Genomic DNA, 56,667 nt, shown 5'->3' with positions numbered 1-56,667 from the left:
AATCGGCCGGTGACCGCCATCTTGTCGATCTCGGCGGGTGTCTTCAGCTCAATCACAGGTGTTCTCCTTCAGTATTCACGGGCTCAATCGCAACTTTAGTCGGTCTGGCCCCTTCCGTCTCGGTCACCCTGGGCTTCCGTGAGCAAACAGACAGTCGCGAGCGGGAATCATTGCAAGGAATCTTGCTGGCAGGTAGGTTCGTCGCCATGAGAGATATCGTCTTCGCTGTCATCCTCGGCAATGCCTTCGGGATGTCCTTGATGTCCGGAGCGCAGGCCTTCGATGAGGGCTCTGACTCGTGGATACTTCAGCTGATCGTCTTCCCACTCGTCGCTGCAATTGGAATCATGTTGCTGCTGCTCCAGCACAGAAAGAAGCGGGTGTCGGCCGAAAGCCGACACCCGAATTCTCATGACACTGGTCAAGAGCCAGAACAGCCTCGCTGACTACTGCGCCAGCTCCTCGGACCGCTCGCGCTGCGCCACATATCTGCGGCGATAGTCGAGCCAGACCAGCGACCCGAGGATCGGTATGGCGATGATGAACACCGCCCACGCCAACTTGGTGGGACCATCGACCGTCGACCGAGCCAGCGACACCAATGACCAGACAGTCAAACAGACTATGGCGAGGAAGAGCGCGGTCCAGGCAACATCGTACCAAGCGGGCAGCAGAGGGTTCTCAGACATGTCAGCAGACTATCGCATCTGACAAGTGACCTTCACAGGAACTCCACTCCCTGGGCCAGCGGCAGCTCACCGGAGTAGTTGACCGTGTTCGTGGCCTGCCGCATATAGGCCTTCCACGAATCGGTGCCGGACTCGCGGCCGCCCCCGGTCTCCTTCTCACCGCCGAAGGCCCCGCCGATCTCCGCACCGGAGGTGCCGATGTTGACGTTGGCGATCCCGCAGTCGGAGCGGGTCAGGAACTTCTCCGACTCGGCCAGCTCGGAGGTGAAGATCGCCGAGGACAGTCCCTGCGGCACCCCGTTGTGGATCTCGAGTGCCTCGTCGAGGTCGGAATAGGTGACGACGTAGAGGATGGGTGCGAAGGTCTCCGACTCCATCACCGAGGTCTGAGCGGGCATCCGCACGACAGCCGGCTCCACGTAGTGAGCGTCCGGTCGGTCATCATCGAGGACGCGTCCACCGCCGCAGAGCACGGTGCCGCCTTCCGACTCGGCCTGCTTCAGGGCCGCCTGCATCGCGTCGTAGGACCCCTCGTTGATGAGTGGTCCCACCAGCACACCGTCATCGGTGGGGGATCCGATGCTCAAGGTCTTGTAGGCGGCGACGATCTTGTCCACGAAGTCATCGGCAATCGACTCGTGGACGATGAGGCGGCGCAGGGTAGTGCACCGCTGACCGGCCGTGCCGGCGGCCGCGAACACGACACCGCGCAGGGCCAGATCGATGTCCGCGCTCGGAGCCACGATCGCACCATTGTTGCCGCCGAGTTCCAACAGCACTCGACCGAAGCGCTCGGCCACGACCGGACCGACCTCACGCCCCATGCGCACCGAGCCGGTGGCCGAGACCAGGGCCACACGCTCGTCGCGGACCATGGCATCACCGATGTCCCTACCACCGACCAGGACAGGGACAAGTCCCTCCGGAGCCCCCACCTCGGCGGCGGCACGGGCCAGCAGGGATTGGGCGCCGAGGGCGGCGAGCACAGCATTCTCCGAAGGCTTCCACACCACTGCGTCACCGGCGACCAGAGCCAGTGCAGTGTTCCAGGAATACACGGCGACGGGGAAGTTGAAGGCGGAGATGACTCCGACGACACCGAGCGGATGCCAGGTCTCCATAAGCCTGTGACCGGGACGTTCGCTGGGCATCGTCTTGCCCCACAGCTGCCGGGACTGGCCCAGGGCGAACTCGCAGATGTCGATCATCTCCTGCACCTCACCGGCGGCCTCGGACGGGGTCTTGCCCGCCTCGACGGTGATGATCTTCGCAAGATCCTCCTTATGCTCGCCCAGCAGCTGTCCCCAGCGCTGCACCAGCTGACCGCGCACGGGCGCGGGAACGTCACGCCAGGTGGAGAATGCCTCGGCGGCCGCGGCGATCTTCTCCGACGCGGACTCCTTGGTGTCCGCTGCCAGGGTGCCCAGGCTCTGTCCGGTGATGGGGGAGCGGGCAGGCAGGCTCGCCGCGGCATTGGTGCCGCCGCTGAGCGTGGAGGCGTCGACCCCGCAGGCCTTGAGGCCGGATGTGAGCAGGTCGGTGATGGTTTGGTCGGTGGGCAATGCGGTCATTGCTGTCCTTTCGCTGGTGCTCGTGATGAGCGGGAATCTGATGTTGGGAATGAGTCAGGGGCGATGGGAGTGGGGGGGAAGGGGCGTCAGACGATATTGAGCTCCTTGCGCAGACCCGAGGTGGCAAAGCGCCGTTTGTCCAGCCCGGAGACGTCGACGAAGGGCTGGTGCCCCGTCATGAGATCGGCGACGACGTCTCCGACCGCCGGGCCCATGAGGAACCCGTGTCCGGAGAACCCGCAGGCGTAGAAGAAGCCGGAGAGCTCCTCGGCCTCCCCGATGAGGGCATTGTGATCGGGGGTCATCTCATAGAGTCCAGCCCAGCCGCGTTTGGCCTCGACATCGCCGAGGCCCGGTGCCCGAGTCTCGATGAGCTCGGCCAGCGTGGGCAGCCAGTCCGGGCTGCGCTTGTCGTCGAACTCCCACACATCCGCCTCGTCCGGGCATCCGAAGAGCAGGCCAGGGCCTTCCGGATGGACGTAGAAGCTCGTGGAGAAGTCGATTGTGAAGGGCATCCGCGCCAGGTCGATGCCCAGGGCAGCCTCATCCACGGGTTCGCTGACCATGATCTCCCGGCGCAGGGGCCGCACCGGCAGATCCACACCCGCGGCCTCTCCGATGAGCCCGGACCAGGCGCCGGCGGCACAGACTGCCTGTGCGCATTCGATTCTGCCCTTGCTCGTGATCACCGCGGTGACCCTGCGCTCGCCACTCGTAGCATCACCGGTGGACTCAAACCCGGTCACCTCGCAGTTCTTCAGCACCTGCACGCCCAGATCCCGTGCGGCGTTGATGTATCCGGACACCACGGCCTCCGGCGTGCAGTGACCATCATCGGGATTGAAGGCACCGGCGACCAGCCCGTCGGTATCGATGTACGGGGCCAGTTCGGTCACCTCGGCGACGCTGAGCATCTGGGAATCCAATCCCATGCGCTGCTGCAGGCCGACGTTGGCGGCGAAGGCCTCGGCGTCCGCGGCTGAATCGAGGAGGAACAGGTACCCGTTGCTGACCAGGTCGATGTCGATGCCGAACTCGGCTTCGAAGTTGCGCAGCGCTTCGAGGCTGCGCGTGGCCAAAGCGATGTTGACCTCATCGGAGAACTGGCAGCGGACCCCGCCGGCGGCCTTCGATGTCGAACCCGAACCGGGAGTGTCCCGCTCGACGAGAACGATGTCGTCGACGCCATTCTTGGCTCGGTGATAGGCGATGGATGCTCCCATGACTCCGGCGCCGATGATGACCACCTCGGCGCTGCCCGGGGCTGCTGATGTGCTCTCCAACTTCCACCTCTTTCTTCTCCTGCCGCGATGACCGTCCTTGGCCCTCGCAGCAGTGGGGAATGCCGACATCGATGTCGGCAGATTGCGGCTCACTGCCAATTGTGGTTCCCGCCACGTTTAAGGACAAGAGTGAGTTCATGAAAACTGTTTTTAGATAATCTTAAAAGAGCTAGGATGTGGCCATGGCATGGACTTTGGGACAGCTGCGCACCTTCGTCACCGTGGTCGAACTCGGGTCGATGACCAGGGCAGCAGAGCAGTTGGGCTACAGCATCGGTGCGGTCTCCCAGCACATGAGTGCTCTGCGCCGAGCCGTCGGTTCCGAACTCTTCCTCCGCCGAGGCAGGGGAATGGTCCTGGCCGAGGCCGGTCGAACGCTGCTCCCGCGCGCCCGAAGCATCCTCGCTGCCCAGAAGCAGGCCGAGATGGCGATGCTGGGCAGGGACTTCCGCAGCGAAGCCATCGTGACTCTCGGAGTCTTCGGATCGGCATCGACGAGAGCACTGCCGTCGATCGTCAGAGCACTCGGCGAGCTCCACCCGCACATCGAAGTTCGAGCCCGCGAGATCAACGTCGAGACCATGTCCTCAGCGGTCATCGACGGGGCCATCGACCTAGGGATCGGCATCAACTATCCGGCCGTGCCCCTGCCGCCCATGCGCGGCCTGAGCTGGACGACCGTGGCCAGTGAGGACTTCGGCATCGTCGTACCAGCCGGCTCAACTCCACCCGCCGGCGAAGAGTTGGCCGAGGCCGATTGGATCCTGCCCCCGGCCGAAGCGCTCTTCGGCCGAGCGATGCGACTGGCCACCGCGGCGATGGGCATTGCCGCGAAGGAGACCCACATCGTCACCGACACCGCGGTCGCGCTCGCGCTGGCCGGCACGGGTCTCGGGCTGACGCTGGCAACACCGATCATGATGTCCTTGGGCGGGTCCGATGTGGATCTTCATCCCATCGCCGAGGCGGGCGGCAGGGAGATCATCGTCCTGACCTCCCCGGCCCCGGCAGGCCCGGTTGCCGCAGTCGCCGAGGTGGTGGCCGAGGTCTTTCGTCCTAGGATGGGGCCATGAGCTTCGATCATCAGTGGAACCGTATCCGTGAGACCAATCCCGATCACTCCGCGAACTATGCGCAGCGGTGGCGCACTCTCGCCGCTGCCGGTCACGACATCGGGGGAGAGTCGAGGTTCGTCAATGCGATGGCACCGCGTGGTGCGCGCATCCTCGACGCCGGCTGCGGAACCGGTCGTGCAGGGGGCCTGCTCTTAGGCGAAGGGCACAGCGTCTACGGAGTCGACCTCGACGAGTTCCTCATCGCAGTCGCCGAAGAGGACTTCCCGAGCGGTGAATGGCACACCGGCGACTTAGCCGAATTCGACTTCGCAGATGCCGGCATCAACGATATCGACGTGGCGTTCTGCGCCGGCAACGTCCTGTCCTTCCTCGATCCCGCCTCACGTCGCCAGACCCTGTCGAACATCAGATCGACGCTGAAGCCCGGTGGACGCTTCGTCGCAGGATTCGGGGCCGGCCGCGGCTACGACTTCGCAGACTTCATCGACGATGTGAAGTCGACCGGGATGCTCGTCAGCCTCAAGCTGTCCACCTGGGAACTCCACCCCTATGAACCCGACAGCGATTTCCTCGTCCTCATCGCCGAACGCGTGTGAACTCGGGCTCTCAAATGAGCAATCGCGCCTATGAAGAAGAGCTGCTCGCCGCCATCTACGACGACGACAATCCGGATGGACCCGACCACGACTACTTCCGCGAACTCGCACTGGAGCTGTCGGCGACTCGCATCACAGATCTGGGGTGCGGCACAGGAATCCTGACCGCGACAGTGACCGAGCCGGGGCGCACCGTCGTCGGAATTGACCCTGCCGCGGCAATGCTTGAACGTGCCGCGGCGCGCCCCGGAGGCGACACGGTGGAATGGCGTCTTGGAACGTCTGCACTGATTGAGCCCGATTCCAGCGACCTCATCGTGATGAGCGGAAATGTCGCGATGCACATCCTCGGCGATGCCTGGACTGCCACCCTGCGCGATATTAGTCGAGGACTGCGCAGAGGTGGTGTCCTGGCCTTCGAAGCTCGCAACCCGCTGGCTCAGGCGTGGAGAAATTGGAACAGGCCAGCTCAGATTCGGGAGACCGCAGCCGGGTCGCTGCGAGAGAAAACGACCACCTCGGAGCCGGACGACGAGGGCATCATCACCATGGACAGTGTCAACGAATTCCGCGATGCCGACCAGGTGATCAGCGTCAGCCAGCGACTGCAGTTTCGAACCTTCGAGACTCTTCGTGACGACCTGAGCGCGGCTGGTATGAGAGTGCGCGACAGCTGGCAGAACTGGGATCGCACACCGTTCACCGGGTCCGCCGATGAGCCGCTGATGATCATTGAAGCTGTGAACGCCGACGATCTGCACACCTGAGAACTTCCCGTGCGGCTCTGGGGGTGCTCCACGGTGACTCTTGGAGCGTGGGCCGAAACATGATTGGCTGGTGGCGTCGGTTCGACACGGTCCGACGGAGTTCGCACAAATACAGGAGCGGTCAGCATGATTTTCATCGTTGTGAAGTACGACGTGAAGCCCGAAAGCGTCGAGAAGTTCCCCGAGGCCGTGCGTGCCTTCACCGAGGCAGTGCGACAGGAGCCCGGCAACCTGTGGTTCGAATGGTCGAAGAGCCTGGAGAAGGACAACGAGTTCGTGCTCATCGAAGCATTCACCGACGAAGGGGCAGAGCCTCACGTCAAGAGCGATCATTTCGCCGCCGGCCTCGAGGCCATGCGCCCGCATCTGGCGTCGACGCCGAAGATCATCTCCCGCAAGATCGACGGCGAAGGCTGGGACGAGATGGGTGAACTGCAGATCGACTGACCTGGCCCACCCGCAGCCAGCCAGCCTGCAAACGCGTCGACCCTGTTGCTTCATGGCGCGGTTGCTTAGACTTCACTCATGGCGACCAAAGCGATGAATGTGGCGGCAATCGAGCAGGCCCTCGGTGAGCCCTGGGCGGAGACCAGAGCCCGGCTCGAAGCGGCCGGAGGGGCGTCGGCGAGTCACAAGGAACTCGCCGACGCCCTCTACCCGCAGTTCGATGGAGTCGTAGAGAAACACGGCTGGTGGGTTCAGGGCGCGGTCGTCGCCTTTGAACAGGAGATCGGCAGGCGAGTGCCCGGCCAGCGGGCCGACGGCACCTTCGACGTCGCGGTCTCTCGCACCGTGACCGGTCAGCGTGATGACGTCATCACCCGATTCGCCTTCCTCATCGATGAGGGAACATTGGCAGGCCTGGCCCTCGACGGTGAGGCCCGGACTTCGAAGACGCCGAAGCGCTCCTTCTGGCGGGCGGACCTCGAGGACGGGACCAAGTTCGAGGCAGCGGCCGAACGGAAAGACGAGAACAGAACACTCCTCGTCCTCACCGTCTCCAAACTCCCCAGCGCCGAGAGGCTCGAGGAATGGCGGTCAGACCTGAAGGGTCTTCTCTCCCAGATCTAGTTCCCGCCGACGATCGGGTTCCAGGTTCCGAGCATGTGGGCAGCCACGATGGCAAGAGCACAGACTGCCAGAGACACCACCACCGCCAGACGGTCATCGGAGCCGAAGGTCGACGCTCGACGCCAGGTCCGCCCAGGACGGCCGAACGCACGGCCCTCCATCGCCATCGCCAAGGTGGTGCCGCGACGAATCGACTGCACCAGCAGCACGAAGATGCCGGCGAACAGACTGCGCGTGCGCCGGACGATCGAACCGCCGGCAATGCCCCTGGCCCGTCTGGCCATCGCCAGGGTCTGCCATTCGCTGACGAGCAGACCGAGCAGTCTGCTGGCTGCCAGCACCGAGACGACAACCACCTCGGGCAGACGCAGCCGCTGGACTAGCGCATCCGCTAAGTCACGGGGATCGATGGTCGAGGCGAGCACGATCAGTGGAATCGCCAGAGCCAGGGCGCGCAGGAAGATCGCTGTGGCAGCCTCCAACGAGCCAGTTGTCATCAGGATCGGACCGACGTCGATGACCACCTCACCAGTCTTCTCCGCCAAGATCGCCGTACCCCACGCGGCCAACAGCGCACCGAGAGGCAGGAACCACAGTCGTTTGAGAGCAGCCCGCAGATCGAGCCCCGTCGCCGGCAGCGCAAACAGGCAGAATCCGAGGACGACTCCCGCCGAGACCACATCGATGCTCAGCAGAGTCCCGACCATGAGGATGAGCGCCACAGCGATCTTCGTCAGCGGATTGCACCTGACCAGCGCCGTCCTGCGCACAAGCGGAATGAGCTGATCCGGATCATGAACTGCGACTGGTGACGGTGTTGGTGCACTCAATTCTCTCGCCCCTCCTGGGTGTCTCCAGCTCCGGATGTCTGCTTCTTGCGCTGAGCACCGCCGAGGACGACGCGTCTGGCCCCGATCGCTTCGAGGAAGGCATGATCGTGACTGATGGCGACCACCGTTGATCCGCGTGCGAGGACATCGAGGAACTGCCCGACCAGCCCTGCCCAGGTCAGGGCGTCCTGACCGAAGGTCGGCTCGTCGACGATGAGCAGCTGCGGGCGGGGAGCCATCATCGCCGCCACCGACAGTCGCCGCTTCTCACCACCGGAGAGCCCCTGCGGATGTGCATCAGCGAGACTTTCAAGGCCCAGCGCCTGCAGCAGTTCGGCGACACGCTCCTCAACCTGGACCGCTGACCATCCGGCCAGACGCGGACCCAGCGCCAGCTCCTCGGCGACGCTGGAGCGCAGGAACTGATGCTCAGGCTCCTGGAACACCATCCCAATGCGAGGAGCCAGGAATGCTGAGGGCCAGCGGAAGGGCCTGGCATGCTTGGCCCCGGAGCGTAGGGAACCCAACGCATTGACCTCGCCACCGAACTCGGGAATGAGGCCGGCCAGGGTCAGTGCCAGCGTTGATTTTCCGGCACCATTGGCGCCGATGATGCCCACTGCTTCACCTGTACGGATGGACAGATCGAGGCCAGCCGCGGCCGCAGCCTTCGCCCGCGGACGAGCAACGTCGAGTCGTTCGGTCCTGAGGACGAGGTCGCCGTCCGGCCTGGATTCGGTGCGCAACGGTCCCGCACGCCCAGGCACCCAGATTCCACACTCAATCAGCGCCTCTGCGAGTTCCGGATCACCGAAGACCAGCCTCGGCGGGCCTTGTGTGAGCAGACCATCTGGGCCCAGGACGATCACGGTGTCCACATGATCGAGCCACAGATCGACCCGGTGTTCGACGATGATCATCGTCGCCGAGGTGGCCGCCTGGGTGCCGAGGACAGCATCACGAACGGAGACGGCCGAGTCCGGATCGATGTTCGCAGTCGGCTCGTCGAGGATGATCACCTGCGGTGCCATGGCATGGATTCCGGCCAGCGCCAGCCGCTGCTTCTGACCTCCGGACAGGGCCGCGGTGGGATGGTCGTGGGGCAGATCGAGGCCCATGGCCGCCAGCGAAGTGGAGATCCGGTCTTCGATGACATCAGCGGGCAGCCCCAGATTCTCCATGCCGAAGGCGACATCGTCACCGACGCGGGAGAAGATCACCTGCGAATCGGGATCCTGCAGAACCAGCCCGGCATCACCTCGGCGAGGGTCGGGTGGCCGGTCACCGATGCGCAGCTGGCCGGTGGCCTCACCGGACTCGGCAGGCAGAACCCCGGCGATCGCATGTAAGAGAGTGGTCTTGCCGGCCCCGGAGGGACCGAGCAGAAGCACCTTCTCACCCGCATCGATGCTCAGATCGAGCGGGCCCACCGCAGGTTCGTCACGATCTGCATGGCGCCACGAAAACCCCTGGGCGCGAATCGGCAGAGCCATCAGCGCAGGCGGCCGGAGGCGAAGGAGGACAGTGCCCCGGTCTTCGCGATCGCACGGTAGGCGAACCACGCGCCGATGCCGGAGATGACGACGCCGGAGATGATTGCGCACACTGTGTAGGCCGCCTGGAAGCCGAACTGCCATTCGGCGTTGTACATGATGTTCTCGCTCACCGACATGAACGCGGCCGCCAGCAATCCGGCCAGGCTCGTGACCCACAGATTGAACTTCCGATAGCCGAAGGCGGCGAAGATGAGCTCGGCGCCGAGGCCCTGGACGAGCCCGGAGAGCAGGACGGTAGCTCCGAAGTGGGAACCGAGGACCGCTTCGACGATGGCGGCGATCAGCTCGCACAGAAGGGCGGCACCTGGTTTGCGGATGATGGCCCCGGCCAGCGGACCGGCGAGAACCCACAGGCCGGCGATGAGGCCGATCGAGGGTGGAAAGGCCTGGAACCCGAGTTCGAGGACCTTCCAACTCAGGGCCAAGACCCAGAAGATGAGTCCGACGCCGATTCCGAGCACAGCGGTGACGACGTAGTCGACGACCCTCCACTGCTTCGACGCCGGTGCTTGGGAATAGGCTCGTGCGGTCTTCGCAGTGGATTGCGGCGCGGTAGTTTCTGGCATTGTGCCTCCTCATATCAAGGAGGGGTAGAAGAGTCTCGACTTCCTTCGGCGGTGCTAGCCGCATCAGGTTCGAGGGTCTGCAGCTTCATCTGCACTCTCAGCACCCATTTCGGCGCTCCCCTGTCGTGGCAACCACTGTACAGCAGGTAGGACGGGACTCAGCTCGGGACGACCATGACCGGACCCTCGGCATGGTGGAGGACTCTGCGTGAGGTGGAACCCAGAATGGCGCTTCGGATTGCTCCGCGGCCGCGAGTGCCCAGGACGGTCAGCTGCGCGGTCCGCGAGGCTTCGCCGAGCACCTCTGCAGGATCTCCGGTCGGCACCGTTGCACTCACTCGCAGATCGGTGAACTGCTGTGTCACCGTCGCGACCTCGGTCTCAAGCGCGGTCTCGAGCTCCAATCTTCTTCGGCCGGTGACCTCGGAGCTCAGCTCGAGCTCGGGATACCAGTAGAGCCATTCATCTCCAGAGGGCAGGACGGAGACGATCTCGAGGGCTGCTCCTCGTGAAGCAGCCACCTCGGCTGCGCTGAACATGGCCATCCGGCCGAACTCGGAGCCATCGACGGCGACGACGACCGCACCTGAATTCGAATCTGAGTGGTGGCCGGGAATGACTATCGTCGGGCAGTGCGAGTGCGCGGGCAGAGCCGTGGACACCGAACCGAGGATCCGTCCCATGAACCCGCCGCGACCGCGTGACCCCACGACAACCGTCCGGGCGTGAGCGCTCAGGTCTCGCAGGACGCCGGCGGCATCGCCTTCTTGGGCGCGGTAGGAGACAGGGCCCGGGTGGGCGCTCAGCTGCTCGGCCGCCTCGGTGAGGGTCTTCTCGACTCCTCGGTGCGCAGCTTCGAGCTCATTGTGCTCTGGCATGGACGCAATGTTCGGATAGATCATCGTGGGCACGGTGTAGGCGGAGACCACGGTGAGCGCGATGCGGCGGCGGGCGGCTTCGGCTGCTCCGTATTCGAGTGCGCGTACGGCGAGTTCTGAGCCGTCGTATCCGACGAGGATTCCGAGTTTCGTCGATGTCTGTTCAGGTGAGAGCTTCTCGGCAGTCATAGCAGACCTCCCAAAGGGGGCCGACGCTACCCTGACGAGGACGATGGCCCCGATCATCAGAACCGTTCTGGTCAGGACTATTCTACCAAGATTCTTCTACGGAATGTAGAGGAAAGCCTCAGATCGCGAAGCCCATATGGGCAAGCGCGTAGCGGAGGATGTGCTCCTGTCCGTGGCACATCTCGCCGACGATATCGGAGCGCAGAGTCTCTTCCGGGGTCAGCCAGTCGAGGCTCAGTGCATCGGCGCGGGGAGTGCACTCACCGCGGACTTCGAGGATGAAGCACATCGAGATCGCATGTTGGCGAGGGTCGTGGAGGAGCGAGGATCCCTCGGTGGGGAAGTACTCGGCGATGTGGAAGGGTGCGATCGCGGGCGGAATCACCGGCAGCGCCATCGGGCCGAGGTCGTTCTCCGCGTGGCGCATCAGCGCCGCACGGATGCTCTCATGAAAGCGAATGCGTCCGCCGACGACCTCTCGGCCCAGGGTTCCGTCGTCCAGGCTGCGCAGCAGCAGCCCGATCCGTTCGACGTCTCCGGACTCGCCCACCCGGACAGGGATCGCGTTGACATAGGGGATGGGCAGTCGCCGTCGCAGCTGAGCGAACTCGGCATCATCGAACCAGTTCTCGTCGAAGTCCAGAGCAGTGCGCGTCATGGCTCAATTGTGTCACAGTTCACCGGCGCGCTCGAGAGTTCCGATGGGTGGGACCGGGTGGTGGTTCTTCGTTGGAGTCGGGTAAAGTATCTTGATGTCGAGATAAAATTCTGGCCAGACCGTGACAGTGAAGTGACGTAGCCTACAGTTGTGTCAGCCACTGACAGACCTGAACGGTCAAGGATGTTTGAAGGGGTTAACCATGATCAATCATGAAGTCCGTACGCACAAGAGCTCAGAGAACCTGGCTCGCGAAGACCAACTCGCCTGGAAGATCGCCGAGGTCGCATCAGACCCGACTCCAGTGGATTCAGAGGTCACCGAAATGGTGATCAACCGCGTCATCGACAACGCCTCGGTGGCCGCAGCCTCGGTGCGCCGCTCGGCTCCGCTGCACGCACGCGAACAGGCGCAGACCCACCCGTACTCACCTGGTGCCACCGTCTTCGGTCTGCCCCTGGGTGAGCACTTCTCCCCGGAATGGGCAGCCTGGGCCAATGGAGTCGCCGTTCGTGAACTCGACTTCCATGACACCTTCCTCGCCGCCGAGTACTCACACCCCGGCGACAACATTCCACCGGTTCTCGCAGTCGCCCAGCACAAGGGCATCAGCGGCAAGGACCTCATCAACGGCATCGCGACCGGATACGAGATCCAGGTCGACCTGGTCAAGGGAATGTGCCTGCACGAGCACAAGATCGACCACGTCGCCCACCTCGGCCCATCTGCGGCTGCCGGTATCGGCGCCATGCTCGGCCTCGACACCGAGGTCACCTTCCAGGCGATCCAGCAGGCGCTGCACGTGACCACCGCGACCCGTCAGTCCCGCAAGGGCGAGATCTCGTCGTGGAAGGCACACGCCCCCGCATTCGCCGGCAAGATGGCTGTCGAATCAGTCGACCGTGCCATGCGCGGTGAGGGCGCACCCAACCCGATCTACGAAGGTGAAGACGGCTTCATCGCCTGGATCCTCTCCGGACCCGAGGCTCGATACACCATCCCTCTGCCAGGTGCAGGCGAAGCCAAGCGCGCGATCCTCGACACCTACACCAAGGAGCACTCGGCCGAGTACCAGGCGCAGGCGCTCATCGACCTCGCCCGCAAGCTCGGTGGCGAGATCGAGGATCTGAGCAAGATCAAGCGCATCGTCATCCACACCTCGCACCACACGCACAACGTCATCGGCACCGGCGCGAACGATCCGCAGAAGATGGATCCCAAGGCCAGCCGCGAGACCCTTGACCACTCGATCATGTACATCTTCGCTGTGGCTATGGAAGACCAGGGCTGGCACCACGAGCACTCCTACGCTCCCGAGCGTGCCGGACGTCCCGAAACGGTCCAGCTGTGGCACAAGATCGAGACCACCGAAGACAAGGAATGGACTCGCCGCTACCACTCGATCGATCCCAATGAGAAGGCCTTCGGCGGCCGCGTGGAGATCGAATTCGAAGACGGTTCGACTCTCGTCGACGAGATCGCAGTGGCCGACGCGCACCCCTTCGGTGCTCGTCCCTTCGCCCGCGCGAACTACGTCGAGAAGTTCAAGACCCTGTCCGAAGGCGTCCTCACCGGTGCCGAACAGACTCGCTTCCTCGACCTGGCCGAGAACCTCGAGAACCTCGACGCCAAGGGCGTGGCTGAGCTCAGCTTCACCGTTGACGGACTCGAGCACACCGGTTCGAAGGGCATCTTCTGATGTTGGGGGCAACCGCAACCCCGGCCGAGCGTCGGAAGAAGTTCCGTGAGCTCCTCGCCGGTGACCAGATCGTCCAGTTCCCCGGAGCCATCAACCCGATCAACGCTCAGATCATCGAGCAGACCGGGTTCGAGGGTGTCTACATCTCCGGCGGTGCCTTCTCCGCAGCCATGGGCCTGCCCGATATCGGACTCACCACGCTCACCGAGGTGGCCGATCACGGACGCAACATCGCCCGGGTGACGAACCTGCCGACCTTCATCGACGCCGACACCGGCTGGGGCGAGGCCATGAACGTGGCGCGCACCATCCAGGAATTCGAAGACGCCGGAATCTCGGGGATGCACCTCGAGGATCAGGTGAACCCGAAGCGCTGCGGCCACCTCGACGGCAAAGAGGTTGTCACCGCTGCCGAGATGTCCAAACGCATCGCCGCTGCGGTCAAGGGGCGCCGGGACGAGAACTTCGTCATCAGCGCCCGCACCGACTCCCGCGCAGGCGAAGGTCTCGACGCGGCGATCGATCGCGCGAAGGCCTATGTCGACGCGGGTGCGGACCTGATCTTCCCCGAAGCCATGCGCGATCTCGGCGAATTCGAGAAATTCGCAAGCAGCGTGGATGTTCCGATTTTGGCGAACATGACAGAATTCGGAAAGAGCGAACTGTTCACGACCGAGCAGTTGGCGAACGTCGGAGTGAAAATCGTGATCTACCCGGTCACAACTCTGCGTCTCGCCATGGGTGCGATCAAATCGGGCCTGCAGACCATTCGCGACCAGGGCACCCAGGTGGACCTGCTCGAGGGAATGCAGACTCGTGCGGACCTGTACGACACGATCGACTACGCTGCGTACAACGATTTTGATGCAGCCGTATTCAACTTTTCACAGGAGGGTCACAAGTGACCGAAGAAATCAAGAAGGGCCTCGCCGGCGTCGTCGTCGACACCACGGCCGTTTCGAAGGTAGTCCAGGAAACGAACTCGCTCACCTACCGCGGGTACCCCGTGCAGGAACTCGCTGCACAGCGCAACTTCGAAGACGTCGCCTACCTGATCTGGAACGGTGAACTTCCGAACCAGGCTCAGCTCGACGAGTTCAAGGCCCGCGAGCGTTCACAGCGCAAGATCGACGACAAGCTGATCCAGCTCATCCTCGATCTGCCCAAGGACTGCCACCCGATGCACGTGGTGCAGACGGCAGTGTCCTACCTCGGTGCCGTCGACCCTGAAGCAGACGTCGAAGGTGAAGAGGCCAACTTGGCCAAGGCCGAGCGTCTCTACGCGCAGCTGCCCACGATTGTGGCCGTCGACCACCGTCGCCGTCACGGCCTGGACCCGGTCGCTCCGACCGAGGACCTCGACTACGCCGCGAACTTCTTCAAGATGGTCTTCGACGAGGTTCCCGACGAAGCGGTCTTGCGCTGCTTCGACATCTCGATGATCCTCTACGCAGAGCACTCGTTCAACGCCTCGACGTTCACCACCCGCGTCATCACCTCGACTACGGCCGACCTGTATTCGGCAGTCGCCGGTGGCGTCGGCGCCCTCAAGGGCCCCCTGCACGGTGGCGCCAATGAGGCAGTCATGGCGATGCTCGAAGAGGTCGGCACCGCCGATAAAGCTGCGGAATGGATCGACAATGCTCTGGCCAACAAGGCCAAGATCATGGGCTTCGGTCACCGTGTCTACAAGAACGGCGACTCGCGCGTGCCGACCATGCGCAAGGCCTTCGAGAACATGGTCGCGGCCAAGGGCGCAACCGATCTCCTCGACCTCTACAACGCATTCGAAGAGGACTTCGTCGGACGCAAGGGCATCTACCCGAACCTCGACTACCCCTCAGGTCCGGCGTACCACCTGATGGGCTTCGACACCGATCAGTTCACACCCATGTTCGTCATGGCCCGCATCACCGGCTGGACCGCTCACATCATGGAGCAGCAGGCCAACAACGCTCTGATCCGTCCGCTGAGCGCCTACGACGGTCACGATCAGCGCGAGGTTCCCGAAAACCGGGGCTGAATCGCTACAGCTGAAAGGCTACGCACATGACCGTTGACGGCACATACCGTCCGGTCGATCTCGAGGGTTTCGACTTCACCGTCGCAGGTGGAGTCGGAACCCTCGTCATTGATCGGCCCGAAAAACGCAACGCTATCTCCCGTCCGATGTGGCGGGCGCTGCCTGACATCATCGCCGGCATCGATGCCGACGACTCCATCGGGGCGCTGGTGATCACAGGTGCGGCCGGGCATTTCTCCGCCGGGTCCGACATCGCAGACCTGAACGTCGCCCTCGCCGACTTCTGGGAACTCAATTCGACCGCCGAGGCGGCCGTTGCCAATTCCCGGACGACGACGATCGCTGCCATCACCGGCAACTGCGTGGGAGGCGGCACCGAGATCGCGGCAGCCTGCGACATCCGCATCGCCGCCCCCGGTTCGATCTTCGGTGTCACAGCCGCGAAGCTCGGCCTCGTCTACCCACCGGGACCGACACGTCGCCTGGCCACCGTGCTCGGAGACTCCTGGGCCAGGTACCTGCTGGTCACCGCCTCGATCATCACGTTCGAGACGATGCGCGAGCTCGGATTCTTCCATGAGGTCACCGAGACTCCGCTGGCCGCAGCACAGACGATGGGCGAGAAGATCGTCGGACTCTCCCGACTGTCCCAGATCGGGTCGAAGGCGGTCCTGGCCGGCGAACTCGGAGAGACCGTCAACCCACCGCAGTGGCTCGACGAGGCGTACCGGGAGGAGATCGCCGCGGGACAGAAGGCGTTCTTCGCCAAACGCGCGCCCGAGTTCGGCTTCGCTGCAACGGATTGGTCAGCCGAGTGATATCTGGCGCTAAACTGATCGAATGCGCCTAGCAGTCCTCGATATCGGGTCCAACAGCGTCCACCTCCTCGTGGTCGACGCTCATGTCGGTGCCCCGCCCTTGCCGGCCACCTCCCACAAAGAGGTCCTGCGCCTCGCCGAGTACCTCGGTGATGACGGGATGATCGATGCCGTCGGTCAGCAGCGACTGCACAACTTCATCGCCGAGGCGGTGGAGATCGCCGAAGACCAAGGATCGGAGCAGATCCTGGCCTTCGCCACCTCGGCGATCAGGGACGCACCGAACGGTGCCGAAGTCATCGACGCGATCAATTCGCAGCTCGGCGTCACCCTCAACGTGATGTCGGGCAAGGACGAAGCCCGCGTGACGTTCCTCGCGATCAGACGCTGGTTCGGCTGGTCGGCAGGGAAGATCCTGCTGCTCGACATCGGCGGCGGCTCGCTCGAGATCGCCGCCGGCCAGGACGAATACCCCGAAGCAGCCGTGTCCGTGCCCCTGGGCGCAGGACGCACCTACTCCGACTTCCTCTCCGATCCTCTGCCCAGTGCCGAGGACATCCACAGTCTGCAGAAGTATGCCCGGTCGCAGATCGGGCGCATCGCAGGCAAGATCAACCGAGTGGGCACCTCCGACCAGGTGGTGGGCTCATCGAAGACATTCCGTTCGCTGGCACGGATCGCCGGTGCGGCGCCCAGCGGCGACGGCATCTACGCCCCACGCAAACTCTTCCGCCGCGACCTCGCCGGAATCATCGAGACGCTGTCGTCCCGGACGCCTGAAGAACGCGCCACGCTGCCCGGGGTCTCCCAGGCTCGGGCTGGTCAGATCCTCGCCGGCGCCATCGTCGCCGATGCAGCCTTCGCCATCTTCGACGTCAACGTCATGAGCATCTCCCCATGGGCACTGCGCGAAGGCATCATCATGCGCAAACTCGACCTGCTCGACTCCGCAGAGACCTCCTCGGCGATGCGAGTGGAACTGGTCTGAGCACTTTCGCTTCTGTCCGTTGTGTTTCCCTTCTGCGCATTGCCTGTTAGATTTTTCCTAACTGCCGTGCACAGGCCACATGCCGAATCCCGGGCATGATAATGGTGGGAACGCACACGCTCTGAGAAGGAAACGAACTGTCAATGCGAACTGGCGAGCTGTCCCCATCGTTCCGCGATGAAGCCCTGCACACACTTGAGAACACCACTGCCGACAATCCGCTCGACGTCTTCGTCGTGGGTGGAGGCGTCACCGGAGCGGGCTCCGCATTCGATGCGGCTACCCGCGGACTGAAGGTCGGCGTCGTCGATGCGAAGGACTGGGCCTCGGGCACATCCTCACGGTCCTCGAAACTTATGCACGGTGGTCTGCGCTACCTCGAGATGCTCGACTTCAAACTCGTGGCCGAAGCATTGAAGGAACGAGACCTCCTCCTCCAGCACACGGCCCCGCACCTGGTCGAACCCGTCGCTTTCGTCTTCCCCTTCGAACACCGTCTCATCGACCGGGCCTTCATCGGCTCCGGCGTCCTGCTCTACGACACGATGGCGACCAGGCCAGGCCGCAAACGCGCGCTGCCGATGCACCGACATCTGGGCAAGAAGGCCCTGAGCGCTCACTTCCCCGGCCTGGCCGATGAGGCTGCGGTCGGTGCCCTCGAATATTACGATGCGAAGGTCGATGACGCCCGATTCGTCATGACCCTCGTCCGCTCCGCTGTGGGCTACGGCGCTGCCGCAGCCAACCACGTGTCCGTCATCGGCTACCTTCACGACGGGGACCGAGTCTCCGGCGTCCGCGCACGCGATGAGATGACCGGTCGCGAGTTCGACATCCATTCCCGCCGCACGATCCTCGCCGGGGGTGTCTGGACCGAGGAGCAGCAGGACCTGGCCAAGGCCGATGCCGGCCTCAAAGTGCTGGCTTCCAAGGGCGTGCACATCACGGTCGATCAGGACAAGATCAAGGCCGATCCCGGCACCGGCATCATCTCGAAGACGGAGAAGTCCGTGCTCTTCGTGATCCCATGGGAAGGGTACTGGGTCATCGGCACCACCGACACCCCCTGGGACCAAGACGTCGACTCGCCGGTGGCCAACTCCGACGACATCGACTACTTGCTCAAGCACGCGAACGCGATCCTCACGGAGAAGCTGACTCGCAACGACGTCATCGGCGTCTACTCCGGACTCCGGCCGCTGCTCCAACCCGTGGTCAAGGAGGGCCAGGCCTCGACGAAGGTCTCCCGGGAGCACACGGTGATGGAGGTCGAGCCCGCGCTGGCCGCGATCGCCGGCGGCAAATTCACGACCTACCGTGTGATGGCCGAGGACGCCGTCGACTTCGTCCTCGGAGACGATGCGAAAGACCGGCGTTCACTGACCGAATCGGTTCCGCTGCTCGGCGCTCAGGGCGTCGGTGCTGTGCGACGCGGTCAGGCCGGCATCGCTGAGAAGTACGGCTGGGACGAGGAGCGGGTCAAGAGGCTCATCCGCCGCTACGGCACTCTGCTCGAGGCGATCCTCGACCTCGTCGATGAGGATCCCGACTTGGGTCGTCCGCTGCCTGGAGCCGACCGCTACCTGCGCGTCGAAGCACACTACGCGGCGTCCTCGGAAGGTGCCGTTCACCTCGGCGACATTCTCGAGCGCCGGATGCGGCTCAACTACGAGATCAAGGATCGGGGCAAGGCAGCCGCCGAGGCGGTCGCCGCTATCGTCGCCCCGATCCTCGGATGGGACGCGGAGCGAGAAGCGAACGAAATCGCGGACTTCAACAGACACGTCGAAGCACAGATCGCTGCGGAGTCCACCCACGACGATGCTGCGGCTGCGGCACTCGTCGAAGAATCCCTGAAACCTTAATACCCGCAAGCAAGACAAACAATAGGAGTTTGTGAGATATGGGTACTATTTTCCTCTATGAGATCGGCGGCACCGCCATGCTCATGCTGCTCGGCGTCGGAGTTGTCGCCAACGTGGTGTTGGGCAAGACGAAGGGCAACGGGGGAGGCTGGCTCCTCATCTCGTTCGGCTGGGGCCTCGCGGTCTTCGCCGGTGTCTTCGTCGCCTACAAGACCGGTGCGCATCTCAACCCGGCAGTGACCCTCGGCATCTGGTCCAGCGGAGCTGGAGAATACGCCGACGGCATCCCAGTGACCTTCGGAAACACCGTCGCCTACTTGGCCGCTGAGATGATCGGTGCCATGATCGGTGCCTTCCTCGCCTGGGCCGTGTACAAGAAGCACTACGACGAGGAGAAGGAAGCCGGCAACATCCTCGGCACCTTCTCCACCGGTCCGGAGATCCGCAGCTACGGCTGGAACTTCGTCACCGAGGTCATCGCCACCTTCGTCCTCGTCTTCGTGATCCTGCTCTTCGGTGGCACCCCGGACAAACTGGGACCATTGGCTGTTGCCCTCATCGTCGTCGCCATCGGCGCTTCACTGGGCGGACCCACCGGCTATGCGATCAACCCGGCCCGTGACCTCGGACCTCGTATCGTCCACGCCCTGCTGCCGATCCCGAACAAGGGCGGTTCCGACTGGGCGTACTCGTGGGTACCGATCGCCGGACCGCTGACGGGAGCGATCCTTGCCGGCCTGCTGTCCCGCGCCTTCACCTAAGGTCAGCGGCCGTATAAGGCCAGTAGAACTTCGCCAGAACAGAATCACCTGTCAACCAGCACAACCTCGACATAGGAGTCAGAATGAGTCAGGAAAAGTTCATCCTCGCCGTCGATCAGGGCACTACCTCCTCGCGGGCCATCATCTTCAACCATGACGGGCAGATCGTGTCCTCGGGCCAGCTCGAGCACGAACAGATCTTCCCCCGTGCCGGCTGGGTCGAACACGACCCGATGGAGATCATCCGCAACACGAACGAAGCCATCGGCCAGGCCCTGACCCGTGCCGACATCAACCGCCACCAGCTCGAAGGCGTCGGCATCACGAACCAGCGTGAGACCACGGTCATCTGGAACAAGAACACCGGTAAGCCCGTCTACAACGCGATCGTCTGGCAGGACACCAGAACTCAGAAGATCTGCGACGAACTCGCCGGCGACGAAGGCCCCGACAAGTACAAGGACCGCGTCGGCCTGCCCCTGGCCACCTACTTCGCTGGACCGAAGGCCAAATGGATCTTCGACAACGTCGACGGAGTCAAAGAGTCCGCCGAAGCCGGTGAACTGCTCTTCGGCACCATGGACACCTGGGTTCTCTGGAACCTCACCGGCGGCGTCAACGGCGGAGTCCACGTCACCGACGTCACGAACGCCTCGCGCACGATGCTTATGAACGTCAAGAGCCTTGACTGGAACGAGGAGATCGCCGGCGAGATGGGCATTCCCGTCTCGATGCTGCCGGAGATCAAATCCTGCTCGGAGGTGTACGGCTACGGAGCCAAGAACGGCCTCATCATCGACACTCCGGTCTGCGGCATTCTCGGTGACCAGCAGGCGGCGACCTTCGGCCAGGCTTGCTTCGAGACGGGCCAGGCCAAGAACACCTACGGCACCGGCAACTTCATGCTGATCAACACGGGCACCGAGCCTGTGGCCAGCAAGAACGGTCTGCTGACGACGGTGGCCTACAAGATCGGCGACGACGATGCGGTCTACGCACTCGAAGGCTCCATCGCCGTTACAGGTTCCCTCGTGCAGTGGCTGCGCGACAACCTCGGAATCATCTCCGATGCCCCCGAAGTGGAAACTCTGGCGAAGCAGGTCGAAGACAACGGCGGCTGCTACATCGTGCCGGCCTTCTCCGGGCTCTTCGCCCCGCACTGGGAGTCCGACGCCCGTGGCGTGATGGTGGGTCTGACCCGTTACGTCAACAAGAACCACATAGCTCGCGCGGCTCTCGAATCGGTGGCGTTCCAGTCCCGCGAGGTCCTCGACGCGATGGACCTCGACTCGGGTGTCGCACTCACCGAGCTCAAGGTCGACGGCGGCATGGTCGCCAACGAAACGCTCATGCAGTTCCAGGCGGACATCCTCGGCGTGCCCGTCATCCGTCCCGAGGTCGTCGAGACCACGGCTCTCGGTGCGGCCTATGCAGCGGGCATCGCGGTGAAGTTCTGGAACGGCGAGGAAGATGTGAAGGCCAACTGGCGTGAGGGCAAACGCTGGCAGCCGTCGATGGACGGTGACAAAGTCGATCGCGTCTACCGGCTGTGGAACAAGGCCGTCGAGAAGTCGAAGACTTGGGTAGACGAGGACGTCGAAGAACTCTACGGCTGACCTTCAGTCGAGTTCGAACCTCGCCGAGGTCGGCCTCAGCCGAGGTCGATCGTGTACATGCGCTCTGGCACCGCCGGGGACACTCCGTCGAAGACGTGGGTGATCTCCGTGCGGTGCCAGCCGTGTTTGGCATAGAACCGCATCGCCCGGTCGTTGCCTTCGGCGACCATGAGATAGGCGCGGGTGAAGCCCAGATTCCGCAGCTCGTCCTCCAAAGCGTGGAGGAGAACGGCGCCGGCACCGGTGCCGAACGCGTCTGGATGGAGGTTGATCGCAGCCAGCTGCCCCAGCCCAGAGCTGTCGGGGAGCCCGCCGAGCACCTCGGCGGTGTCCCGGGGCGGGCAGACCCCACCGAAACCTAGAATTCGGTCCTCGAGGGATGGGTCGTGGACCTCAGGTAACACGACCAATGACGACATCTGATTCGCTTCGGCGCTGAGGTTCTTCGACCACCTGTCGGTCTGTCGGTCAAGGTCGAGGGAGTCAAGAACCTCATCGGACATGATGCCGCGGTAGGTCGCCTGCCAGGCTGCGATGTGGACTGCGGCAATCTGGGCGGCATCATCGACGCGGGCCCGGCGAGCTTCGAAATCGGCCATTGATCCAGCTTAGCGCCCTCGGGGCTTATGCTTTCTGAGGGAATATGGAATCTTCGAGGACTAAACTGGGTGAGATGAGCAGGGCGAAACGGTCGAAGTCAGCACGCAAGGTGTACACCGCGAAGAATTCCGCGCGGTCCAATTCCCGACGCCACCGGGAGTACTTCGACAGCCACGAAGTCTATGATCACGAGACCCAGCACAGTTCGGAACACCGGATCCGGGTCGGACTCTCCAGCTCCTCGGTGTCGCCGATGACCGTGGCCGAGACTTTCGCTCAGGCAGCCAAGCACGGCTACGACGGTGTCGAGATCATGGTCACCCACAATGCCGAAACACGCGATATCGACCTCATCAACGGCCTCGCCGCGGAGACGGGACTCGAGGTCATGTCGCTGCACGCACCGACCCTGCTGTTCCTGCCCCGTGTCCTGCACAAAGACCACTGGGAGAAGCTGCGCATCACCGCCAACCTCGCCAAGGCCGTCGGTGCGAAGACCGTGGTCCTGCACCCGCCGTTCAGGTGGCAGGGAGAGTACGCGCTGGGCTTCGTCGACGGGGTGCGGCAGGTATCGGAGGAGACTGGGGTCGTCCTCGCGGTGGAGAACATGTACCCCTGGCGGGCAGGCGTGCGCGAGATCCTCGTCTACTATCCCGACTGGAACCCCCTCGATGAGGACTACGACGCCCTCACCTTCGATTTCTCCCACGCCTCGACAGCGGGAATGAACGCCCTTGAGACCGTTTCGGAGATCTTCGACAGACTCCGCCACGTCCACCTCACCGACGGTTCCGGATCGCTCAAGGACGAACACCTCATCCCCGGTGCGGGCACCATGCCTGTGGCCGAGACCCTGCAACATCTGGCCAAGCATGATTGGGCCGGCGACGTCGTCGTCGAAGTCAACACACGCTTCGTGACGAAGAAATCCACCCGCGAACAGATGCTCGCCGACTCCCTCGCCTTCGCCCGCACCCACCTGGGGCTGGAAGCCGAAGATGGCCATCGCAACTCCTTGAGCCACGTGCACACGAGTGAGATACGCGTCAGCGATGCACCTGCGAGCGATGACAACTCGAATTCCTGAACGCACAACGAACACCTGCACGAGCACCAACCGAACATAGAAAGGCAGGTCTGATTTGGCCTCCATCGCCTCCATCGGCACAGGAAACATGGGCACGGCACTGATCAAGGGGATCTTGAGCGCCGACGAGAAGCTCGAGGTTCGCGCGACGACCAATTCGGCCGCCTCGGCGAAGCGACTCGCTGAGGACCTCCCGAACGCCACCGTCACCTCGCTGGAAGACGATGCCGAGGCCAACAGCAAGGCCGCCGATGGTGCGGACTTCGTCTTCCTCGGCGTCAAACCGTGGATGATGGCCGAGACACTGCGGGACCTGGCCCCGAGCCTGAACTCGACCACCGTGCTCGTCTCGATGGCGGCCGGCGTCGCGATGACCGACTTGGCCACGCTGGCTCCGCAGAACCCGATCGTGCGGATCATGCCCAACACCCCCAGCTCCATCGGGCACGGCGTCATCGCACTGGCACCCTCTGCCGAGGTGGACGAGACCACAGTGGACACACTGCGGACCCTGCTCTCGGGTGCCGGTCTCGTCGTGGCCCTGGACGAATCCGAGATCCCCGCCATGACCGGAATCTCCGGCTCGGGAGTGGCCTACTTCTTCCTCCTCGCCGAGACGATGATCGCCGCCGGCGTGAAGATGGGGCTGAACGAGGAGACCGCTAAGCAGATGGTCGTGGCCACCGCGGACGGAGCCGGTCGGCTCCTGACTGAGAACCCGGACCCGAGCGCACAGCGTCAGGCAGTGAGCAGCAAGGGCGGGACCACACTGGCCGGACTGCAGGCCTTCCTCGACGCAGGACTCTTCGACACCGCCGAGGCGGCTGTGCAGGCTGCAGGCAACCGCTCGCTTGAAATGGAGAAGGAGAACTCCGAAGTCATCAACGGCTGAGGAGCATCACGGCAGGGCCCCTGCCGACCTCGCGACGGACACCGCCTCGTGCCGGGTTCCGGCCGAGAGTTTGACCATGGCCGTGTTCAGGTAGGACTTTACGGTCGACTCCCGCAGACCCAGCGCTTCGGCGATCCGGGCATTCGACCATCCCAGCGCCACATGCGAAAGGATGTCGGTCTCCCTGGGGGAGAGGCTGACGGAGGGCGCCGGGTTCGGGAACAGATCCGAATTGTGGCCGGAGAGGATATCGGCCAGTCGATTCTCCACAACGGTCAGTCGCTGCCGCATCTCATCCTCATCGACCCCTGAGCGGATCGAGCGCAGTTCCGCATAGGTGCGGCGCAGAGCCTCCCTGCTCGAGGACTCGAGGTCGGAATACAGACGTTCCGGCTCCACGGGTTCCTCGGGCGGACGGGGCTGACCGAGCCGACCCAGATCCACCGACAACTGCCTGACGCGTTTGACCAGGTCACTCGTCTGCGGGGCCGCCGCATCGTAGTTCTTGCGGTGACCGCAGTAGATCATCCCCGTGACGTCACCGCCGCGCAGGGTCGGCACAGCGATGAGAACCTGGATCCCCTCGCCGAGGACCTGTTCGTCATAGTGGTGGGTGATAAAGGGATCGAGTCCGTAGTCTTTGGTCAGCTGCGGGGTGCCTTCGGTCAGCGCCCGTCCACCGAGTCCACGTCCGGTGCTGACGATGAGCGAGGACAGACGATCTTTGGCGCCTCCGGCCACCGCTTGCACGCAGACCTCACCCTCTTCGACCATGCCGCCGAAGACGACGTCACCGGTCCCGCTCCGATGTAGGGAGTCGATGGCCTCGACATAGAGTCGACGAGATTCGGCCTTGAGAGCCCGAGATTCCTTGGCTTTGACATCCATGTGAACAAGCTACCAACTTTCGGTGGTATTCCCCAGCGCCAGCTGAGAGTTAGTTTGAGGGTGTGTGATTCAGACCACTGATGCTCGACGCACGTTTCGAATGGAGAAGCAATGACCGATCCCGTGAGTACTCGGGTCGATTTCCTCGCCGAAGAGGAGAATCCCGATTTCAAAGCACTTAAGCGTAAAAGGTTCTCAGTGGTGATACCGCTGTCGATCGGATTCATGGCGTGGTACTTCTTCTACGTCATCCTCAGCACCTACGCGCACGATTTCATGTCCACAAAGGTCATAGGTGAGATCAACCTCGGGCTGATCCTCGGACTCCTGCAGTTCGTGACGACCTTTGCGATCACGATGTTCTACGTCTCGTTCGCAAACAAGAAGCTCGATCCGCCAGCATCGGCGATCCGTGAACGACTCCAGCAGCAGTCGGAAGGAACCACCCCATGAGCGCCATCGCCATCGGAGACCTGTTCGCCTCCGGCCTCGATAAAGTGTCCCAAGGCGTAACCGAGGTCGAGAACAACCCGATCCTCAACATCACGATCTTCGCAGCCTTCGTCGCGGTGACGATGTTCATCGTTCTGCGGGCCAGCAAGAACAACAAATCCGCCTCCGACTACTATGCGGGCGGTCGATCCTTCACCGGGCCACAGAACGGATTCGCGATCTCGGGCGACTATCTGTCCGCTGCTTCGTTCCTCGGCATCTGCGGAGCCATCGCGGTCAACGGCTACGACGGCTTCCTGTACTCCATCGGCTTCCTCGTCGCCTGGCTCGTCGCCCTGCTCATCGTGGCAGAGCTGATGCGCAACACCGGTAAGTTCACGATGGCTGACGTCCTCTCGTTCCGCCTCAAACAGCGCCCCGTGCGCATGGCCGCTGCGCTCTCAACCCTGGCAGTGTGCTTCTTCTACCTCCTGGCACAGATGGCCGGAGCAGGTGGCCTCGTGTCGTTGCTGATGGGCATCGACGGCAAGGTCGGCCAATCTCTCGTCATCGCCGTCGTCGGTGCTCTCATGATCATCTACGTGCTGGTCGGAGGCATGAAGGGAACCACCTGGGTCCAGATCGTCAAGGCGATCCTGTTGATCCTCGGAGCCTTCGCCATGACCATCTGGGTGCTCGCGCTCAACGGGTTCAACCTCTCGACGCTGCTTGCTTCAGCTGTTGAGAGCTCAAGCGTGGGAGAGGAGATCCTCAGTCCCGGTCAGCAGTACGGTGAGAACCCGCTGGACTTCATTTCCCTGGCCCTGGCCCTGGTGCTCGGCACCGCTGGCCTGCCACACGTCCTGATGCGCTTCTACACGGTGCCCTCGGCGAAGGAAGCTCGTCGTTCGGTAGTCTGGGCGATCTGGCTCATCGGCGCCTTCTACCTGTTCACCCTCATCCTCGGATACGGTGCGGCAGCACTCGTCGGTTCCGACGCGATTGAGAATGCACCGGGCGGAGTGAATTCCGCGGCACCGCTGCTGGCGCTCCACCTCGGCGGGCCCATCCTCATGGGCTTCATCTCGGCAGTGGCCTTCGCCACGATCCTCGCGGTGGTCGCCGGTCTCGCAATCACTGCGGCCGCGTCCTTCGCTCACGACATCTATGCGAGCGTCATCAAGAAGGGCAAGGTCGAAGACACCGAAGCCGAGGTCAAAATCGCGCGTCGCACGGTCGTCGTCATCGGTGCCGTCGCCATCATCGGCGGCATCGGAGTGCAAGGGCAGAACATCGCCTTCCTCGTGGCGCTCGCCTTCGCCGTCGCTGCCAGTGCGAACCTCCCGACGATCATCTACTCGCTGTTCTGGAAGCGCTTCACCACTCGCGGAGCGGTGTGGTCGATCTACGGCGGTCTGGGATCGGCGCTGGTGCTGATCGCGTTCTCGCCAGTCGTATCCGGTTCCGAGACCGCAATGATCCCGGGAGCCGACTTCGTGCTCTTTCCACTGTCCAACCCTGGAATCATCTCGATTCCACTCGGTTTCATCCTCGGCTGGATCGCGTCGATCACCGACAAGACCGTTGAGAACCCCGAGCTGGCAGCAGAGATGTCAGTCCGGGCCCACACCGGCTTCGGAGCAGAGGAGGCTGTCGAACACTGAGTATGGCGGCGTAAGCACGCCGTATGAGAGATATTCTTCTGAGGGGGTGGCTTCGGCCGCCCCCTCAGTCGTTGGTGCTGGCGCCCCTGCACATGCTGTGTGGCACCACCGTGTAAGAACCACATGCGAGACGATATACACTGGGGGAGTCGCCGGCAGAAACTGGCCTCCGGCGGATCATCTGCGCTGGTGAGAGCGAGTTGCGGTGACGATATGCGGGCGTAGCTTAATGGTAGAGCCTCGGCTTCCCAAGCCGATGACGCGGGTTCGATTCCCGTCGCCCGCTCTCTGTGACGTGTCGCGGCACCGGCCCGGCGATGCGTTGCCTGCTCTCTTATGGAAACTGCGCGGCCCGGCTGGTCCATCCGCGACATCCGGCGTTCGTGTCAGTGACCGAAAGTACGCTGTCTCCCATGATGGTCAATGACGATGAGCAGTTCTTTCGCGTTGCGCGAATGCATTCAGAACTTACCGGCATCGACTCGCAGCTTGAATCGATCGAGCGCAGGCGTGCCGTCGGTGTGGCGGTGACTCGGCTGGAAATGAGCCTGCCGATAGAAGCCGAGGACCGCACCGCCCTTGAGGATGAGGCGAGCGAGCTTCGAGCACGTGCCGCCGAACTCCAGCACGAACGAACCGCAGTGCAATGGCAGATGGTTCCTGAGTTTCTCACGCTGGCCGAGCTCGAGTTCTCACGGCTCGACTCGATCATCGGTTCCGGCGGCTGGGCCGACCTGCCCGAGCGGTGCTCTGACACTCTGGAGACTGTGACCCGGTCGTTCGTGGACCGACTGACCAATGCTGTCGACCAATGGAACCACGTCGGTGAGACCCTCACACAGTTCTCGTCGGGACTGCCAGTGACTGACAGCCAGCGGTCGACTCACGACGCAGACGCGTCAGCCGATTCCATTGCCACACGTATCGGTCCCAATGAACGCGGCAACTATCAAGGAATCGAAGTCGGCGGACGATCGGTGGAATTGGTCAGCAGACGTCGGGAGGCCGAGGGGTTCCTGGCCGGACTTGAGACCAGATTCCACGCCTTGATGAGCGAGGTCCGCACCCAGCTGCAGAGACAGGACGACAGCTCAACGGAAGTCGAACTCGAGCTCTCCTCAGCGCACGAGCGCCTTTGAAAGTCCGGCATAAGCCCGCCCTACGGCCGCCCGCCCTACGGCCGCCCGGCGAAGCGGCCCAGCAGCTCTACATGGCCGGCGACGATGAGGAGGTCCTGCTTCCCCACGCGCGTTGTAGGTTCGGCGTAGGTGAAGTCGCGGCCGGGGCTCTTGATGCCCACGATGGTGACCCCGTACTTGTCACGAACACCCGACTCGCTGAGGGTGAAGCCCTGAATCTCACGCGGTGGCCGCATCTTCACGACCGCAAAGTGGCCTTCGTCGAATTCGATGTACTCCATCATCCGCGAGCTCACCAGGTGCGCCACGCGTCGGCCGGCATCCGACTCGGGGTAGAGCACATGGTGGGCGCCGATGCGGTGGAGGATCTTGCCGTGCGAAGGGGAGATGGCCTTCGCCCACACCTGCCCCACGCCCAGATCGACGAGGTTGGCCGTCGTCAGCACGCTGTCTTCGATCGAGGTGCCGATGCCGACCACGGCCGTGGAGAAGTCACCTGCGCCCACCTGCCGCAGAGCATCGATGTTCGTAGCATCGGCCTCGACGACGTGGGTGAGCTTTCCGCTCCAGTCCTTGACCAGCTCGGCACTGTGCTCGATCGCCATGACCTCACGACCCAGCTTCGCCAGGGTGGCAGCGGTCGACGACCCGAAGCGTCCGAGTCCGATGACCAGGATTGAGGTGTGTTCGTTAGCCAACGACGGGCCTTTCTTCGGGATAGCGGTACAGGCGCACCGAGTCCTGCATGGACAGGGCTGCCGCCAGTGTAATCGTACCGAGACGACCGATGAGCATGATCACGGACAGACAGTACAGACCCGCATCATTGACAGTCGCTGACACCCCGGAGCTCAATCCGACCGTGCCGAAGGCCGAGATCACCTCGAACAGCACCTTGTCCAAGGGCTGGGCGCTGATCTGGAGCATCGTCAGAGAACCGATGAAGACGATGATCGCGCCGGTGAGCAGAACCGAGATCGAAAGCTTGATCGTCGATGAGGTCAGCCGTCGTCCGAAGACGTGCACGTCCTGCAGGCCGCGGGCCTCGGCGAACGCGGCAAGCACCAGCACAGCCACGGTCGTGACCTTGATGCCGCCGGCCGTCGACGACGAGCCGCCTCCGATGAACATCATCAGGTCCATGAGTAGGTGCGAGGACTGATTCATGTCCGCGATGTCAATGGTCGAGAACCCGCCCGAACGCGGCATCACCGCCATGAACAGGATCTCGACGAACGTGTGGCCCGCGTTCTTGTCACCCAGAGTGTCCGGGTTGGCTGATTCGAAGATGAGGAGGAACAGGAGGCCGATAGCCAAGACCGCGGTTGTCGTAGTCAACGTCAGCTTCGTGTGCAGATCCCACTTCTTCGGGTGGTTCCACTGGATCGCGATCATGAGGACGACGGGGAAGCCCAGGGCGCCGACGAAGACTCCGAGCATGAGCAGCGAGAGGATCCACGGGTCGGACGCGAAATAGGCACCGCCGCCGGGGTGGATGGTGAAGCCCGCGTTGTTGAACGACGAGATCGAGTAGAACACCGAGTACCACGCCGCATCGCCGATGCTCTCCCCACGAATGAGGAACCGTGGGAACATCAGCACAGCAAGAATCGACTCGGCGGTGAAGATGGTGATGACGACGGTCTTCAGCAGTGTGCCGACCTGACCCAGATTGAGCGCCGAGGTGGCCTGCTGGGCGATGAGGCGCTGCCTGACTCCCAGCCTCCGCGAGACCGCCATGCCCAGCACCGAGGCGAGAGTGAGGATGCCCAGGCCGCCGACCTGGATGCCGGCAGTGATGACCGAAATCCCGAAGTCAGACCAGTAGTTCTCCGTCACCACCGGAGTCAGTCCGGTCACGCAGACAGAGGAGACAGCTACGAACACGGCATTGGCAATGTGCTGGGCCTGCGACACCGAACCGGGATCGCGCATGCTCGCCGGCAGCATCAGGATGATCGCGAAGAATGCCACCACAGCAATGAATGAGCCGATCGCCAGTCGTGCAGGCGAGGCGACGGCGAGGTCGTCGACGAAGTCGCGGACCCATCGACCCGGGCGCAGGAGCAGGTCGAGACGCTGCGTGGAGTTCTTGGACACAAGATCCATGGTAGATCCCGCAGCATGCGAATCTCCGTAGGTGAGCCGTGCCATATAGCATGGTCTTCATGGCCGATAGCGATGTGTATGTCGTCTGGGACGATGCGGTGACCGGATACAACTTCGGTCCCAGCCATCCCATGCACCCCCTCAGACTTGATCTGACTGCGAAACTGGCCATGGACTTCGGCCTCTTCGACGCCGAGAACGTCCACGTCCACGGCGTGGGCGAGGTCGAAGAGGACACGTTGGCGAACCTCCACGACGCGGACTTCATCGCGGCGGTGAAGAAGATCGGCGACGGAACCGGTCTGAGCGACGAGGAAGCCGAGAAGTTCGGCATCGGCACCGAAGACGTTCCCGGATTCGAAAACATGCATGCCGCCTCGGCGATGCTGTTCCAGGGTTCGGTCGACTCGGCGCGGGCGATCATCTCCGGCGATTACCGCCACGCCGTGAACTTCACCGGCGGGATGCACCATGCGATGCCCGATCACGCGAGCGGATTCTGCGTGTACAACGACATCGCCGGAGCCATCACAGAATTCCTCAATGCAGGATACGAACGCATCGCTTACATCGACCTCGACGCCCACCACGGCGACGGTGTGGAGAAATTCTTCTGGGACGATCCGCGCGTGCTCACGATCTCGATGCACGAATCGGGGAAGTTCCTGTTTCCCGGCTCCGGCTATCCCGCCGACATCGGCGGACTGCGCGCGGCCGCCTCGGCGGCGAACATCGCGCTGCCGCCGCGCACACTCGACGCGGACTGGCTGCGTGCCTTCGACGCCGTGATCCCCGCGATCATCGGCGGATTCGAACCGCAGATCATCGTCTCCCAGCACGGCTGCGACGGACACCGCAGCGACCCGCTGACGCACATGCGTCTGAGTGTCGACGCGATGAGGGTGGCCACCGAATGGGTGCGGGACCTCGCCGCCGAACACACGGACGGAAAATGGCTGGCGACCGGGGGAGGGGGCTACGCGATCATCGACGTGGTGCCTCGCGTCTGGACCAACGTGCTTGCGATCTCCGCAGGACTCGACATCGATCCCGGCGCCCGCAGTCCCGGCCGTTGGGCCCACTATGCGCAGACGAAGACCGGGCGGGAAGCGCCACTGTCGATGACCGATGGCTTCGACGGCTCATTCACCCGCTGGACGAACGGTTTCGACCCCGAATCCGAACTCGACCGTGCCGTGATGGGCACTCGAAAGAGCCTGTTCCCATTCTTCGGGCTCGACGCCTACTTCGACTGAAGCCCGCGTCCTCGGGGATCATGGAAGCGACGCTGTGGATCTGGACACAGTTTTGGGAAAGCAGAGGCCCAAGCGATAGAATTGCACGGTTAGTTCAAAGGGTGGGCACCAGATGTTCACCTCCACCGACGATTACAAGGGGTACCCGCGTGGGCTCAGTCATCAAGAAGCGCCGCAAGCGTATGTCAAAGAAGAAGCACCGTAAGCAGCTTCGTAAGACACGCCACCAGCGTCGCAACAAGAAGTAAGACCGGCAGCGGTCCTACGCCCCCGCTCGAATTCGAATTCGGCGGGGTTTGTTGTCGCCCGATGAGGAGTGTGCAGTGGTCACATTGACCTTCCTGACACGCGCCGACTGCCACCTGTGCGAAACCGCCAGGGATGCCATCGCCGAGGCTGTGGCCGGCAGGGACGTAAGCGTGAGTGAAATCGACATCGACACCGATGACGATCTTGCCGGACAGTACGGCTGGGATGTCCCGGTCGTGTTGCTCAACGGTCGGCAGCACAGTTTCCATCGGGTCGATTCGGACCGGCTGTCCAAGGCCCTTGAGGCTTTGGGCGCATGAGATCGATTGAAGGAGTGACGCGTTTTCGTGGGCGAGATTCTGTCCGCCAACAGCATTGAGGGTGTCGTCCGCAAGGACGTCCCCGAACGCGTCATCTCCCGACTCCCGATCTATCTGCAGACGGTTGAGACGATCGCCGCAACGGGCCAGTCAACGATCTCTTCGGAGGCGTTGGCGGCCCGCAGTGGTGTGTCGTCATCGATTCTGCGCAAGGACCTGTCCCAGCTGGGACGCTCTGGTCGGCGCGGAGTCGGATACTCCTGCGAGGACCTCGCCTCGACTCTGCGCACCTTCCTCGGTCTCGACCGGGCGCGCACCGTTGCAATCATCGGCGCCGGTCGGCTGGGCTCAGCTCTGGCCGATTACGCAGGATTCAAACGCCGCGGACTCTCACTCACCGCAATCTTCGACACCGATGAGGCCAAGATCGGAACCGTGATCGGCACTCTTCCGGTCTCCGACCTCACCGAACTTGCCACCTGGCCCGAGGGCATCGACCTCGTGGTCATGGCAGTACCAGCATCCGCGGCACCAGCTGCGGCACGCATCGCCGCTGAGGCAGGCGTGCGCGGCATCCTGAACTTCGCACCCACCGTGCTCGACGCCCCGGATTCTATTCGTGTGCATCAAGTCGATCTGGCCAGTGAGCTGCAAGTACTCGCATACTATTCGGCGCTTGATTCGGCACCGCTCAACCCAGGTTTTGAGGAGCACAGGAATTGACTCTCTTGGTTCTCGGCATTTCCCATCAGTCGGCACCGATCGACATGTTGGACGCTCTCGCATTCGGCGCCGGTGAGGTCGGAGCATTACGCACCGACGCATTGGCCGGAGACAATGTGGAGGGACTCGCGGTTCTCTCGACGTGCAACCGCCTTGAGCTCATCGCCGACGTCACCGCCTTCCACGGAGGCCTCGCCGACTTGGGCAATGCCCTCGTGTCCTCCATCGACAAGGAATGGCAGGACATCGCTGGGCACTTCTACGCCCACTACGACACCCAGGCAATGGAGCATCTGCTCAAGGTCTCCTGCGGTCTCGACTCAATGGCGATCGGCGAAGCCCAGATCTTGGGTCAGCTGCGCTCGACATTCACCGAGTCGCTTTCGGCCGGGGCACTGACCTCCGACCTCTCCCATGCCCTGCAACAGGCCCTGCGAGTGGGCAAAAGGGCCCACTCGGAGACCGGCCTCGACGAAGTTGCACGCTCTCTTTTCAGCGCCGCACTCGAAGGCGCCCAGGCGCACATCGGATCCCTGCGCGCAGCGAACGCGTTGGTCATCGGCGCCGGTGCCATGTCCGGACTGGTCGTGTCGGGCCTGCACAAGGAGGGCGTAGCTCAGACCACGGTGCTCAACAGGACGGTGGACAAGGCAGAGCGCCTCGTCGCCGAGGTGGGCGGACGCGCCCGCGAACTGACCTCCCGGATCCTGGCCGAGGAGATCGCCGACGCCGATCTCATCGTCTCCTGCACCGGTGCCCGCGAAGTCGTCGTCACCCGCGAAGACATCCAGGCCGGTCTGTCGCAGAACCCCAAGGGTGCGGCGAACAAGGCATTCGTCGACCTCGCCCTGCCGCACGATATCGATCCGTCGGTGCGCGAGTTCGAGCACGTGGCACTGTTCGGTCTCGGCGAGATCCGGACCATGCTCACCAGTTCCGCGAACCAGCGGGACACCGCGGTCGTCGAAACTGTCGAAGCGGTGCGCGCGATCATCGCGGAGGAGCTGACCAAACTCGAGTCCGGTGCCAAGGAACGATCGGTCGCCCCCACCGTCACGGCACTGCGCACCCACGCCAAGGACGTGCTCGCCGCTGAGACGAAGCGTCTGGAGAAGAAGATCGGTGCCGAGGTTGACGACAAGGCCTTCGCCGAGATCCGCAAGTCCCTGCACCGAGTGGCAGAGAAGCTCATCCACACGCCGACGGTCAAGGTCAAGGAACTGGCCGTCACCAACTCGGACATCGACTACGCGCAGGCGCTCATGCAGCTCTTCGACTTGCCGACGAACAAGGTCGCCCACTCGATCACGAAGCCGGAGACCAAGGTGGCCACGGCCTCCAGCGCGAATCACGTCGAAGCCGACGGTGTGCGGCCGGTGGCCGACCATACCCTCGACATCGTCGAACCCGAGCACTACTCCGGTCGCACGATCCGCCTGGGCACGCGCCGCTCGAAGCTGGCACGTTCCCAGTCCACAGCGATCGCCCACCAGCTCGCGGCATTGACCGGCTGGCGCATCGAGATCGTCGAGGTCGTGACCGAAGGCGATGTCAACATGTCGCCGCTGACCGGCTTCGGCGGCACAGGCGTCTTCGTCTCCGCCGTCCGTCAGGCCCTGCACCAGGGCAAGATCGATATTGCCGTGCACTCGCTCAAGGACCTGCCCACCACTCCGGAGGCGGGTATCCAAATGGCCGCCATCCCACCGCGGGTCGATCCTGCCGATGTCCTCATCGGCCGTGACGGTCTGAGCTTCGCGCAGCTGCCGGGCGGCAGCGTCGTGGGTACCGGATCGCCACGTCGAGCCGTGCAGCTGCGTGCAGCAAGACCCGATATCGAGGTCCGCGGAGTGCGCGGAAACGTCGACACCCGCATCGCACATGTTCGGGACGGACGACTCGACGCCGTCGTTCTGGCCGCAGCCGGAGTCCGTCGCATCGGCCGCTTGGCCGAGGCCACCGATTCCCTCGACTTCACCACGATGCTCCCTGCCCCGGGGCAGGGAGCCTTGGCTATTGAGACAAGGGGCGCCGACAGCCCTTATGCCCTCGACAACGAGGTCATGGCTGCCGACGCCGAGGTCCGCGATCAGCTCAAGCAGCTCCACGATGAGACCACCGACCTGGCCGTGACCTGCGAGAGGGCGATCCTGTCCCGCGCAGAGGCAGGCTGCTCGGCCCCCATCGGTGCGCTGGCCACGATCGAGGGCTCGGAATTCGTCGTCGAAGCCGTCATGGCCGATGATGACGGGAACCTCGCCCGCACCAGGCAGAGCGCCCCACTGCCCGTGACTCCAGATGTGGATCTGGGCTCGAGCAGTGCCAACCAACTGTCGATCACCGGCAAGGAGCTGGCTCGGCTGGCCGACGAACTCGGCACCGCAGCGGCAGAGAACCTGCTGGGGCAGCTCGGCATCGATCCCGCGCAGTCCGCGGATCACCTCACCCCTGTCAAAGTCCAGGAGCAGGTATGACAACAGGCCAGGTCCAGCCCCGACGTCTTCTGCCCGCCTCACCTCGCGTCGTCTTCATCGGCAGCGGTCCCGGTGAGTCGGGTCTGATGACGATCCGGGGCGCCGACATCCTCGCGAACGCCGAGATCGTCGTCTACGACACCCACGTCCATTCGGAGATCGTCACCGCCTACGTGCCTCAGGCCACGGAGATCATCGAAGCCGCTCAGCTCGGTGCGACCGCCTCCACGCGGGGGCGCAAGCTCGCCGAACTGGCACGCCCAGACAAGACCGTCGTGCGGTTGAGCTCCGATGACGGAATCATCTTCACCCCGACCACGGCCGAAGCCGCCGTGTGCCGCAAGGCCGACGTCGAGGTTGAGATCGTCCCCGGCGTCGGACTCTCTGCAGCCACCTCGGCGTTCACAGGCACCGCGCTGACGACGAACCGTGTGCGCTCTGTCCGGTTCATCGAGGCCGGCCCGCAGACACATGTCGACGTGTCCCGGCACCGCAACACCACCCATGTGCTCACAGGCACCACGTCCGACCACGAACAGGCGATCCGCTCCCTGCTCGACGACGGTTGGGACGAGGGCACGAAGGTGCTCCTGGGATGGGGCATCTCCACGACCGATCAGACGAGCGTGGAGACCACGTTGGGGCAGGCCCTGACAATGGCACAGACCGGCGGAGATCGTATGGTGGTCATCATGGGACAGGGTGTGGAATCACGAGGCGAACTCAGCTGGTTCGAGACCAAACCGCTCTTCGGCTGGCAGGTCCTCATCCCGCGGACGAAGGAACAGGGCACTTCCACCGCCGAGGCGCTGGGTGAGCTGGGTGCTGTGGGCACAGTTGTCCCCACCATCGCCGTCCAACCCCCGCGCACTCCGACTCAGATGGAGAAGGCGATCCGTGGCCTCGTCGACGGATCCTACGAATGGGTCGGCTTCACCTCCGTCAACGCTGTCCGCGCAGTGCGCATGTGGTTCGAGGACTTCGGCCTCGATTCCCGTTCGCTCTCCGGCGTCAAGGTTGCCGCCGTCGGCGGCCGCACCGCTGCCGCACTCATCGACTGGGGCATCACCCCCGACCTCGTTCCCGACGGCGAACACTCGGCACGCGGCCTGGCCGCAGCCTGGCCGGACTACGTCGACGACATCGACCCCATGAACACAGTCCTGCTGCCGCGCGCCGACATCGCCACCGAGGTGCTCGTCGCCGGACTGCTGGAGAAGGGCTGGGACCCGGACGACGTCACGGCCTACCGGACTGTGCGGGCTTCACCGCCTCCCGCTCCCATCAGGGAAGCCATCAAGGCTGGAGACTTCGACGCATTCCTCTTCACCTCTTCATCCACGGTGCGCAACCTCGTCGGGATCGCCGGAAAGCCTGCAGCCACCTCGGTGATCTGCTGCATCGGACCGGCCACGGCGAACACCGCGGCCGAGCACGGACTGCGTGTCGACGTCCTTGCCGAGGAAGCCAACCTCACCTCACTCATCGACGGATTGGTCGAATTCGCGATGTCCTCACGCGAGGACGACTTGGCGGCGGGAACCACCCCGACGCGCCCCAGCCAGAAGCGTCGCAGAAAGAAGGCCTGACATGACATTGGTCCCTGGAACTGTTCGGCCCCGTCGTCTGCGGACGACTCCGGCCCTGCGTCGGCTTGTCTCGGAGACGCGCCTGGACCCGGCCGATCTCATCCTGCCCATGTTCGTCAAGGAGACCCTGAGCGAACCGGCGCCTCTGAACTCCATGCCCGGAGTCGTCCAGCACACCCTGGACTCACTGCTCGAGGCGGCCAATGAGGCTGTGGACTCCGGAGTCGGCGGGCTGATGCTCTTCGGAATTCCGGAACACAAGGACAATGAGGGTTCTCAGGCCAATGATCCCGAGGGCATCCTCAACCGCGCATTGACGCTGCTGCGGGACAACCTCGGCGATACGACGGTCATCATGGCCGATCTGTGCCTCGACGAGTTCACCTCCCACGGACACTGCGGAGTCCTAGATTCCGAGGGCGGCGTCGATAACGACGCAACGTTGGAGCGCTACGCCGCTATGGCTGTGGCGCAGGCCAAGGCCGGAGCCCACGTGGTGGGACTCTCCGGAATGATGGACGGACAGGTTGGCGCCTGCCGGGAGGCTTTGGACCTCGAGGGCTTCATCGACGTCGTCGTGATGGCCTACTCCGCAAAATACGCCTCCGCGTTCTTCGGACCTTTCCGCGAGGCCGTGGATTCGGAGCTCCAGGGCGACCGGAAGACCTACCAGCAGGACCCCGCGAACGGTCGTGAGGCCATGCGTGAACTCGACCTCGACCTGGCCGAAGGTGCCGACATCGTCATGGTCAAGCCCGGACTGCCCTATCTCGATGTCCTCGCCGAGGTGGCCTGTGAGTCACCGGTGCCCGTGTGGGCATACCAGGTGTCGGGGGAGTACGCGATGATCGAGTTCGCGGCCGCGGCCGGAGCCATCGAACGCGAACGCGCGATCGACGAATCACTCATCGCCTTCAAGCGTGCCGGTGCCGACGCTATCCTCACCTACTGGGCCACAGAAGTTGCGCAGCGACTCAACTCAGACACACCAGGTGGGGCACACTGATGAGCGAGCCACGTTGGCTGAGCGAACCTGATCAGAAGGCCTGGAGAAGCTATCTCACCGGTTCACAGCTGCTGACGGTGCAGCTGGACAAGGAGCTGCGGGACAGTCACGGAATCGGCCTGCCCGAATACGAGATCATGGTCCGGCTGAGCGAACATGAAGACCGGACGATGCGGATGGCTCTGCTCGCGATGGACACGACCATGTCACGCTCCCGTCTGACCCACAGCGTGGCCCGGATGGAGAAGAAGGGGCTCCTCGAGCGCTTCTCGATCGCCGAAGACGGACGCGGAGTCAACTGCCAGATGACCGAGGCTGGCTGGAATCTCCTCGTCACCATGGCACCCTCCCATGTGGAAAGCGTCCGCGATCACCTCGTCGATCTGCTCGACCCGGAGGAGATGGCGACGCTGGGACGTGTCTTCGGCAAGGTCACGGCTCATATGCGTGAGATCGGGAAGGGACCAGTGGATACACCACCGATCGATTCCGAACCTTCGACCCCTGGCAGCTGACCGGACCCCTTCCACCTGAGCACGACCTGCGCGGCCGAGCGAACCGACTCTACTAATATCTGAACCGACCATCGATCCGGCGACTTCTTCAGGAGAACCCATGAAACACGAGACTGCGAAGTCGGCCGCGCTGTTTGAGCGCGCCGAACATGTCATCCCCGGTGGAGTGAACTCCCCGGTGCGGGCCTTCAAAGCCGTCGGAGGCACCCCGCGCTTCATCACCTCGGCGACCGGAGCCTGGCTGCGCGATGCCGATGGCAACGACTATATCGACCTCATCGGTTCGTGGGGGCCCATGATCATGGGCCACTCCCGACCCGAGGTGGTTGCCGCTGTGCAGGAAGCCGCCGTCAAGGGCTTCTCATTCGGAACCCCGTCGACCGGTGAGGTCGAACTCGCCGAGGAGATCGTCGCCCGCGTCGAACCCGTCGAACAGGTGCGGCTCGTGTCTTCGGGCACCGAGGCGACCATGAGCGCCATCCGGCTGGCCCGTGGATACACAGGCCGGGCGAAGATCGTGAAGTTCGCCGGCTGCTACCACGGGCACGTCGACGCGCTTCTGGCCCAAGCCGGATCCGGTCTGGCCACCTTCTCCCTTCCCGATACCCCGGGCGTGACCGGTGCCCAGGCTTCGGACACGATCGTCGTCGACTACAACGACGCGGCCGGCCTGGAGGCGGTCTTTAACGAACACGGTGATGAGATCGCCTGCGTCATCACAGAAGCCAGCCCCGGAAACATGGGCGTCGTGCCTCCCCGAGACGGCTTCACCAACACCATCCGCCGCCTGACCAAGGCCCACGGAGCACTGATGATCAGCGATGAGGTGATGACCGGCTTCCGCGTCTCGGCCGCGGGCTGGTACGGCCATGAAGCTGAAACACTCGGTTACCCGGATGGACCTGCCGACCTGTTCACATTCGGCAAGGTCATGGGCGGCGGCTTCCCGGCCGCGGCCTTCGGCGGACGAGCCGACGTGATGGAGCATCTGGCACCGACGGGCCCGGTGTACCAGGCGGGAACCCTGTCCGGAAACCCCGTGGCCACCGCCGCCGGACTGACTACACTCCAACTGACAACAGAACTCGATGTGTACTCACACATCTCACGCGCCGCGGACATTCTGCGGCCCGCAGTCGCTGCCAGCCTCGAGTCCGAAGGGGTCGAGCACACCATCCAGTCTGCGAACTCGATGTTCTCCGTCTTCTTCACCGACCGTGAGGTCACCAACTACGACGATGCCAAGACGCAGAACGTCGACCGTTACTCTGCGTTCTTCAATTCGATGCTCGAGTCGGGCATCCACATGCCGCCGAGCGCCTTCGAAGCCTGGTTCCTGTCCTACGCACACACCGATGAGATCCTCGATCGGATCGTCTCGGCACTGCCTGCCGCAGCCAAGGCCGCAGCCGGTGTGCCCAACGCGCAGGGGAACTGATGACGAAGATCCACCTGGTCAGGCATGGGGAGGTCGACAACCCCGAGGGAATCCTCTATGGTCGGTTGCCGAACTTCGGTCTGACCGACCGTGGTCATGAGATGGCCCGTCGCGTCGGCGAGCACTTCGCCGCCGCCTCGGTGACCCCGGACGAACTCGTGTGCTCCCCGCTGCTGCGGGCACAGCAGACGATCACCCCGCTGCGTGAGCGACTGGACATGCCGGTCTTCACCGATGACCGTGTGATCGAGGCCGCGAACTCCTTCGAAGGGCAGAAGGTCAACGCCCGACGCATGGCCGAGCCGCGCAACCTGGTGCGTCTGTACAACCCGCTGACCCCGTCCTGGGGTGAGCCCTACAAACAGATCGTGCTGCGGATGCAGGCAGCCATGGCCAGCCTGCGTGCCAAGCTCGACAAGCACGGGCTCGAGGCCGAGGGAGTCATCGTCTCCCACCAGCTTCCGATCTGGATGACACGCCTGGCGGGGGAACACCGTTCGCTCGTCCATGACCCGCGGAGACGGGAATGTGACCTGGCTTCCATCACCAGTTTCACATTCGAATCGTCCACACTTGTATCCGTGAGTTACGAGAGCATCTGTGCAGATCTGCAGCCAAAGCAATCGGTGGCCGGAGCATGAATGCCCGCAATCCGCTGAACCGCCGCACCCTCCTGACCGGCCTGATCGCCGGCACCGCTGTGGTGCTCAGCGCCTGCAGCGAAAATGACGAACTGGCCGATCAGGCCGGGTCCGATCAAGGATATGTGTCCGGGTCCGGTGTCGTGTCACAGGTGGCCAAGGACAAGAGGGGCGACCCACTCGAGCTCAGCTTCGAGACACTCGACGGAAAGTCGATGTCGCTGGCCGACCTTCGACCCACGCCGGTCGTCATCAACCTCTGGTACGCGGCCTGCCCGCCGTGCCGGAAGGAAGCCCCGGCCCTGAAATCCCTGTCCGAGAAATTCGGCGACGAGGTTCAGTTCCTCGGCGTCAACGTCCGCGACCAGGAGGCCGCTGCCAACGCCTTCGTCTCGAACTACCAGGTGCCCTACGCCAACATGCTCGACACCAACGGAGACATGGTGGCTCTGCTCTCGGGAGTCCTCCCGCCGCAGGCCACACCCTCGACCGTCGTACTCGATGCGAAGGGCCGTGCCGCGGCCCGAGTCGTCGGAGAGGTCGATGAGTCGACGCTCAAGGGCCTCATCGAGGACGTGCAGGCGGAGTGAGTGGAATCGGGGCGGACTTCGCCCAAACGGTTCTCGACGGGCCGCTGCTTCTGGCCGCCGGCGCGGCCGCACTGGCCGGACTCGTCTCCTTCGTCTCACCCTGCGTCCTCCCGTTGGTCCCCGGCTACGTCGGCTATGTCACGGGACTGAGCGGATCCTCGCTCAAGGACAAGGAATCTTGGCGGGTGGTCGTCGGGATCGCGTTGTTCGTCCTCGGATTCACCGTTGTCTTCGTTCTGCTGGGAACCGGTTTCTCGGCCCTCGGCGCACTGTTCTCACAGTGGCAGGGCGTGCTCATCAGGATCCTCGGCGTCATCGTCATCATCGCCGGTTTCGTCTTCATGGGCGGTTTCGGACTGCTCCAGAGGGAACACCGGATCCGGGCCCGGCCCAAGGCGGGACTGTGGGGTGCGCCCGTGCTCGGCGCGACCTTCGCACTCGGCTGGGCACCATGTGTCGGACCGACCCTCTCAGCTGTTCTGTCGATGTCGGTGAGCTTCGGCGGCGACGGAGCCATCTGGCGCGGCGCGATTCTGGCATTCGTGTACTGCCTGGGACTGGGCATCCCGTTCATCCTCCTGGCAGTGGCGATCCACAAAGGCGCCGGACGGCTGACCTGGGTGCGCAGACACCAGGCGGCAATCGTCCGTGCCGGCGGCATCATGCTCATCGTGTTGGGCGTTCTCATGGCCTCCGGGCTGTGGAACGCGTGGATGACATCTCTGCAGGGTCTGATCTATGATTTCGAAGTGGTGATCTAGTGGCGAAGAAGACCGCCGACAAACAGGCTGTGACGCAGCCGCAGCTGGGATTCATCGGCATGTGCCGGTGGGCTTGGCGTCAGCTGACGACGATGCGGGTGGCTCTGATCCTCCTCCTCGTTCTCGCCATGGCCGCAATCCCAGGTTCCCTGTTGCCTCAGCGCATCCAGGACCCGGGCCGGGTCACCACGTTCCTCGAATCCAATGGCGCCTGGGGTCAGTTCCTCGACACGATCCAGATGTTCGACGTGTACTCCTCGATCTGGTTCTCCGCGATCTATCTGCTGCTGATGATCTCGCTCATCGGCTGCGTGATTCCACGCTCGGCCCAGCATTGGAAGGCCATGCGTTCGGCCCCTCCAAAGGCGCCGAGGCGGTTGGGTCGGATGCCCGGATACGAAACCTTCACCTCGGCGACCGGATCAGCCGAATCCCGCGAAGCCGCGGATCAGGACTTCCTCACCACCGCTCAGGCTCGGCTCAAAAGGCTCGGCTACCGCACGGTGCGCCACGATGACCATGTGTCTGCCGAACGCGGCTACCTGCGCGAGACCGGCAACCTGGTCTTCCATATCGCACTCCTCGTTGCCACCCTGACGATGGCGATCGGATCCCTGTTCGGCTACCAGGGCCAGCGCATCCTCGTCGAGGGGGAGACTTTCACGAACTCACTGGTCGCCTACGACTCATTCGAGCCCGGCTCCTATTACAACGCGGACTACTTGCCGGACTTCCGGCTCAAACTCGACAGCTTCGAATCCACCTTCGACGATGAGGCCCCTGGCAGCCAATTCGGTCAGCCCCGCACCTTCGACGCAAAAGTGACGGCCACCGCGGGCGGGAAGAGCGAGAAGCACACGCTGCGCGTCAACGAGCCCGTGCGCGTAGGCGGCACGGGCGTCTACCTGACCGGAAACGGCTACGCGCCGGAGGTCACGGTCAAGGACGCGAAGGGAAAGGTCGTGCATTCGGGGCCGCAGGTATTCATCCCCGATGGCGGCGACCCGGGATATACTTCCGAAGGCGTCATCAAGGTCCCTGACTCCGCCGGAACCCAGATGGGCTTCGTCGGTGTCTTCCTGCCGACAGCGACTCAGGACGAGAACGGCGAACTGGTCTCCAGCTTCGCCGAACTGCGCAACCCCTACCTCGTGATGAGCGGATACACCGGTGACCTGGGCCTCGACAACGGAACCCCGCAGTCGGTGTACACGATCGATGCCGAGAACATGACGGAGATGACCGACTCCGCGGGCAACCCTCTGCTCATCCAACTCGCCGAGGGTGAGACCCAGAAACTGCCCGACGGCGGCTCGGTGACCTTCGACGGGGTCAAACGCTATATCGCCGTCGACATCTCCCAGGACCCGACGCAGGGTCTGATGCTGGCCAGCGCGATCGCAGTGCTGCTGGGACTCGGCCTGTCCCTGTTCATCCCACGCCGACGCATGTGGGTGCGCATCAAGGACGGTCAGGTCGAAATTGCGGCTCTTGCCCGCGGTGAAGACCAGATGGTCGAACGGGCGGCGCAGGATCTGGCGAAGGACCTTGCCGACAAACCAGATGCTGATCCCGAGTCCCATCCGGGGAGCCGGATTGCCAGTGACGACGAATGATTAGCTTTAGGTACTACGCGGAGTAGAATTGTCGCGGGTCGACCCCGATGCGGGCGGCTCGAACACAGCAACAGCACAGCAACCCAACACAAATGGAAGAGCACCGCTGGTGCGGAGGATGTATGGACGTCAACACTGACCTCGCAATGTGGTCGAACCAGCTCATCATCTCGGCGATGATCGTCTACGCCGTCGCCATGATCTTCTATGCCTTCGACCTGTTCGGCGGGCGCGAACTCAAACAGAGCGAAGTCAGCGCGACGAGTGCAGCCAAACCTTCGAACGTGCGACGCACGAACAGGAAGACCGCGACGGCCCTCCTCGATCCGCCGGAGACGGGCGTTTCGGCCGAGATCACGACCGGTTCGCGCAAACAGAGGCCTCGGCGCGGTGCCCGGATCGGCACATCGCTCCTCGTCCTTGCCGGGCTCCTACATGTGGCAGCTGTGCTCACCCGTGCGCTGTCCGTGATGCGTGTGCCGTGGGGCAACATGATGGAGTACGTCCTCACCGCCACCGCGATCACCGTGATCGTCTTCCTCATCGTCAACGTGAAGAAGGACATCCGCTACCTGGGAACCATCGTCGCAGGGGGAGTGCTCCTGTGCCTGGGGCTGGCCATCACTGTGTTCTACACGCCGGCCGCGAAGCTCATCCCAGCGCTCGACTCATACTGGATCGCCATCCATGTGCCTATTGCGATCCTGTCGACGTCGCTGCTCTACATCTCCGCGATCCTGGCCCTGTTCCAGATCCTCAAGGACAGGTACGAGACCAAGAACCCGAAGTGGCTGCAGTTCATGCGCCGCATGCCTGCGAGCATCGATCTGGAACGCTTCTCCTACACGATCGCAGCGGTCGGCTTCATCACCTGGACGTTCACCCTCATCGCCGGTGCCATCTGGGCCGAGGTGGCCTGGAGCCGCTACTGGGGCTGGGACTCGAAGGAGATCTGGACGTTCGTCGTCTGGGTCGTCTACGCTGCCTACCTGCATGCCCGCGCCACTCGCGGCTGGGGACCGACGAAGGTGGCCGTACTCAACCTCATCGGCATCGCCACCGTGATCTTCAACTTCACCGTCGTCAACATGTACTTCAACGGCCTGCACTCCTACTCAGGCCTCAGCTGATCAGCAGCCGCGGCCGAACAGTAGTCACGGCCGATCAGTAGTCAGCGGTGATCCGCTGCCAGCGCTGAGCGATTGATGCTCAGCGCTGAACTGTTTCCAATGTTGAGCGACGACGCTTGACTGTTGGGCCGGCGCCGGAGGAGTATCTCAGCCGTAACGTGATGATGGGTCCTCGGCCACTGGATAGCCGCCTTCCGCCTTGCAGGGCTATTTATGAAGAGTCCAATCAGGCGGATGTCTGCGTCGCGTGGCGCCTCCAGCAGCGGGTGACGAGCGCTGGATCGAGTCTGAACACGTTCGTGCGCCGTAGTTCTGTTCTCTGTGCTGACATCCTGAAGGGGGAGATATCTAGCTCCCGCGCAAGCCTCGTCTGCAGTCAACAAGCGTTCGTCTTAGACGGGCGACGGACAGCGGTGCTCAGTGGGCAACAAGAGCCTCAGACCAGCGCTCAGACAGACCAGCGGAGCTTAGGATCCAAAGGGATCAAGCCCGCCAAGCAGCATCAGCAAAGCTTCAGCCCGCGAACTCAGTTCGAGCGGCCGCGACCTTCGCCGGTGGAGCCGCCTGAACCATGATCGTCGGTGTCGGCAGAGTGAGTGTCGGAATCGGTGGAGGAAGGCTTGTCATCAGCGTCGGGAGTCTTGTCCGCGGGGTTCTGCGCCTCAGGAGCGTGCTTTCCGAGCTTGACGTCGCGATCGATCTTCCGCAGATAGTCCTCGTCATCGTCTGGGGCGCTGGGGCCGCGACGGCGAGGTGCAGCTGTGGGCTTGTCCTCGGATCCGCGTCCGAAGGCGTACCAGAGGATGAAGCCGATCACCGGGATGCACAGAATGATGATTGCCCAGACGGGTTTGGGCAAGACTCGGATCAGACCACGATCGCGCAGAAGGCAATCGAAGAGTCCGTACAGTGTGACCGCCGCCGCAAGGACGATCGCGGCAATGAGTATTCGAGCCATGCACCCAGGATAGTCCACTAACCTGAACACCGGCCCACACCGGCGGTGATGAATCACTGATGTGGACGGACTAAAATAGGTGCAATGCGCAACTTCTGGATCTATACATTGGCCCGTCTGGGCATCATCGTCGCCGTCGGACTGATTCTGCAGCCATTCCTCGGGTTCAACCTCGTGATGGCGATGGCGGCAATCGTCATCGGAGCCATCCTCAGCTACCTCTTCCTGGGCAGCATGCGGGCCAAAGTGGCAGACGACATCGAGAAGCGTGTGGCGAAGCGAGCCACGAGCCCCAAGCGGAAGAGCGCTGACGAGGACACAGAAGACCGCATCGTCGACGCAGAGAACGTCGACGAAGAGAACTGAGCCGGGTTACAGAGCCAGTCCCAGTCCCATCAGAGCGGCGAAGGCCAGAGCCGTGAGGCCCGTAGATTTGATCGGCGGGATGAGACCGGGGCCTGTGGTCCCACGCAGCACCGTCTTCAGCGGGCTGAGCGCGAGCACCAGTGCGAGGATGGCCAGTGCGACGGCTGGATGCCCATCGAGGATGGCCAGGACCAGCAGCGCGAAGGGTACGAGTACGAGGCTGGCATATGCGATCCGAGCCCGGTTGTCGCCGAAGCGCACGGCCAGAGTGATCTTATCGGCCTCGATGTCGGTCGGGATGTCGCGCAGGTTGTTGACCATGAGCACCGCCGAGGCGAGTGAACCGATGGCAATCGCACCTGCCCAGCCGCTGAGGCTGAGTCCGCCGACCTGCATCCACATCGTGCCCAGCGTGGCCACAAGGCCGAAGAAGACGAAGACGAAGACTTCACCCAGCCCCATGTACCCGTAGGGCTTCTTGCCGCCCGTATAGAACCAGGCGGCGGCCACAGCGGCGGCGCCGACGATGAGGCACCACCATGCCTGTGCGATGAGCACGAGAGCGATTCCGGTGACCCCGGCGATGCCGAAGAATAAGAACGCCGCCCTTTTGACCGCGCTGGGTTCGGCGAGTCCGGTCGCTGTGAGGCGGACTGGGCCGACGCGGACATCATCTGTGCCGCGGACGCCGTCGGAGTAGTCGTTGGCGAAGTTCGACCCGATCTGCAGGCAGAGCGAGACGATGAGGGCCAGTACGGCACGGAGGAAGATCTGCGGCAGCGAATAGTCGTGGCCGTTGCGCGTGTAGTCACCGATGATGAATGAGGTGAAGCCGCCGACAGAGCCGATTGCGGCACCGGTGCCGATGAGAACAGGGGCCACAGCCAGCGGCAATGTTCGTAATCGGGCTCCGGAGATCCACTGCGCTGCAGTTGCCATTGGGCTGGATGCCTTCCTCATGAGAATTGGAACCGTCTCATATTACCGACAGTTCACTTAATAGGGTATTCGGGTGCTGGGCCTCAGCTGTTATCTGTCTCAGCCGACTCAGCCAGCTCAGCCGACTCAGCCAGCTCAGCCGACTCAGCCAGCTCGGCCGCAAGCCGGGCGGCAGCCTGCCGGTCGGGCTTACCGATCGAGCGACTGGGGATCTCTGGGACGCAGAAGACCAGCCGCGGCAGAAGTTGGCCCTGCATTCCGTGGTCGAGTCTGGCCAGCCTTCGCGCGAACTCACGTGGTGAACCCATCGTCTCGGTCAGGTCAGCGGGCGTCTGACCATCGATGCGGACGAGGGCGACAAGCAGTTTCCCCCACTCCTCATCGGGCACCCAGGTCACGAGCACCTCGGCGATTCCATGGTGCTGCCAGGTGGGCAGGAGCCCGGTCTCGAGGGCATGTGGTGAGACGTTCGTGCCGCCGGAGACGATGATGTCATCGGCACGGCCGAGCACCGTGAGTACCCCATCGTCCAGCCGACCCAGATCGCTCGTGTGCATGGTCCGACCACCGTTGGCGCCGGTGGTCAGGCCGGGGCTGTCGACGGGGACGATGTTCCCCTCGGCTGTGATCTCGACGTAGGAATCGGCGACGACGCCTCCACTCAGGTTGATCGTCGAGGACTCGGTGATCGTGATTTCGACACCGTCGAAGGGAACCCCGTTGTACACGCACCCACCTGCGGTTTCGCTCATCCCGTAGGTGCGCATGATGTGCAGGCCTCGCGCATCGGCGCGCTCGAGCAGCGCCGGTGAGATTGCGGAACCGCCGAGGAGGATGGCGTCGAATTTCGCTGCCGCAAGTGTGGCTCGTTCGCCTGCAAGTACCCGGTGCAATTGGGTGGGCACCAGCGACGTGTAGGTCGGCCGTTGGCCGGCACGGGCGAACAGACGCTGCGCCTCGTCGGCGAAGGAGCCGGCGGTGAAGGTCGCCGAAGTGGTCCTGATCGGTTCCCGTCCCGCGAGCCGGGCGCGCAGCTCCACTTGGAACCCCGCAATGTGGTTGATGGGCAGGCTCAGATGCCAATCGCCGGGCCCGGCAAGGGACCGTTCTGTGGCCCTCGCCGAGGTGGTCAGGGCCTCGGCGGACAGGGCGACGGCCTTGGCCGTGCCCGTCGAACCCGAGGTGAAGAGCACCAGCGCCGGCGCCCGGCCTGCACCTCTCCACTGTCTGGGAGCCACCTCGGTGATGGCGGCATCACGGGTGCGGGGCAGGACGAGGATCGACCGGCCGTCCAAGGCACGATCGATTGCACTGGGCAGATCCTCAACGGACTGTGCGTTCATCAAGGGGAGTGCTCAGTAGTACCAGGGGTAGGGGGACCAGTCGGGGTCGCGCTTCTCCAGGAAGGAGTCACGGCCTTCGACGGCTTCGTCGGTCATATACCCCAGACGGGTGGCCTCACCTGCGAAGACCTGCTGACCCATGAGGCCGTCATCGAGGAGGTTGAACGCGAACTTCAGCATCCTCTGGGCGTTGGGGGACTTGCCGAGGATCTCCTTGGCCATGGTCAGCGCCGCGGTCTCCAGGTCCTCGTGGTCGACGACCTCGTTGACGGCGCCCATGTCTGCCATGTCCTGGGCCGAGTAGGTGCGACCGAGGAAGAAGATCTCGCGGGCCTTCTTCTGTCCGACCATCTTCGCCAGGTAGGCAGACCCGTAGCCGGCATCATAGGAGCCGACATCGGCGTCGGTCTGTTTGAACTTCGCATGCTGGCGGGATGCGATGGTCATGTCGCAGACGACGTGGAGGCTGTGACCGCCGCCGGCAGCCCAGCCGGGGACGACGGCGATGACGATCTTGGGCATGGTGCGGATGAGCCGTTGGACCTCGAGGATGTGGAGGCGACCGGCGCGGACCGGGTCCACGGACTCGCGGGTCTCCCCGGAGGCGTACTGGTAGCCCGAACGGCCGCGGATGCGCTGGTCGCCGCCGGAGCAGAATGCCCAACCGCCGTCGCGTGAGCTGGGGCCATTGCCCGTGAGCAGGACCGCGCCGACGTCCGAGGTCTGGCGGGCGTGGTCGAGGGCCCGGAAGAGCTCGTCGACGGTGTGGGGGCGGAAGGCGTTGCGGATATCGGGACGGTCGAAGGCAATGCGCACGCATCCCAGGTCGGTGCCGTCGGGTTTGACCGCGCGGTGGTAGGTGATGTCGGTGAAGTCGAATCCGGAGACTTCACGCCACTGAGAGGGGTCAAAGATTTCAGAAACCGTCATGACCCTAACCCTATCGTCTGTCGCCTGACAGATAGGGTTGCTCCATGGCTGATATGCAGCAGGTTCCCGAGTCGATCACTGAGCTCGTGCCGAATTTCCACGTTCTCTCCCTCCCCATGGTGACCCGATTTCGCGGTATCACCGAGCGCGAGGTCATGCTCTTCGAAGGACCTGATGGGTGGGCGGAGTTCTCCCCGTTCACCGAATACGAGGCAGTCGAATCCTCTCGTTGGCTGGGGGCCGCACTCGAGTTCGCGGGACTGCTGCCCGGAGTCGCACGGCCAGGAGCGACCAAGGCTGGGCCCTCGGGATCTGGTGCCCAGTCCGGAGCTGCCCAATCCGTTGCCGTCAATGCGACCCTGCCTGCGTGCGCGACCTCCGAGGTTGAGCCGATCATGGCGCACTACGGACCCGTCGGCACGGTCAAGGCGAAGGTGGCCGAATACGGAATCGACTCCCTGCCCGCTGACCTCGAGCGACTGCGCGAATTCCGGCGGCTGTTCCCCACGACGACTCTGCGCCTCGATGCCAATGCCGGCTATACGCTGACCGAGGCGCTCGTCGCCTGTGCCGAGTTTGCGGCCTTCGACCTGCAGTACTTCGAACAGCCCGTCACGGCTGTCGAGGAGATGGCGAAGTTGCGCGAACAACTCGCTGACCAGGGACTTCCCGTGGTCCTGGCCGCGGATGAGTCGATCCGCAAGGCCGATGATCCGTTGCGCGTGGCAGAGCTGGGAGCCGCCGAGGTTGTCATCGTCAAAGTCCAGCCCTTGGGTGGGATCGCTGCAGCGCGCGCCGTCCTCGAAGCCTGTGGCCTGCCCGCTGTGGTGTCATCGGCATTGGAATCATCCGTCGGGTTGGCTGCCGGTGCTCAGCTGGCGGCAACGTTGCCGCGCACACCCCGGAGCCGTGAGCTCCTGGGCGAACACCCTGCCTGCGGTCTGGGCACAGGGCGGCTGCTTGCTCAGGACGTTGTAGGCCCTGAGCTGAGCCTGAACCCGGTCGACGGTCAGATCCCAGTGACGCGAATCGTCCCGGACCCACAGCGTTTGGAGAGGCTGGCGGTGGATCCGGGACGATTCGACTGGTGGTCGACGCGACTGCAGGAGACCTGGAGCGCTCTGCGAGCGTCGCTGCTCAGTTCGGGGTCGTGAGGTTGGTCAGCTCATTGTCGTGAGGTTGGTCAGCCCGCGTTCTTGACGGCTTCGACGAATGTCTTTGCGGTCTTGGTGACCGAGTCTGCATCCCCTGCATCGGCGATATTGGCGGCGGTGACGAGGTTGTTGCCGACGCGGCTGGTGACGGTGTCGGTGTCGAGGACCGTCTGACCGCCGGAAGAGATCTTGGCACGGACTCCGACGGTCTCGTCGGCACCATCGACAACGGCATCGAAGGTCTCGTAGTTCATTTTCATATCGATGCCTTGGGTCTTGACAGTCACGTCGCTGCACTTCTCGGCGACCCTGGTCGAGTTCTGCAGTTGTGAGCCGGCAGCCTTCTCATCGGCCAGGCTCATCAGTGAGACGCTCATGGTGTTGTCCGCAGAGGTTCCCGCGAGCGTGGTGCCGTTGCCTGCCTCGCTGGCGTTGAGAGCCGACAGTGCGAGGTCCTTGCATTCAGCAGGTTCGTATTCCGCTTTTTCGAGGGCCTTGATTGCTTCGCTGCCGGAGGCTGCGCCGAGGTCGACGGGTTTGTATGACTGGCCATCGACATCTGTGGATTCGATGATCTGTTTGAGCTGATCCTCGTCAAGCTGCACTGCCTCTGGTGTCTCTTCTGTCGCGGGCTGGGCAGCACTGCCTGAGTCCTCTGCCTGATCGTTTTTGGAGTCTTTGGAGTCCGTTCCCGAACAGCCGGTCAGGGCCAATCCGGCGATGAGAGCGATGGCTGGGAGTACGCGTTTCATGGGTGACCTCTCGAAGTCAACGTTCAATCAGGTGGGCGAAAGCCGGTCGCATTGCTGCGACCGTTATAACCATAAACACTCGCCGTCTGAGATTCACCATCGACATGTGCCGAATCCGAAACATCTGTCGCTTCGCCAGGCGGGGAGTCTGTCGCTTCGCCAGGCGGGGCAACTGGATCTGCTGCACGCTCGGCCTGTAGGGGTGCGGAAGAGTCACCCGAGGCCGAGGCGATGTGCACGGTCGTGACCTCGGACTGTCCCACAGCAGTGAAGTGCTGGGTGCGCTTGCCCGGGATGTTCGGATCGTGCATGGCCGCAGCCAGCCGTCCTGTGAACGTCAGACGCCCCTTGTTGTCGGCGCGCTGCGGATAGTCATTCGCTCCTGTTGGCCCGACGACGGAAATGTCGTATCGGCGACCGGGTTCATACAGGTCCGGTGTGCGCACTCGGAAGCTTCCGATTCCGGTAAGGGAGAAGCCGGTCGCACTGACGCAGCCGAAGCATACGATCTGAGGCCTTCGCCGTGAGATTTCGACCCTCCATCCGTAGATATCGAAAAGGGCGTGGCCTGTCAGATACGAGAACTCGCCACCGTCCGCAACACGGGAACCACCTCGATGCTCACCCCGGCGCTCGAGGCTGCAGTGATCGGAACTGGCGTAGTCGCGTTGACGGTGCAGAGTCTTCAGCCACGCGCCCAGCTCCCGTTCCCAGCTGGTCCAATTGTGCAGGCCGGTGGTGCGGGGAAACCAGGAGTGACGGATGCCCAGCACATTCAATCGTGCGGAGAAGCGCTCGCCCTGCTGGTTGACCATCGACTCGAGGAGGTCGCGGTCCTTTGACTCTTCGAGACTGCCGGAGCCGGCGCTGAGCCACACGTTCAGGCCGTGCAGGTTCTCCGCCAGCCCGTAGGGGGAGTTCGCGATCCATTCGCTGCGGTCGGTGACGGGATCGCCGAACAGCGTCATCGACTTTGCACCTTCTCGCATGGCGATGATGTCGAAGGCAGGGATCGCAGACAAAGGGTCGAGTGGGGACGAGAACGCGGCTGCCCAGCTGTAGCGGTCCGGGTGCCAGGCGGCGTACTTCATCGCCCCGTACCCACCCATAGACAGTCCGGCGAGGAGTTGGTTCTCCGGCGCGAAATCCACAGAGAAGTTCTTGCGCAGGAATTCCGGGATCTCCTTGGTGTGGAAGGTCGGCCAGTCGTGGACCTCGCTGCCGACTGCCACCCGCGAGTAGGTGCCGGCTCCGGCATCCGGCATGACGATCAGGTAGGGGGAGTCGAGTGTGAGTTCCTCGGCGGACCCGAAGTCTGTCCAAGATCGGAAGTCGTCACCGCCACCGTGATAGAGGTGGATGACCGGGCTGACCTCCTGCGGAATGCCCGGCAGCAGTACCCGTACACCGACGGTGCGGCCGAGCGCGGGGGAGTAGATGAAGAATTCGCGCAGTCGGTTCGAGAGTTTGCGTTTGTCTCGGATGTGCCACTTCTTGGCATCCTTGCCGCGTGGTTCGGGGCCGAGGAACGAGCTGTTCTGGTCGTGGGTTGGGAAGCGTCCTCTGTGGGAGCGGGCGGCGGTCAGCGAACGGATTGCGCGCGCCCCAACCGCGAAGAGAATCGATCGACGCATGGGTCAACCGTAGGGAGCCAATGTGAACCGCAGGTGGGTTAGTGGTTGAATATCAGGTGATGTTGAATTCGAGCGCAGTGGCGCAGCAGATTGCCCGTGAGTTGGCTTCGTCCGGAGTCACCGAGGTCGTCATCGCGCCCGGATCCCGATCCGCACCGTTGATCTATGCGCTCGCCCCCCTCGCCGAGGCGGGGGTGATCCGTACGCATGTACGCATCGATGAGCGTGATGCCGGATTCCTGGCCTTGGGTCTGGCACGGGGTCTGCGCAGTAGGCAGGATGATGCTGGATCTGGTGCCGTTGCCTTGGTGACGACCTCGGGTTCGGCTGTGGCCAACCTGCATCCCGCGGTGCTCGAAGCTTCCTATGGACATCTTCCGCTGGTTGCGATCACGGCAGATCGACCCGCTCGGCTGAGGGCAACCGGTGCAAATCAGACGATCGATGATCAGTCGCAGGTACTCAGCGATGTGCGTGCCCGGGTCGATGTGCCTGCTGGCAGCGCCGATGCTGGCCCTTTGCTCGCCGAGGCGGTCGCGCACTCGCTCGGCGAGACCAGTGGTGATTCCGGCCCCGTCCAGTTCAATGTGCAATTCGATGTGCCGCTGGTGCCGACGGTGACGGAACTCAGCGAGTGGAAGGCAGCAGCGCAGACACTCGGAACGAGTGGGTCCCGGGGGACGTCGAATCCTGCCCACTCGGATCCGTTATCGTCGAATGCACCAGAGGCGGCGCGAAGCGTCTCAGTCCGCATCCTTCCGGGCACGGTCGTCGTCGCCGGAGATGCAGGCGGTCACTCGGCTCGGGCGCTGGAGTCGCTGGTCGAGACCTATGCACTCCCAGTCCTGGCTGAGCCCTCAAGTCCCCTCACTTCCACGCTGCGAGACTCGCGCGCTGCCGTTCCAGCTCATGCGCGCGTACTCAGTGAACGTGAGGATCTGCGCACGGCGATCCGTACGGTGATCGTACATGGGAAGCCGACTCTGACTAGGCCTGTTGCCGCACTGCTTGCCAACCCAGATGTGCTGGTTCAGCGGTTGCCCGATGATGTCGATGCGGTGACGCTCTCGGTATCGTTCTTGCGGCTCGATTCGCTTTCGACCCCTGAGTCGTTGGCAGCGTCAAAGTCGCCTGAAACGCCAGAGGACGCAGGTGCAAGCATCGACACAGCTTGGCGCGACGAGTGGCGTAGTGCCGGCGAGACGATTGTCGCCGCATCTCGGCGGGAGCGTGAAGCCGAGTCGACGCCGTTAACCGCACGTGCGATCACGGAACATCTGGCTGGCCTCGCGATCAATCTCTTCGCAGCGAGCTCAAATACGATCCGCTATCTCAGTGAAACCACCGATGTTCGCGCACGAATCCACGCGTCACGCGGGCTGGCCGGCATCGACGGTCTGATCTCGACGGCCACGGGGCTCTCTCTCGCCCTCGACGAGCAGGTTGTGCTGGTCATCGGTGACGTTGCAATGCTGCATGATGTGGGCGGCCTGCTCGTGCCGAGCGCCGAAGAGGCCGGCAACGTGCTCATCGTCGTCTTCAACGATGATGGCGGTGCGATCTTCTCCGGACTCGAACACTCGCAGAACCATGTAGCGCCGTATCTCGAGAGATACTTCACCGTTCCACACGGCCGGGACTTCAGAGATCTCGCGACAGCCTATGGGTGGGAGTACTCGAGAGTGGGACCACACGACGAGTCCCAGCAAATAACCGCGGAGTCCAGCCAGCTCGACGACTTCATCGCAGAATTTGAGAAGTCTGTGGACATTGTCGACAGCGTCACAGAAGAACGAAACTCGGAACAGGCGACGCTCGGCCGTCGGATCATCGAAGTGAACCTCACCTGATCAGAAGGCTGTACAGCCTGTGCCGCAGAGGATCGAGAGACAGAGGGTAAAGACTAGGCGAGTCCGGGCAAAGCAACGGCGAGAGCTGGCGGCACTGTCGCCGCGACTGCGAATCAGCCGGTGTCCCTCAGGATCAGCTCCTCGAAGAGTTTCTCTGCTGAGCTCAGTGTGGAGAAGTCGACGATCTCGTCTTGCGTATCCGCCGTGGGCGAACTGCCGGAACCATTCGGCTGGCTAGGAGTCGGGTTCTTCTTCGGCGGTGGGTGACTGAACTTCGTGACGAATGGTGGAGTGGCGGTTTCGTATTCTTCCCCGGTGGGGGTGGAGACGGTGAGGTCGTCGGCAGTCGCTTCGTGTTTCCAGCCGGGGTGCTCCTTGGCGTAGTTGCAGCCCGCGCACAGTCCGGAGGCGTTGGACCACTGAGTCTCGCCTCCCTCGGCAACAGGAGTCGCGTGATCGGCGTGCCTGATCGGAGCATCACACCACGGGGTCCGGCACACGTCATCGCGGAAGACCACCATGCGTCGCAGCAGACCGCCGAACGTTCGCCTGCGCGAGTCCATGCCGACCAGTTGTCCGGTATCCGGAGACGTGAACATGCGGCGGATGAATGAGCGGGCCTGATTCGCCGCCAGGAAGTTCCGTGCCGTCTTCGTGGGCAACGGACCATAGCTCGGAATCCATGCAGGAACCTGCCCGTCCGAGAACAGGCTCTCGGCCTCCATCACGATATGCACCTCGGTGGGCACATCGCTGGCAGCCTCTTGCCCCGTGAGCCGTTCGACGAATATGTCGGCCATCAATTGGTTGCGGGTGCGGTCGAAGTCCAGGCCGGCGACCTTGCAATCGGTAGCGGCGGCGTCCAGACTCTCATGCGCAGCGACGGCCTGCTGCAGGGGCAGAGTGGCACTGAGCTTCGCCATCCCATTGCCGAGTACGCTCAAGGACACATGTCGATCCGCGCTCGCTGCCTCGGTCCTCTCATGCGCATTGTCCGAGGACACATTGGCCGCCAGCGAACGAACCTCGGTGCGTAAGCGGCGGCTGCCGGCCTTCGCGGCCCGACCTTTGAGTTCTTCGTCGACGAAGAGCCGTTCGTCGGAAGTCAGCCATGCCGTCTCATCGGCGATGATGCGAGCCTTTGCCTCGGAGATGGAACCTTCGGCCAGAGCCGCGAAGGTGCGGGGCAGGTCGTTGACCACAGCCTTGGAGGTGGAGAGGAACTTGCGGCCGGCCGAGGGGGAGACCCGTTTGGCCAACGCAATCTCGTTGCCGGCGTACTTGCCCTGTTCGCGAGTGGGCACGTCATTGGCGGCGTCTTCTCGCTGGCGGTGTGAGTGGAAGGCTACAGCCTCACGTGCTTGAGCAGCCGAGGCGGCGGAGATGAGCTCCTCGAGAGCCCGGATGCGTGTCTGGGCCTCCCAGGCATCAGGTGCTGGTTCGAGGTCACGCAGAGTCTGGCACCACCGATCGATGTCGGTGGTGATGCCCGGAAGTCGGGCCCACGAACCAGGTCCCCTATAAGCGGGATGGTCCGGGTCATCCGCAGGATGCGTGAACATGCCAACAGACTATGTGGAGGCACTGACACAGACCCTGACACGAGGCGCCAAAACCTTGTCACGGTGTCAAGGTTCTGACCCAGCAAACGCCCTATTCCAATTCCAAACCCAGCGCACGGCGCATCGGAGCGAACTTGGCTTCGGTCTCGGCCACCTCGGCGAGGGGATCCGAATCGGGCATGATGCCCGCCCCAGCGAACAGACGGATCCGATTGCGGTCCTCGAGCTGACCACAGCGCAGGGCGATGCCGAACTGACCGTTGCCGCGATCGTCCATCCAACCAACAGGGCCCGAATACCGGCCGCGATCCAGCGGCTCCAGCTCGTCCACGTGGGCGACAGCACTGGCCTGCGGATACCCGCCGACAGCCGCGGTGGGATGCACGGCGGCCGCGATGTCGAGGGCGTTGAGACCCGAGTCCATCGGCAGATGGGCCGAAGCATCCGAGGCAGAGTGGATGACATTGGCCAAAGGCAGCAGGTGCGGTCGCTCATCGACGCTCACATCATCAGCGACGGTTCCGAGACTGCGCTGCAGGGAAGCGATCGCGAAGGCATGT

Annotated in this window: 57 protein-coding genes, 1 tRNA gene and 1 riboswitch (2 of these 59 running past the window's edge); of the genes, 37 read left to right on the top strand and 21 right to left on the bottom strand. The window is 63.4% G+C overall.

Annotation, left to right across the window (positions count from 1 at the left end):
- Positions 1–56: the start of a type I methionyl aminopeptidase gene (map, locus tag INT40_RS06055; RefSeq protein ID WP_193095731.1), read on the bottom strand. It extends 712 nt beyond the left edge of the window; 56 of the gene's 768 nt are visible here — the first part of the coding sequence; the start codon lies at positions 54–56; its stop codon lies off the left edge, out of view.
- Positions 57–206: 150 nt separating this feature from the next.
- Between map and INT40_RS06050 the strand changes: the two genes are divergently transcribed.
- On the top strand, positions 207–446 hold the full coding sequence (locus INT40_RS06050; RefSeq protein WP_193072237.1) for a hypothetical protein: 240 nt from the start codon (positions 207–209) through the stop codon (positions 444–446).
- Here INT40_RS06050 and INT40_RS06045 read toward each other — a convergent pair whose 3' ends face one another.
- The 3 genes from INT40_RS06045 to INT40_RS06035 all read right to left on the bottom strand — a co-directional run bounded on the left by INT40_RS06045 (position 447) and on the right by INT40_RS06035 (position 3,543).
- The gene (locus tag INT40_RS06045) at positions 447–689 is read right to left on the bottom strand and encodes a PLD nuclease N-terminal domain-containing protein (protein WP_101570573.1); all 243 of its coding nucleotides are present in this window, start codon (positions 687–689) and stop codon (positions 447–449) included.
- Positions 690–721: 32 nt separating this feature from the next.
- Positions 722–2,260 (bottom strand): aldehyde dehydrogenase family protein, encoded by a 1,539-nt coding sequence (locus INT40_RS06040; RefSeq protein ID WP_193072235.1) that lies wholly within the window; start codon positions 2,258–2,260, stop codon positions 722–724.
- An 86-nt stretch (positions 2,261–2,346) separates the two neighbouring features.
- Positions 2,347–3,543 (bottom strand): NAD(P)/FAD-dependent oxidoreductase, encoded by a 1,197-nt coding sequence (locus INT40_RS06035; protein WP_193095730.1) that lies wholly within the window; start codon positions 3,541–3,543, stop codon positions 2,347–2,349.
- Between the two features lie 182 nt (positions 3,544–3,725).
- Here INT40_RS06035 and INT40_RS06030 point away from each other — a divergent pair, with 182 nt between their 5' ends.
- From INT40_RS06030 to INT40_RS06010, 5 genes are all read left to right on the top strand, one after another.
- Positions 3,726–4,616: a LysR family transcriptional regulator gene (locus INT40_RS06030; protein ID WP_193095729.1), complete on the top strand. Its 891-nt coding sequence runs from the start codon at positions 3,726–3,728 to the stop codon at positions 4,614–4,616.
- On the top strand, positions 4,613–5,215 hold the full coding sequence (locus INT40_RS06025; RefSeq protein WP_193095728.1) for a class I SAM-dependent methyltransferase: 603 nt from the start codon (positions 4,613–4,615) through the stop codon (positions 5,213–5,215). Before INT40_RS06030 ends, INT40_RS06025 begins: the two co-directional genes overlap by 4 nt.
- Positions 5,216–5,229: 14 nt before the next feature.
- Positions 5,230–5,982, top strand: coding sequence for a class I SAM-dependent methyltransferase (locus INT40_RS06020; RefSeq protein WP_193095727.1), 753 nt, complete (start codon positions 5,230–5,232; stop codon positions 5,980–5,982).
- Between the two features lie 126 nt (positions 5,983–6,108).
- Entirely contained in the window at positions 6,109–6,429 is a 321-nt protein-coding gene (locus INT40_RS06015; RefSeq protein ID WP_101570562.1) for a putative quinol monooxygenase, read from the top strand.
- A gap of 78 nt (positions 6,430–6,507) precedes the next feature.
- Complete coding sequence (locus INT40_RS06010) at positions 6,508–7,053, top strand: hypothetical protein (protein WP_193072220.1); 546 nt, start codon at positions 6,508–6,510, stop codon at positions 7,051–7,053.
- Here the strand turns inward: INT40_RS06010 and INT40_RS06005 are convergent.
- The 5 genes from INT40_RS06005 to INT40_RS05985 all read right to left on the bottom strand — a co-directional run bounded on the left by INT40_RS06005 (position 7,050) and on the right by INT40_RS05985 (position 11,730).
- A complete protein-coding gene (locus INT40_RS06005) occupies positions 7,050–7,883 on the bottom strand; it encodes an energy-coupling factor transporter transmembrane component T family protein (RefSeq protein ID WP_193095726.1) in 834 nt (277 codons plus the stop codon). The two genes, INT40_RS06010 and INT40_RS06005, sit on opposite strands and share 4 nt — an antisense overlap.
- Positions 7,880–9,376: an ABC transporter ATP-binding protein gene (locus INT40_RS06000; RefSeq protein WP_193095725.1), complete on the bottom strand. Its 1,497-nt coding sequence runs from the start codon at positions 9,374–9,376 to the stop codon at positions 7,880–7,882. The genes INT40_RS06005 and INT40_RS06000 overlap by 4 nt, the downstream gene beginning before the upstream one ends.
- Positions 9,376–10,005: an ECF transporter S component gene (locus tag INT40_RS05995; RefSeq protein ID WP_101570555.1), complete on the bottom strand. Its 630-nt coding sequence runs from the start codon at positions 10,003–10,005 to the stop codon at positions 9,376–9,378. Before INT40_RS05995 ends, INT40_RS06000 begins: the two co-directional genes overlap by 1 nt.
- A gap of 23 nt (positions 10,006–10,028) precedes the next feature.
- Positions 10,029–10,137, bottom strand: a riboswitch (TPP riboswitch).
- 26 nt (positions 10,138–10,163) lie between these two features.
- Positions 10,164–11,072 carry a universal stress protein gene (locus INT40_RS05990; RefSeq protein WP_193072216.1) on the bottom strand — a complete coding sequence of 303 codons (909 nt, stop codon included), beginning with the start codon at positions 11,070–11,072 and terminating at the stop codon, positions 10,164–10,166.
- Positions 11,073–11,190: 118 nt separating this feature from the next.
- Positions 11,191–11,730 carry a DUF4916 domain-containing protein gene (locus tag INT40_RS05985; RefSeq protein ID WP_096162138.1) on the bottom strand — a complete coding sequence of 180 codons (540 nt, stop codon included), beginning with the start codon at positions 11,728–11,730 and terminating at the stop codon, positions 11,191–11,193.
- Positions 11,731–11,932: 202 nt separating this feature from the next.
- Here INT40_RS05985 and INT40_RS05980 point away from each other — a divergent pair, with 202 nt between their 5' ends.
- The 8 genes from INT40_RS05980 (at position 11,933) to glpK (ending at position 21,500) form a co-directional block, all read left to right on the top strand.
- The gene (locus tag INT40_RS05980; protein ID WP_101570550.1) at positions 11,933–13,429 is read left to right on the top strand and encodes an MmgE/PrpD family protein; all 1,497 of its coding nucleotides are present in this window, start codon (positions 11,933–11,935) and stop codon (positions 13,427–13,429) included.
- Complete coding sequence (gene prpB / locus INT40_RS05975) at positions 13,429–14,334, top strand: methylisocitrate lyase (protein WP_101570549.1); 906 nt, start codon at positions 13,429–13,431, stop codon at positions 14,332–14,334. The genes INT40_RS05980 and prpB overlap by 1 nt, the downstream gene beginning before the upstream one ends.
- The gene (locus INT40_RS05970) at positions 14,331–15,452 is read left to right on the top strand and encodes a bifunctional 2-methylcitrate synthase/citrate synthase (protein WP_101570547.1); all 1,122 of its coding nucleotides are present in this window, start codon (positions 14,331–14,333) and stop codon (positions 15,450–15,452) included. Before prpB ends, INT40_RS05970 begins: the two co-directional genes overlap by 4 nt.
- Before the next feature lie 26 nt (positions 15,453–15,478).
- Positions 15,479–16,270 carry an enoyl-CoA hydratase/isomerase family protein gene (locus INT40_RS05965; protein WP_101570545.1) on the top strand — a complete coding sequence of 264 codons (792 nt, stop codon included), beginning with the start codon at positions 15,479–15,481 and terminating at the stop codon, positions 16,268–16,270.
- Positions 16,271–16,292: 22 nt separating this feature from the next.
- A complete protein-coding gene (locus tag INT40_RS05960) occupies positions 16,293–17,258 on the top strand; it encodes a Ppx/GppA phosphatase family protein (protein WP_193072212.1) in 966 nt (321 codons plus the stop codon).
- Positions 17,259–17,401: 143 nt separating this feature from the next.
- Entirely contained in the window at positions 17,402–19,123 is a 1,722-nt protein-coding gene (locus INT40_RS05955) for a glycerol-3-phosphate dehydrogenase/oxidase (protein ID WP_193072210.1), read from the top strand.
- A gap of 38 nt (positions 19,124–19,161) precedes the next feature.
- Positions 19,162–19,884: an MIP/aquaporin family protein gene (locus tag INT40_RS05950; RefSeq protein WP_101570539.1), complete on the top strand. Its 723-nt coding sequence runs from the start codon at positions 19,162–19,164 to the stop codon at positions 19,882–19,884.
- An 83-nt stretch (positions 19,885–19,967) separates the two neighbouring features.
- Positions 19,968–21,500: a glycerol kinase GlpK gene (gene glpK, locus INT40_RS05945; protein WP_101570537.1), complete on the top strand. Its 1,533-nt coding sequence runs from the start codon at positions 19,968–19,970 to the stop codon at positions 21,498–21,500.
- 35 nt (positions 21,501–21,535) lie between these two features.
- On the opposite strand, the gene INT40_RS05940 is transcribed toward glpK, so the two are convergent.
- Entirely contained in the window at positions 21,536–22,099 is a 564-nt protein-coding gene (locus INT40_RS05940; protein WP_193072206.1) for a GNAT family N-acetyltransferase, read from the bottom strand.
- A gap of 74 nt (positions 22,100–22,173) precedes the next feature.
- Here INT40_RS05940 and INT40_RS05935 point away from each other — a divergent pair, with 74 nt between their 5' ends.
- Positions 22,174–23,187, top strand: coding sequence for a sugar phosphate isomerase/epimerase family protein (locus INT40_RS05935; RefSeq protein ID WP_193072204.1), 1,014 nt, complete (start codon positions 22,174–22,176; stop codon positions 23,185–23,187).
- Positions 23,188–23,242: 55 nt separating this feature from the next.
- On the top strand, positions 23,243–24,079 hold the full coding sequence (gene proC, locus INT40_RS05930) for a pyrroline-5-carboxylate reductase (protein ID WP_193072202.1): 837 nt from the start codon (positions 23,243–23,245) through the stop codon (positions 24,077–24,079).
- A gap of 6 nt (positions 24,080–24,085) precedes the next feature.
- Here proC and INT40_RS05925 read toward each other — a convergent pair whose 3' ends face one another.
- Positions 24,086–24,967: a helix-turn-helix transcriptional regulator gene (locus INT40_RS05925; protein ID WP_193072200.1), complete on the bottom strand. Its 882-nt coding sequence runs from the start codon at positions 24,965–24,967 to the stop codon at positions 24,086–24,088.
- A gap of 111 nt (positions 24,968–25,078) precedes the next feature.
- Between INT40_RS05925 and INT40_RS05920 the strand changes: the two genes are divergently transcribed.
- From INT40_RS05920 to INT40_RS05905, 4 genes are all read left to right on the top strand, one after another.
- Complete coding sequence (locus tag INT40_RS05920; RefSeq protein ID WP_101570527.1) at positions 25,079–25,420, top strand: DUF485 domain-containing protein; 342 nt, start codon at positions 25,079–25,081, stop codon at positions 25,418–25,420.
- Positions 25,417–27,063: a cation acetate symporter gene (locus tag INT40_RS05915; protein ID WP_180958929.1), complete on the top strand. Its 1,647-nt coding sequence runs from the start codon at positions 25,417–25,419 to the stop codon at positions 27,061–27,063. The genes INT40_RS05920 and INT40_RS05915 overlap by 4 nt, the downstream gene beginning before the upstream one ends.
- Positions 27,064–27,278: 215 nt before the next feature.
- Positions 27,279–27,349, top strand: a tRNA-Gly gene (locus INT40_RS05910).
- Positions 27,350–27,476: 127 nt separating this feature from the next.
- Positions 27,477–28,202: a hypothetical protein gene (locus tag INT40_RS05905; RefSeq protein WP_193095724.1), complete on the top strand. Its 726-nt coding sequence runs from the start codon at positions 27,477–27,479 to the stop codon at positions 28,200–28,202.
- 35 nt (positions 28,203–28,237) lie between these two features.
- On the opposite strand, the gene INT40_RS05900 is transcribed toward INT40_RS05905, so the two are convergent.
- Positions 28,238–28,900: a potassium channel family protein gene (locus INT40_RS05900; protein WP_193072196.1), complete on the bottom strand. Its 663-nt coding sequence runs from the start codon at positions 28,898–28,900 to the stop codon at positions 28,238–28,240.
- Positions 28,893–30,311, bottom strand: a complete 1,419-nt coding sequence (locus INT40_RS05895) for a TrkH family potassium uptake protein (RefSeq protein WP_226830866.1) — start codon at positions 30,309–30,311, stop codon at positions 28,893–28,895. The genes INT40_RS05900 and INT40_RS05895 overlap by 8 nt, the downstream gene beginning before the upstream one ends.
- 50 nt (positions 30,312–30,361) lie before the next feature.
- Between INT40_RS05895 and INT40_RS05890 the strand changes: the two genes are divergently transcribed.
- From INT40_RS05890 to ccsB, 14 genes are all read left to right on the top strand, one after another.
- The gene (locus INT40_RS05890; protein ID WP_101570517.1) at positions 30,362–31,567 is read left to right on the top strand and encodes an acetoin utilization protein AcuC; all 1,206 of its coding nucleotides are present in this window, start codon (positions 30,362–30,364) and stop codon (positions 31,565–31,567) included.
- Between the two features lie 149 nt (positions 31,568–31,716).
- On the top strand, positions 31,717–31,815 hold the full coding sequence (locus INT40_RS05885) for a 30S ribosomal protein bS22 (protein WP_009882927.1): 99 nt from the start codon (positions 31,717–31,719) through the stop codon (positions 31,813–31,815).
- Between the two features lie 75 nt (positions 31,816–31,890).
- The gene (locus INT40_RS05880; RefSeq protein ID WP_101570515.1) at positions 31,891–32,136 is read left to right on the top strand and encodes a glutaredoxin family protein; all 246 of its coding nucleotides are present in this window, start codon (positions 31,891–31,893) and stop codon (positions 32,134–32,136) included.
- A gap of 27 nt (positions 32,137–32,163) precedes the next feature.
- A complete protein-coding gene (locus INT40_RS05875; protein WP_101570513.1) occupies positions 32,164–32,859 on the top strand; it encodes a redox-sensing transcriptional repressor Rex in 696 nt (231 codons plus the stop codon).
- On the top strand, positions 32,856–35,333 hold the full coding sequence (hemA, locus tag INT40_RS05870; RefSeq protein WP_193095723.1) for a glutamyl-tRNA reductase: 2,478 nt from the start codon (positions 32,856–32,858) through the stop codon (positions 35,331–35,333). The genes INT40_RS05875 and hemA overlap by 4 nt, the downstream gene beginning before the upstream one ends.
- A complete protein-coding gene (locus INT40_RS05865) occupies positions 35,330–36,922 on the top strand; it encodes a uroporphyrinogen-III synthase (RefSeq protein WP_193072190.1) in 1,593 nt (530 codons plus the stop codon). Before hemA ends, INT40_RS05865 begins: the two co-directional genes overlap by 4 nt.
- Position 36,923: 1 nt before the next feature.
- Positions 36,924–37,928 carry a porphobilinogen synthase gene (hemB, locus tag INT40_RS05860; protein WP_193072182.1) on the top strand — a complete coding sequence of 335 codons (1,005 nt, stop codon included), beginning with the start codon at positions 36,924–36,926 and terminating at the stop codon, positions 37,926–37,928.
- Positions 37,928–38,443, top strand: a complete 516-nt coding sequence (locus INT40_RS05855) for a MarR family winged helix-turn-helix transcriptional regulator (RefSeq protein ID WP_193072179.1) — start codon at positions 37,928–37,930, stop codon at positions 38,441–38,443. Before hemB ends, INT40_RS05855 begins: the two co-directional genes overlap by 1 nt.
- A 100-nt stretch (positions 38,444–38,543) precedes the next feature.
- Entirely contained in the window at positions 38,544–39,881 is a 1,338-nt protein-coding gene (hemL, locus tag INT40_RS05850; protein WP_193095722.1) for a glutamate-1-semialdehyde 2,1-aminomutase, read from the top strand.
- A complete protein-coding gene (locus tag INT40_RS05845) occupies positions 39,881–40,522 on the top strand; it encodes a histidine phosphatase family protein (RefSeq protein WP_101570503.1) in 642 nt (213 codons plus the stop codon). The genes hemL and INT40_RS05845 overlap by 1 nt, the downstream gene beginning before the upstream one ends.
- Positions 40,519–41,112 (top strand): TlpA family protein disulfide reductase, encoded by a 594-nt coding sequence (locus INT40_RS05840; RefSeq protein ID WP_193095721.1) that lies wholly within the window; start codon positions 40,519–40,521, stop codon positions 41,110–41,112. The genes INT40_RS05845 and INT40_RS05840 overlap by 4 nt, the downstream gene beginning before the upstream one ends.
- Positions 41,113–41,117: 5 nt before the next feature.
- Positions 41,118–41,873, top strand: coding sequence for a cytochrome c biogenesis CcdA family protein (locus tag INT40_RS05835; RefSeq protein WP_193072275.1), 756 nt, complete (start codon positions 41,118–41,120; stop codon positions 41,871–41,873).
- Positions 41,873–43,489, top strand: a complete 1,617-nt coding sequence (locus INT40_RS05830) for a cytochrome c biogenesis protein ResB (protein WP_101570501.1) — start codon at positions 41,873–41,875, stop codon at positions 43,487–43,489. The genes INT40_RS05835 and INT40_RS05830 overlap by 1 nt, the downstream gene beginning before the upstream one ends.
- 122 nt (positions 43,490–43,611) lie before the next feature.
- The gene (gene ccsB / locus INT40_RS05825; RefSeq protein ID WP_193095720.1) at positions 43,612–44,619 is read left to right on the top strand and encodes a c-type cytochrome biogenesis protein CcsB; all 1,008 of its coding nucleotides are present in this window, start codon (positions 43,612–43,614) and stop codon (positions 44,617–44,619) included.
- A 526-nt stretch (positions 44,620–45,145) separates the two neighbouring features.
- On the opposite strand, the gene INT40_RS05820 is transcribed toward ccsB, so the two are convergent.
- A complete protein-coding gene (locus tag INT40_RS05820) occupies positions 45,146–45,577 on the bottom strand; it encodes a PLD nuclease N-terminal domain-containing protein (RefSeq protein WP_193072169.1) in 432 nt (143 codons plus the stop codon).
- A gap of 84 nt (positions 45,578–45,661) precedes the next feature.
- On the opposite strand from INT40_RS05820, the gene INT40_RS05815 reads away from it, so the two are divergent.
- Positions 45,662–45,943 (top strand): DUF4229 domain-containing protein, encoded by a 282-nt coding sequence (locus INT40_RS05815; protein WP_101570498.1) that lies wholly within the window; start codon positions 45,662–45,664, stop codon positions 45,941–45,943.
- Positions 45,944–45,949: 6 nt separating this feature from the next.
- On the opposite strand, the gene INT40_RS05810 is transcribed toward INT40_RS05815, so the two are convergent.
- The 3 genes from INT40_RS05810 to INT40_RS05800 form a co-directional block, all read right to left on the bottom strand.
- Positions 45,950–46,882: a 1,4-dihydroxy-2-naphthoate polyprenyltransferase gene (locus INT40_RS05810; RefSeq protein ID WP_193095719.1), complete on the bottom strand. Its 933-nt coding sequence runs from the start codon at positions 46,880–46,882 to the stop codon at positions 45,950–45,952.
- A gap of 83 nt (positions 46,883–46,965) precedes the next feature.
- Positions 46,966–48,225 (bottom strand): AMP-binding protein, encoded by a 1,260-nt coding sequence (locus INT40_RS05805; protein WP_193072165.1) that lies wholly within the window; start codon positions 48,223–48,225, stop codon positions 46,966–46,968.
- Between the two features lie 12 nt (positions 48,226–48,237).
- On the bottom strand, positions 48,238–49,155 hold the full coding sequence (locus INT40_RS05800; protein ID WP_193072163.1) for a 1,4-dihydroxy-2-naphthoyl-CoA synthase: 918 nt from the start codon (positions 49,153–49,155) through the stop codon (positions 48,238–48,240).
- Between the two features lie 44 nt (positions 49,156–49,199).
- Here INT40_RS05800 and INT40_RS05795 point away from each other — a divergent pair, with 44 nt between their 5' ends.
- The gene (locus INT40_RS05795; protein WP_193072161.1) at positions 49,200–50,309 is read left to right on the top strand and encodes an o-succinylbenzoate synthase; all 1,110 of its coding nucleotides are present in this window, start codon (positions 49,200–49,202) and stop codon (positions 50,307–50,309) included.
- Positions 50,310–50,338: 29 nt separating this feature from the next.
- Here the strand turns inward: INT40_RS05795 and INT40_RS05790 are convergent, their stop codons facing one another.
- Together INT40_RS05790 and INT40_RS05785 are read right to left on the bottom strand one after the other, a co-directional pair.
- Entirely contained in the window at positions 50,339–51,061 is a 723-nt protein-coding gene (locus tag INT40_RS05790; RefSeq protein WP_101570493.1) for a hypothetical protein, read from the bottom strand.
- Positions 51,062–51,084: 23 nt separating this feature from the next.
- Positions 51,085–52,695: an alpha/beta hydrolase gene (locus INT40_RS05785; RefSeq protein ID WP_193072159.1), complete on the bottom strand. Its 1,611-nt coding sequence runs from the start codon at positions 52,693–52,695 to the stop codon at positions 51,085–51,087.
- Between the two features lie 59 nt (positions 52,696–52,754).
- Here INT40_RS05785 and menD point away from each other — a divergent pair, with 59 nt between their 5' ends.
- Complete coding sequence (gene menD, locus INT40_RS05780) at positions 52,755–54,545, top strand: 2-succinyl-5-enolpyruvyl-6-hydroxy-3-cyclohexene-1-carboxylic-acid synthase (RefSeq protein WP_226830864.1); 1,791 nt, start codon at positions 52,755–52,757, stop codon at positions 54,543–54,545.
- Between the two features lie 113 nt (positions 54,546–54,658).
- On the opposite strand, the gene INT40_RS05775 is transcribed toward menD, so the two are convergent.
- A complete protein-coding gene (locus INT40_RS05775; protein ID WP_193072155.1) occupies positions 54,659–56,107 on the bottom strand; it encodes an HNH endonuclease in 1,449 nt (482 codons plus the stop codon).
- 91 nt (positions 56,108–56,198) lie between these two features.
- Positions 56,199–56,667: the final stretch of an isochorismate synthase MenF gene (locus INT40_RS05770; RefSeq protein ID WP_101570489.1), read on the bottom strand. The gene runs 902 nt beyond the window's last position; only the last 469 of its 1,371 coding nucleotides appear in the window; the start codon falls outside the window, past its right edge; it ends in the stop codon at positions 56,199–56,201.

The sequence above is a fragment of the Brevibacterium sp. FME17 genome (assembly GCF_014897515.1).
Lineage (GTDB): Bacteria > Actinomycetota > Actinomycetes > Actinomycetales > Brevibacteriaceae > Brevibacterium.
Note: the sequence above shows the minus strand (reverse complement) of the source record. Positions and strands in the feature narration are given on the sequence as shown.

Excerpts from the sequence above, each read along its gene's own strand:
- INT40_RS05920 (WP_101570527.1), top strand. The coding sequence starts at position 25,079 with ATGACCGATCCCGTGAGTACTCGGGTCGATTTCCTCGCCGAAGAGGAG.
- hemL (WP_193095722.1), top strand. The coding sequence starts at position 38,544 with ATGAAACACGAGACTGCGAAGTCGGCCGCGCTGTTTGAGCGCGCCGAA.
- INT40_RS05855 (WP_193072179.1), top strand. The coding sequence starts at position 37,928 with ATGAGCGAGCCACGTTGGCTGAGCGAACCTGATCAGAAGGCCTGGAGA.
- INT40_RS05845 (WP_101570503.1), top strand. The coding sequence starts at position 39,881 with ATGACGAAGATCCACCTGGTCAGGCATGGGGAGGTCGACAACCCCGAG.
- INT40_RS05985 (WP_096162138.1), bottom strand. The coding sequence starts at position 11,730 with ATGACGCGCACTGCTCTGGACTTCGACGAGAACTGGTTCGATGATGCC.
- INT40_RS05790 (WP_101570493.1), bottom strand. The coding sequence starts at position 51,061 with ATGAAACGCGTACTCCCAGCCATCGCTCTCATCGCCGGATTGGCCCTG.
- INT40_RS05915 (WP_180958929.1), top strand. The coding sequence starts at position 25,417 with ATGAGCGCCATCGCCATCGGAGACCTGTTCGCCTCCGGCCTCGATAAA.
- INT40_RS05955 (WP_193072210.1), top strand. The coding sequence starts at position 17,402 with ATGCGAACTGGCGAGCTGTCCCCATCGTTCCGCGATGAAGCCCTGCAC.
- INT40_RS06050 (WP_193072237.1), top strand. The coding sequence starts at position 207 with ATGAGAGATATCGTCTTCGCTGTCATCCTCGGCAATGCCTTCGGGATG.
- INT40_RS05935 (WP_193072204.1), top strand. The coding sequence starts at position 22,174 with ATGAGCAGGGCGAAACGGTCGAAGTCAGCACGCAAGGTGTACACCGCG.
- INT40_RS05815 (WP_101570498.1), top strand. The coding sequence starts at position 45,662 with ATGCGCAACTTCTGGATCTATACATTGGCCCGTCTGGGCATCATCGTC.
- INT40_RS06000 (WP_193095725.1), bottom strand. The coding sequence starts at position 9,376 with ATGGCTCTGCCGATTCGCGCCCAGGGGTTTTCGTGGCGCCATGCAGAT.
- INT40_RS06025 (WP_193095728.1), top strand. The coding sequence starts at position 4,613 with ATGAGCTTCGATCATCAGTGGAACCGTATCCGTGAGACCAATCCCGAT.
- menD (WP_226830864.1), top strand. The coding sequence starts at position 52,755 with ATGTTGAATTCGAGCGCAGTGGCGCAGCAGATTGCCCGTGAGTTGGCT.
- INT40_RS05805 (WP_193072165.1), bottom strand. The coding sequence starts at position 48,225 with ATGAACGCACAGTCCGTTGAGGATCTGCCCAGTGCAATCGATCGTGCC.
- INT40_RS06045 (WP_101570573.1), bottom strand. The coding sequence starts at position 689 with ATGTCTGAGAACCCTCTGCTGCCCGCTTGGTACGATGTTGCCTGGACC.
- INT40_RS05865 (WP_193072190.1), top strand. The coding sequence starts at position 35,330 with ATGACAACAGGCCAGGTCCAGCCCCGACGTCTTCTGCCCGCCTCACCT.
- INT40_RS06015 (WP_101570562.1), top strand. The coding sequence starts at position 6,109 with ATGATTTTCATCGTTGTGAAGTACGACGTGAAGCCCGAAAGCGTCGAG.
- INT40_RS05925 (WP_193072200.1), bottom strand. The coding sequence starts at position 24,967 with ATGGATGTCAAAGCCAAGGAATCTCGGGCTCTCAAGGCCGAATCTCGT.
- INT40_RS06040 (WP_193072235.1), bottom strand. The coding sequence starts at position 2,260 with ATGACCGCATTGCCCACCGACCAAACCATCACCGACCTGCTCACATCC.
- INT40_RS05775 (WP_193072155.1), bottom strand. The coding sequence starts at position 56,107 with ATGTTCACGCATCCTGCGGATGACCCGGACCATCCCGCTTATAGGGGA.
- INT40_RS06010 (WP_193072220.1), top strand. The coding sequence starts at position 6,508 with ATGGCGACCAAAGCGATGAATGTGGCGGCAATCGAGCAGGCCCTCGGT.
- INT40_RS05800 (WP_193072163.1), bottom strand. The coding sequence starts at position 49,155 with ATGACGGTTTCTGAAATCTTTGACCCCTCTCAGTGGCGTGAAGTCTCC.
- glpK (WP_101570537.1), top strand. The coding sequence starts at position 19,968 with ATGAGTCAGGAAAAGTTCATCCTCGCCGTCGATCAGGGCACTACCTCC.
- INT40_RS05950 (WP_101570539.1), top strand. The coding sequence starts at position 19,162 with ATGGGTACTATTTTCCTCTATGAGATCGGCGGCACCGCCATGCTCATG.
- INT40_RS05785 (WP_193072159.1), bottom strand. The coding sequence starts at position 52,695 with ATGCGTCGATCGATTCTCTTCGCGGTTGGGGCGCGCGCAATCCGTTCG.
- INT40_RS05990 (WP_193072216.1), bottom strand. The coding sequence starts at position 11,072 with ATGACTGCCGAGAAGCTCTCACCTGAACAGACATCGACGAAACTCGGA.
- INT40_RS05895 (WP_226830866.1), bottom strand. The coding sequence starts at position 30,311 with ATGGATCTTGTGTCCAAGAACTCCACGCAGCGTCTCGACCTGCTCCTG.
- INT40_RS06030 (WP_193095729.1), top strand. The coding sequence starts at position 3,726 with ATGGCATGGACTTTGGGACAGCTGCGCACCTTCGTCACCGTGGTCGAA.
- INT40_RS05890 (WP_101570517.1), top strand. The coding sequence starts at position 30,362 with ATGGTCTTCATGGCCGATAGCGATGTGTATGTCGTCTGGGACGATGCG.
- INT40_RS05810 (WP_193095719.1), bottom strand. The coding sequence starts at position 46,882 with ATGGCAACTGCAGCGCAGTGGATCTCCGGAGCCCGATTACGAACATTG.
- INT40_RS05980 (WP_101570550.1), top strand. The coding sequence starts at position 11,933 with ATGATCAATCATGAAGTCCGTACGCACAAGAGCTCAGAGAACCTGGCT.
- INT40_RS05820 (WP_193072169.1), bottom strand. The coding sequence starts at position 45,577 with ATGGCTCGAATACTCATTGCCGCGATCGTCCTTGCGGCGGCGGTCACA.
- INT40_RS05965 (WP_101570545.1), top strand. The coding sequence starts at position 15,479 with ATGACCGTTGACGGCACATACCGTCCGGTCGATCTCGAGGGTTTCGAC.
- INT40_RS05995 (WP_101570555.1), bottom strand. The coding sequence starts at position 10,005 with ATGCCAGAAACTACCGCGCCGCAATCCACTGCGAAGACCGCACGAGCC.
- INT40_RS05905 (WP_193095724.1), top strand. The coding sequence starts at position 27,477 with ATGATGGTCAATGACGATGAGCAGTTCTTTCGCGTTGCGCGAATGCAT.
- INT40_RS06020 (WP_193095727.1), top strand. The coding sequence starts at position 5,230 with ATGAGCAATCGCGCCTATGAAGAAGAGCTGCTCGCCGCCATCTACGAC.
- prpB (WP_101570549.1), top strand. The coding sequence starts at position 13,429 with ATGTTGGGGGCAACCGCAACCCCGGCCGAGCGTCGGAAGAAGTTCCGT.
- INT40_RS05960 (WP_193072212.1), top strand. The coding sequence starts at position 16,293 with ATGCGCCTAGCAGTCCTCGATATCGGGTCCAACAGCGTCCACCTCCTC.
- INT40_RS05795 (WP_193072161.1), top strand. The coding sequence starts at position 49,200 with ATGGCTGATATGCAGCAGGTTCCCGAGTCGATCACTGAGCTCGTGCCG.
- INT40_RS05840 (WP_193095721.1), top strand. The coding sequence starts at position 40,519 with ATGAATGCCCGCAATCCGCTGAACCGCCGCACCCTCCTGACCGGCCTG.
- hemB (WP_193072182.1), top strand. The coding sequence starts at position 36,924 with ATGACATTGGTCCCTGGAACTGTTCGGCCCCGTCGTCTGCGGACGACT.
- INT40_RS05940 (WP_193072206.1), bottom strand. The coding sequence starts at position 22,099 with ATGGCCGATTTCGAAGCTCGCCGGGCCCGCGTCGATGATGCCGCCCAG.
- ccsB (WP_193095720.1), top strand. The coding sequence starts at position 43,612 with ATGGACGTCAACACTGACCTCGCAATGTGGTCGAACCAGCTCATCATC.